This window comes from Cytobacillus sp. BC1816, from assembly GCF_051353635.1.
GTDB lineage: Bacteria > Bacillota > Bacilli > Bacillales > Cytobacillaceae > Cytobacillus > Cytobacillus oceanisediminis_C.
This window is the reverse complement of record NZ_CP195611.1, coordinates 1-57,671: the sequence shown is the minus strand read 5'-3', so window position 1 is coordinate 57,671 and position 57,671 is coordinate 1. Positions and strand designations below refer to the sequence as shown.

Here is a 57,671-nt window from a genome sequence, read left to right as displayed (position 1 = left end):
GAAGGTTTTTAAAAACCTGATGGGTCTGTTCTTTTACATCCCCATCTACCATAACCCCTTCAGCCGTAAGCGGAATTTGCCCTGAGCTATAGAATAGGTTATTTACAGTAATCCCCTGAGAATATGGCCCAATTGCTGCCGGAGCCTGATTCGTTTGAATGACTTTCATGAATTCTCCCCCTAAAAAATATGATTATTTTTTAAAATAGTTGCCTTCACTTACATTGATTTTCTTTTCCCTCACATCAACATCAGATAGACGCACTAGAGAAAGGTACTCATCAACCAGCCGTTCTTCTGCTTTTTCCGCCTCGACCAGGACAGCAATGCCCGCGAGGTTTGCTTTGAATTCTTCCAGCATGCTGACCATTCCATTAACCGTTCCGCCAGCTTTCATAAAATCGTCAATGATTAAGACATTGGATCCTTCTGCCAGGCTTCTTTTTGAAAGAACCATGGTCTGAATCCTTTTCGCAGAACCTGACACATAGTTAATGCTTACCGTGGATCCTTCTGTCACCTTGCTGTCCCGTCTGACGATGACCACCGGCACATTGAGATAGTTGGCGGCAGCATAAGCAAGCGGAATTCCTTTTGTAGCTACCGTCATGACTACATCAACGGGCTTATCTGCAAAGGCTGAGGCAAAAAGCCTTCCTGCACGCTGTACAATTAATGGATCTCCAAGGATGTCAGTCATATAAAGATAGCCGCCGGGAAGAAGCCTTTCCGGACTGGCAATTAAGCTGCAGAGCTCATCTACAAATGGCCGGGCTTCATCATCTGTTACTTTAACATGAAACTTTACGCCTCCTGCTGCTCCGGAAACAGTTTGCAGCGTGCCTATTCCTCTTTGCTCAAATGTTTCTTTAATGATGGTGAGATCTTCACTGATCGAAGACTTGGCAGAACCATACCTTTCTGAAAAGAAAGTTAAGGATACCAGCTGACGCGGATGGTTCAATAAATAATTGGTCATATCTATCAACCGTTCGCTTCTGCGAAATTTCATTGTGGAACCCCCATTTAAATCCGAATATTTTAACGATAATATACCATTAATATACGGATTTAATCAAGCTTATGTCTATCTCCGAGCATTCTGACCGCAAAAACCTGATCGCAAAACCCTCTAAGGCCATTATAAATCCGATGCATTCTTGAATCATGATGCACAAGTCCAAACACGGTCGGTCCACTGCCGCTCATCAGAACAGCATCCGCACCAAATCGTTTCATCTGGTCTTTTATCTGCAGCACCTCGGGATGCATATTTAGTGTTACATCCTCCAGAACATTCCCCATGTTCCGGCAGACATGATCATAGCTGCCCGCATTTATCGCTTCGACCATTCCTGCAGTATTCGGATGCTGTACCTGATCTACATCCAGTCTTCTATAAACATCAGCAGTCGATACGCCGATGAACGGCTTAGCCAGTATGACCCAGCAGGTAGGAGGAGCAGGAAGCTGCTGAATCTTTTCCCCTCTTCCTCTAGCTAAAGCTGTTCCGCCGTAAACACAAAAAGAAACATCAGAACCGATTTCCGTCCCGATTTCGGCAAGCTCATCCAATGAAAGCCCCAAATCCCACAGCTTGTTAAGGCCTCTTAGAGCTGCCGCTGCATCACTGCTGCCCCCAGCAAGTCCCGCAGCAACCGGTATTGCCTTTTCTATTGTAATGGACACACCTTTTTTCACTTGAAACCGTTCCTTAAGAAGGTGTGCAGCCTGATATGCCAAATTCCTCTGATCATCCGGAACAAAACGGTTATGAGAGACAATCTTTATCTCATCTTTATCTAAAAGTGTTAATTCCAGGCGGTCTGCCAAATCAATCGTTGTCATTATCATTTCCACTTCATGATAGCCATCTTCCCGTTTATGTAAAACATCTAATGACAAATTGATCTTAGCAGGCGCCTTAACCATGACCTTCAACATTTCCACCTACTTCTTTCCTATAAATCGGACTCCTGTCCAGCTCCACAAGCGGAGCACTTTGGCCAGCCGGCTCATTCTGCAGGGAAAGCCATACCTCATTCAGTATTGACTTTTTTTTAGCCGGCAATAAGCGGCAGTATTGTGCTTTTCTTCTAGAGCGTCTCCATTTTTTGTCCTATTTTACCACAAATTAGACAGAAAAGCGCAATGGCTTGGAATATAAGGGTTAACACTATTCGATAAAAGGAAAAGCCGAAGCATAGGCTTCGGCTGACGCAGTGCATATTAATGCTTAAACATAATCTGTGCGAATGCTATTTGTTAGGAAGGTTCTGCTGCGCGATTTCGATAGCCCGCTTAACCATATTGCCGGCATCTTTGGCCCGGATGCCGCCCCAGCCTTCCTTTTGGACCACATCATAAAAGCCAAGCTCTTTCGCAATCTCTTCTTTTAAACCATCTGACATAACGCCCCGTCTTCTGCCCAACATTAACATCCCCTTTCGCACTGCGGTATGTATAGTATGTGAAAAAGGCCCTTTATTCATTAAGAAAATCACAAGCGTCTCAGGAACAACCGTTGGTATCTAAGGAGGCCCTTCTATGGCGCGTACCCCGACACCTCGAGGGGGTAGGCTGCTTGCGCTGGAAGCTCTAAAAAAGGCAAACAAAAAGCAGTAAACAATTTGTTCACCGCCCTGTCATATATATTAGCTTAAAGCAACTTGTCCTGATGTGTCTTCATAGAATGTAATTTGAACCGTTTCTGTTAAAACATCTGCATAGCTGTAAGATACCCGTTCAAATGCATTTTCATCCTGATCTAACTCAATCACAAATACTGAAGGATACGTTTCTGCCAGAACCCCTGAGCGTTCAATGGTCTTTCTGCGCCCGCCATTTGCTTTTAGCAGGAGCCTCTTCCCAAGATTTGAATCAAGAGCTTTTTTAATATCTGATAATGTTTTTGCCATTCGGTCCACCTCACTATGTTAAGTATATCACACTGACACAATACTGTCAAACAAAAATATAAATTATAACAGTGTTTAAAAATAAATGTCAATATGTTTTTTTCTACTTTTTCTTCTAATTTTCAACAATTTTAGGATTTCCTTAAATGGCAAGGATTATGTATAGTTTTTTGAAAGCCTTACCAGACTGCACTACATTACCTGGGAAATAGTCAAACTTCACCTGCGAAATTCCTCGAAAAATGCTTAACAAATCTAATTTTTTGGGAGAAAGCATAAAAAAACAAGCCGCTATAATACGCAAACGGCCTGCTGGTTAGGATTCGTTTAAATCATCGTCATTATAAGGCATTCCCGTTCTTAGGACTCCCCTGGTTTCAATTCCTCCAAGTCCCTTTTCACCTGTTAATGTATTTCTTAAGATATCCCATAAATTGATTCTTTCCATAAATGGAGTAAGGCTGACTTTCGCAACAATGTACACAGGGTCAAGGGCATGGATATTCACCCTGGAAGGAGAACTGGCAAAGTTTGCGCCAGCGTGGATCAGCGATTCGAAATGGGACTGACATGCTCCGGCAAATATGACAAGCTGATCAAGGTGCGGTATTTTTTTTCGCGCTTCCCTCACCGTCTGTACAAATTCCCTGGAGTGCCTGTAAGCATTGATATCCGATTTCTTTCCCTTTGCCTTTGAATAGGCATCATGACCTGTTACAACCAGGATATCAGGCCTGTAATGGTCGATGAGCTGTCCGATTTTCATCGGCATTTCCTTTTCATTGCAATGAATTCCAGTTACGGGTATGCCTATTTTTTCATAGACATTTAAGCATTTCTTTAAATAAGAGGGATCACCATCCAGATGAAGCACCCTGCCTGGTATCTGAAAATAATTAAGCGTCTTGCTGTAGCCGTCAGTCACCTCATACTCCTGCTTCTCTCTCAAAAGAGCCAGGTCCTGCCGGAACAGCTGGAAAGACTGTTCCTCAAGCGACCTATACTCCTGCTCAAGCTTTATCCGCTGCGCCTGGTTAATGACGATTAAATCCTCACAGGGAGCATCCGCAACGAGACGGATATCCTCTCCGAATAATATGGCCACTTTTTTGCCGCCCTGTTCTTTAATATCAATCACGCGGAATAAAATATCACAGTGATACGAAATTCTTCCGACGATATCCATCGTATTTATAGTCAATGTCGTCACTCCAATTGCCCGAGGGTATACGCGGGCTGCTTCTGGTCTCTTGTTTGTGATTTAATATTTATGTCATAAATTATGCATTCGTCTATAAACATGTGCGTAGAATTAGAAAAGCGGAAAAGCCTTGCCCGCCACTGACTCCTCGAGGGGGCAGAAGCTCCTCCTAAAAGCTATGCTTTTATTCGTGTGATGAAGAAGCTGACGGGCGTTTGTGGTGCTAGTCAGTTATTTACGTTCAAAATTTGAGGCAGAAAAAAAGCCCGCTGTTTTCAGCAGGGCTTCATTTTTTATGAAAAATGCGGCAGCAGGGCATCGCTCAAGCGGGCAAATTCTTCGATGGATAGAGTTTCCCCTCTTCTGCCCGGCTCGACATTGGCTTGTTCGAGAGCGGAGAGAATCTGTTCCTTCTTTTGTTTTCCTTCAGGAAGCTGGCTTGTTAAATTATTCAGCAGAGTCTTGCGCCTTTGTGCAAAGCTTGCTTTTGTCACCTGGAAAAAGAAAGATTCACTTTTCACCGCCACTGCAGGCTCTTTACGCTTTGTCAGTTTAATGACGGCTGAATCCACATTCGGCTGCGGAACAAAGACCGTCTTCGGCACGATCATGGCCGTTTCAGCCTCTGTATAGTACTGGACAGCAATGGAGAGTGAGCCGTACTCTTTCGTTCCAGGACGGGCTGATATTCTGTCTGCTACCTCTTTCTGGAGCATACAGACGATTCCTCTGATCGGAAGCTTGTCCTCGAGCAGTTTCATGATAATCGGCGTTGTAACATAATACGGAAGGTTGGCGACAACCATAATATCGTCAACGCCTTCAAATTCCTGTTCAATCGCTGTCTTAACATCTGCCTTTAATACATCTTCATTGATGATGGATACATGGGGATATGGCGATAAAGTTTCCTCTAAAATAGGAAGCAGCCGCTGGTCAATTTCAAAAGCAAGTACCTTTTTGCTTCTCCGGGCCAGCTGTTCAGTCAATGCGCCAATTCCAGGGCCTATTTCAATGGCGCCCGACTCTTCCGATAAATCCGCATGATCGACAATTCTCCTTAGAATATTTGTATCGATCAAAAAGTTCTGTCCCAGGCTTTTCTTAAAAGAAAATCCGTACTTATCCAAAATCGCCCGTGTTCTGGCTGGTGTTGCAATATCTTTATGCATTTTGTTCCTCCTTGCGAATAGCTTCGATTGCCTCAGCAAAGTCTTTCTGGCTGATCTGAAACATCATTAAGCGCTTATGAAGCTGCTTGCCGTTTGTGTAGCCGATTTTGAGAAGTCTGCCAAGCTTTTCTCTTCTTTCCTTGGCGCCTTCTCCGCCAATCAGGCCTGCGGTTACCAGATCTTCCTGGGTAATGGTTTCTTCATAGGTTTCCTGCATAACCTGTGCGTCCTGTAATGCCTGACGGATCATTTCAGGCGATGCATGCTCAACTCCCACTCCTCTGCCATGCTTATGAAGAGCATCCGCTTTTTCTATAAAGGCATGCTTGCATCCGGGTACATCATTGGTGATCGTATTCCGGATTTTTTGGCCGGGAAAGTCCGGGTCTGTGAATACGATTACCCCTCTGGTCTTCTGGGCAAGCTTTATTTTTTCAATGGTTTCCTGATTAATGGCAGATCCATTGGTTTCAATTGTATCGGCATCCAGGGCTCTTTTGATCGCCGCTGTATCATCCTTGCCTTCTACAACAATAATTTCTTTGATTTTCATACTTCCTCCAGAAAAAATAAAATATAAAAAAATTGAAAAAAACTTGAAACATTTCTGTAATGTAATTCGTCTAAATAGATGTAAGAAGAATATAGTAATAAAGAATAGTTCTTATTATATATGATGCAGCTGAGAAATGAAAAATGTTAATTATTAACCTTCTCTGCAATGAAATAAAAAATGCAGGGGAAGCCCCTGCATCACAAAAATTAGTTCAGTATTTTAATCTTTACGGTTTTTCTTCCCCACTTGTAAGCTTCTGATTTGGAGGAGAAGAATACATCGATTTTGTTTCCACGGATCGCGCCGCCTGTATCTGCTGCAACAGCATAGCCATAGCCTTCAACATAGACCTTTGTTCCAAGGGGAATGACACTTGGATCAACAGCTATGACCTTAGCACCCGGATTGGCACGCAGATCCAAGCCAGTAGCAGTTTTGCCTGAGCATCCGCTGCAATTGGCCGTATAGGCTGTTGACGATACATATATTTCTTTTCCGCTTGCCTTGCTGCTTGTTCCGCGGGAAACGACCTGTGTTGCTGCAGCTACCTTTGTTCCGACAGCAACGACTTTATCCTGCTTTTCTTTCACTTGCTTTTCACTGATCAGCTTTCTGGAAACTTCCTTGCCATTCTCCAGGACGACTTCAAATTCTTTCGCCTTAATGCCTTCTTTTCCAGCATTCATCACCTTTTCAGAGCCTTTAGCCAAGCTATTATCTTTCTTTGTCACAACTGCGAAATTAATTGGTTCTTCCACTACATCGGTGACTTTTTCAACTCGAATGACTTTTATGATGTCATTGGCTTTGACTGTCTCTTCCAACTTTGGTTCAACACGGTCTAAATCATTGATCTTGATTCCCTGCTGTGATAAAAAGTCAGCGACCGTAGTCGAAGTTGACCAAACCTGCTTCTCTTTACCGCCATTATTAAGCGTTAAAGCGAATGCTTTCTCTACTTGAATTTCAAGGTTGCTTTTAATTTTATCCTCTGGCTTTGGCTGAACCTTATCATGTTCAGTCAGAGTAATATTCTGTTCTTTTAATACGTCCCCGACCGTCTTTGCAGCCGTCCAAATCGTTTTCTTCTCGTTATCGGTTACAACGTTCACCTGTTTAGCCGGTTCATAGACAATTTCTGTATTGTCCTTAACCTCTGTGTTTACCGAGGGAAACACATAATCTTCTGAGCGAAGTGAAATATCTAGATCATCGAATATATCTTGAATCGTTGATGCATGCGTTTTGATGACTTTCTCTTGGCCTTCTATCGTCAGTGCTACTGTTTTCTTTGTCGTTTCATATGCAATGAAACCGCAGGCAGCAGCAAAGACTACTAAACTAGCAGAAAAAATGGCCAATTTCTTTTTACTCAAAGACTTGGATAACAGGTTTTTCATGTTTTGAATTACGATGAAAAACGCCTCCTTTTCTCTCGGAGTGATTATATAGAGTATCTTGCCGACTGTCAACTCTTTCAATTTTCCAGCTTCCGAAAGGCTGGCTGAATGCAGGCATCGGGCTATGATTGCCTGAATCCATAGAACTGCACTCTATCTCTATGTATGAAAGACAGCTCCTCTCTATGCATGCCTTCTTGCAAATGCCCCGTTTTCGATGATGCTTGCCTTGGATTTATACTTTTCCACACTCATCTGAAAAATCCTTCTTTTTTTGATTTAGGGATTTTTATGTCTTTTGGGTAATCCCTTATTTTCTGCCGACCAGGCGTTCAGCAATCGGGAGCGATCCGGGGAGTCCTCAAACCGGTTCTCTTTCTGTCACGCTCCTCAACTAGCAGAAAACGCCCTCCGCTCGATCGGCAGGAGTGCTAGAACAGCTCCTTTATCTAACTGTCCAGCTTCCGCTTTTCTAGTAAATGGCAAGCCCTCTCGTAAACGTATTTCCTATTATGCAAAAAAAACAGGAGAAAGGAAAGAGAGACTTATCGACATGGTTATCCTATGAGAAGAAGGAGACATGTAGAACTTTTTAGAATCAGAAAAAATTTGGACAAGCTCCCACAGGTTTCGACAAAAAGAGATATCAGTTTATGCCGAATAATTTTTTTGCATTTTCTGTGGTTGCTTGTGCAACTTCTTCTACCGAAAGTCCTTTTATTTCTGCAATCTGCTCTGCAACTAGCTTGACATAACTAGGTTCATTCCGCTTTCCTCTGAATGGATGAGGGGTAAGATAGGGACAATCTGTTTCAATTAATAGCTTTTCAAGCGGAATAACATCGGCTACTTCTTTTGGCTTCTTTGCATTCTTGAATGTCACCGGACCTCCAAGTGAAATAAAAAAGTTCATATCCACACACTCTTTGGCAATTTCAGCGCTGCCACTAAAGCAATGCATGATGCCGCCTACTTCCCCCGCTCCTTCTTCCTTAAGGATTTCGACTATATCGGCTGTTGCATCACGGTTATGGATAACGATGGGAAGCTTAACTTTTTTCGCCAGACGGATCTGCTTTCGGAAGACTTCCTGCTGAATATCCTTTGGTGACTTGTCCCAATAATAATCCAGGCCCATTTCTCCCAGTGCAACCACTTTTGGATGGCTGGAAAGCTCTTCAATCCACTGAAGATCATCCTCTGTCATATCGATGGCATCAACCGGATGCCATCCTACACTTGTGTAGATGAAATCGTATTTCTCAGTCAGCTCCATTGCTTTCTCAATCGTTGGACGGTCAAACCCAACGACCACGATGTTGGAAATTCCTTCATTCAGAGCCCGGTCAATCACCTCTTGTAAATCTTCGTTATATTGTTCGGCATTAAGGTGTGCGTGTGTGTCGAAAAACATCAAAAAACTCCTTTTTCTTCATATTATTTTTCTATTACTATTATGTCAGCAATGTAACAAAAATAATGTGTTAGCAGAATGGTTCAAATTTAATAAAATCACCAGAAATTACTTTCTAAGAATATTTTTTTCCAAAAATAAAAAACATAGAAATGCCCACGGTATACGCTTAACACTTCTATGTTTTTATGTTTAACAGGAGAAATCAATAATATTATTTTACCCTTGCACCCAATGGAAGAGATTCAGCGATAGTGGCAAGTGAAAGTTCCCCGTCTTTTCCTCCTGCTAAAATCATTCCTTCTGAAAGCTCGCCGCGAAGTTTAACAGGCTTCAAGTTGGTTACGCAGATGACTTTTCTGCCGACCAGGTCTTCCGGCTTATAGAATTTGGCAATCCCGGAAACGACCTGGCGTTTTTCATAGCCAAGATCCAGCTGTAATTTTAAGAGCTTATCAGCTTTTTTGACCGGTTCAGCCTGAATGACCTGAGCCACTCTTAAATCGACCTTCATAAAGTCATCGATTGTGATTTCCTCACTATCCGGCTTTTCCTCTGCTTTTGCTTCCGGCTTTGCTTCTTCTTTAGGAGCAGATCCCTGCATCTTAGTTTTAATGAACTCGACTTCTTCATTAATATCCAGGCGAGGAAAGATCGGTTCTCCCTTTAATACTTTTGTGCCTTCAGGAATAAGACCGAATGTTTCAAGGCTTTCCCAAGATGTTAATCCTTCTTCGTTTACATTCAGCTGTGAGAAGACTTCTTTCGGCGTACGTGTCAGGAATGGCTGCAGAAGTACCGCGATTCTGCGCAGGGATTCCGCCAGATGGGCCATCACACTCGCAAGATCTTCCCTTTTCTCTTCCTCTTTGGCAAGTGCCCAAGGCTGCGTTTCATCTATATATTTATTCGTTCTGCTGACAAGCTGCCAGACTGCCGAAAGGGCAACAGAGAATTCCATTTTTTCCATTGTTTCCTCATACTTGGAAACCGTCTCACGGTTCATTTGCAGCAGCTGCTGGTCAAACTCTCCGTCTGAATCTTTATATGCCGGAATGACACCGTCAAAATATTTATTAACCATCGCAATCGTCCGGTTTAAAAGGTTTCCTAAATCATTGGCAAGATCAAAGTTGATTCTTTCCACAAAACCTTCTGGCGTAAACACTCCGTCTGCGCCGAATGGCACTTCGCGAAGCAGGTAATAGCGAAGTGCATCCAGACCATAACGGTCGATAAGGGTAACAGGATCCACTACATTTCCTTTTGATTTGGACATTTTGCCGTCCTTCATCAAAAGCCAGCCATGAGCAAACACCTTTTTAGGAAGAGGCAGATCCAATGCCATCAGCATGATTGGCCAGTAAATCGTATGGAAGCGCACAATTTCCTTCCCAACCAGGTGTACATCAGCAGGCCAATAGTTCAGATACTTGGAATCATCATCGGTTCCATAGCCAAGCGCTGTGATGTAATTTGATAGTGCGTCGATCCATACATAAACAACATGCTTAGGATTGCTCGGCACTTTCACTCCCCAGTCAAAAGTGGTCCTGGATACCGCCAAATCCTCGAGGCCCGGTTTAATGAAGTTATTGATCATTTCATTTTTGCGGGATTCAGGCTGTATGAAAGATGGGTTTTCTTCATAATACTGCAGCAGCCTGTCAGCGTACTTGCTTACCTTAAAGAAATAGGATTCTTCTTTTACTTTATGAACTGGACGTCCGCAGTCAGGGCAGTTTCCATCCACAAGCTGTCGTTCTGTGTAATAAGACTCACATGGCGTACAATACCAGCCCTCATATTCACCAAGATAAATATCGCCCTGTTCCACAAGCTGAGCAAAGATTTTTTCTACGATCTGCTTATGTCTGTCTTGAGTAGTACGGATAAAGTCATCATAGGAAATATCAAGCTTCTTCCAAAGATCCTGGATACCGGCAACAATTTCATCTACGTACTGCTGCGGTGTTACTCCTTTTTCTTCTGCTTTCTCCTGTATCTTCTGTCCATGTTCATCCGTTCCCGTCAGGTACATAACGTCAAAGCCGCGCATACGCTTGTAGCGCGCCATTGCATCACCGGCAACAGTTGTATAGGCATGCCCTATATGTAAATTTCCGCTAGGATAATAAATTGGAGTGGTTAAATAAAACGTCTTTAATTTGTCCTCCACAAGATTCCCTCCCTCATTTTTAAGAAAGCATGGGATGCATATATGCAGCTATGCTTTTGGCTTACTCATAATGGATACTAAAAAATCCCGCCCAATTTGGACGAGAGTATTAATCAGAAAATCGTGCCGTTATTGGGCCTGCTATATCGATATTTCACAAGAAGTTATATTCGTCAGCATAACCTCTTATACCATCAAAATATACCTAAAAACTTGAAATTGTGCAACAGAAAGGGATGGCAGGATTCTTCTAAATTAAATTTTTTTATTTTCTATCCCTAAAAAAGGAAACTAACTTTCGAATATTATTATTGCAAAAGTATAATCATTGTAGAATTTTGTCGAAATGTCGAAATGAGTCATATTACTACTTTTTGAGTGATTCTTTCCCCTTTCTATATTAAACCTTCTTTATTTTTATAAAAACGTTGTTATATCAACACTTCAATTGACATCCCAAAATTTTCTATTTGAATTGAAAATAAAGTAATTGACGTATATGGGAATGGCTGGTATTATAAATGTAATAAAGATTTTGTCGAATAATGACGAAACAACATAGATAGAGAAAAATATTATTGGAGATTTGAGAGGAGACTTTTATTATGAAATCCACAGGTATTGTTCGTAAGGTTGATGAGCTTGGCCGTGTAGTTATCCCTATCGAATTAAGACGTACACTTGGAATTGCCGAAAAGGACGCTTTGGAAATCTACGTAGATGACGAAAGAATCATCCTTAAAAAGTACAAGCCAAACATGACTTGCCAGGTTACTGGGGAAGTATCTGATGAAAATATCTCTTTAGCTAACGGCAAGTTAATTCTAAGCCGTGACGGTGCAGAACAGCTGTTAAAAGAAATTCAAAACACTTTTGAATTAGCAAAATAAGAATGAAGAAAAGCTTCTCACGCATGTGAGAAGCTTTTTTTATTCCTCAATATGATAAGCATGGTAAACATCCCGCTTATTTAATCCCCGGTCTTTTGCCGTTTGCTTAATGGCTTCTTTGCTCGAGAGTCCAGTTTCTTCTATATAATGTCTAACATGATCTTCAACCGGGAGATCCTCCCACCAGTCAGTTTCTTCATCCTGAACAGCCTCGGAAGTTCCTTCAATAATAATCACAAATTCTCCTCTTACCTCGCCGTTCGAAGCCCATTCCATTGCTTCTGCTACAGTTCCCCGGATAAACTCTTCATATTTCTTCGTCAGTTCGCGGCATAACGCGATATTCCTGTTTCCCATAATATCCGACATCAGCGAGAGAGTTTCCTTCAGACGGTGGGGAGCTTCATATAAGATGATGGTTGCCGAAAGTTTTGAGAGATTCTCCAGCTCCTGTTTCTTATGTTTTTTCTGTCTGTTCAGGAATCCGTAGAAATAAAAAGGCTGAGTATCAATGCCGGAAGCAATCAGTCCGGTCAGGGCAGCATTCGCACCAGGAAGCGGGACCACTGTCAGCTTTTCTTCAGCAGCCGCCACTACAAGATCAAAGCCCGGGTCTGAAATTGCAGGCATTCCTGCATCACTGACAAGGGCAATCTTTGCGCCATTGGCCACTTTCTCAAGCAGCTTCTGTCCGCTTGCCTCCTTATTATGTTCATGATAGCTGATGATGGGTGTGGCGATTTCAAAATGATTGCAGAGCTTCTTCGTATTGCGTGTATCCTCCGCTGCGATATAGTCAGCTTCTTTCAGGATTCTTACTGCTCGGAAGCTCATGTCTTCCAGATTGCCGATCGGAGTCGGGACTAAATATAGAATTCCTTTTGTTTCTTCATGTTCAAAGCTTTTTTGCTGCCACATATGTACCACCCGTCTCTTTCATTAAAAACTCATCCTTCTTTTTCCTGGACCATTGCTTAAATTCATATTCTGCTCTCATCGCTTCGCCTTTTTCCAAAAAAGAGCGGGAGAAGACCAGCTCCACCGGTCCCCTGCCCCTTGTATACTTGGCCCCTTTTCCTTCATTATGGGCCTTCACCCGTCTTTCAAGATCATTAGTGTAGCCTGCATATAAGCTGCCATCACGGCAATGGAGAACATAAAAATAATAGCTATTCTCCATATAAAATCTCTCTCATTTCAGGTGTGTATTCATTTTCTTCATTATATACAAATAAAGGAGGCAGAATTTTCAGGTCCGGATTGCCATTTTTTACTGCCTCAATAAGCAGAATGTTCGCTTCTTTTCCAGCCTTCGGATAGACGAATTGCACCCTTTTTGGCTCAAGCTTATACTTGCGCATGAGCGTGACAATATCCAGGAACCTTCCCGGCCTGTGCACAAATGCTACCTTTCCGCCCTGTCTCGCAAGCCCGCTTGACGCTTTAATCGCATCCTCCAGTGTACATAGGATTTCATGGCGGGCTATCGCCAAATGTTCATTCTCATTGATTTCCTCCCGGGAAGGAGTAGGGAAATAAGGCGGGTTGCAGGTCACAACATCAAATTTTCCATATCCTAAAACCTGATGGATTTCTTTAATATCCCCGTGAATCATCTTAATCCGGTCTTGAAGCTTATTGTATTCAATGCTTCTAACCGCCATATCATGCAAACGCTCCTGAATCTCGACACCTGTAATGACTCCCTTTGTTCGTGTGCTTAAAAAAAGCGGAATCACGCCATTTCCGCTGCACAAATCAATGAGATTGCCTTTTTGAATTGGTACATATACAAACCGGGCCAGCAGGACAGCATCCAGTGAAAAAGAAAAAACGGCCGGACTTTGAATAATTCTCATATCTTCAGCCAGCAAATAGTCAAGCCGTTCCCCTTCTTTTAAAAAATCCATTCTTGATCCTCCATGCTTCTCTGATTCTTTGCTTCTATGGAAAAATAGCCTTCCTATCATCAGGAAGGCTAAAATTTACTTCTTATTCAGGAAAGACAAGCAAAACAGACAGTCTCCCTCTTTTCGAGGGCTGCCGAAATGGAGATTGCAAATGTGAAAGCCTTCCTGATAAAGGCGGGCAAGGTTATCATAGCCTTCTCCAATATCAATTACCTTATCATCATCAGCCGCATCGGCAGACTGCTCTGACTTGCCTTTTTTCACCGATGTACTTTCCTTTTCTGCAGATATGTCTAAATGACGTCTTAAATGTTCATTTTCCAGCTTTAAAGAGTTATTCTCTTCAAGTATTTCTGCCAAATGCTGCTTTAACTCACCAAGCTGCTGATATAACTCTCCAATTTGGGTTTCCATATTACTCACTGAGTCAAAGATTTCTTTTTTATCCACGACTTCCACCTCTTAATCTGTGGACTGAACTGATACAGCACCTTGTTTTAAAATTTCATCCAGTGTATATTCGAGGACGCGCTCCGCTTCTTTTACATCAACCTGCAGAACACGCTCCAATATATTCAAGCCTACCACTTTTCCAGCTCCATCAGGGGTCTGAATCCATTCCCCAAGGTCAGGAAGCTGTTCTTTTGCTGCTTCGTACTCATCATTTTCATACTTCAGGCAGCACATTAAGCGTCCGCACAAACCTGATATTTTCGTTGGGTTCAACGAAAGATTCTGGTCCTTTGCCATTTTGATGGATACGGGATCAAAGTCACCAAGGAAGGTGGAACAGCAGAGCATTCTTCCACATGGACCAATTCCGCCCAGCATTTTTGCTTCATCCCTCACACCAATTTGGCGAAGTTCTATCCTTGTGCGGAAGATGGCTGCGAGGTCTTTGACAAGCTCGCGGAAATCAACCCGGCCATCAGCCGTAAAGTAGAAAATGACCTTATTTCGGTCAAATGTATATTCAACATCGACCAGCTTCATATCAAGCTGATGTGTATGGACCTTTTCACAGCAGACCTCGTATGCTTCTTTGGCAGCCTGCTTGTTCTCCTCGACAATCATGCGATCCTTTTGATCTGCAATACGAAGAACCTTTTTTAATGGAAGGACAACATCATGCTCATCGACCTGCTTCGGGGCAATTACCACTTTTCCGTATTCTACGCCTCGGACAGTTTCGACAATGACAAAGTCATCCTTTTGTATTGAGAGATCTCCGGGATCAAAATAATAAATCTTGCCCGCTTTTTTAAAGCGCACTCCTACTACATCATACAAAGGAAGATCCCTCCTGCAATTTTAGCACAAGCTGTTCCATCAACAGCTGCGGATTCATATTTGCCTGTAATTTTCTTTTGGCTTCCAAAACAGCCGTCATCTGTTCCGTCAGACGCTTTGTAGAAGATTGCAGTGCAAACTGCTCTAAACGATTTCGTTCGTTCAGATGGACAACCTGGTCTTGTTTCCCAAGCTGAATATATAGTAAATCTTTAAAAATAAGAAGTAATAGATCCAAGCCGCGATCAATCTGCTCTTTTTCTTTAAAGTGCAAGAACCAATCCTCCTGCAGGGCAACCATCGCCTCAAGCGGATTCTTCTTCACCACTTCATATAATTTTAACACTATTTTTTGTGCTTGTACAAACCAATCATCAGAACTATATTGCAAAGCCTCATTCAAATTATTGGTAATTTGTGCAAGTAATGGTGCCTGGGCAGGATCCACTCCATTATTTTTTAATTGCTGAATCATTTCTGCAGGAGATAATGGTTTAAATGAAATGGTCTGGCAGCGGGATAAAATAGTAGGAAGCATCTGCTGCGACTGCTCGGTAATCAGCACAGCGGTCGTCTCTGAATGGGGTTCCTCCAGAAATTTAAGCAAACTGTTGGCAGCGTTAACAGTCATTCTGTCAGCATGCACAATCACATAAAGCTTGCGCTTTGATTCCACCCCGGTCTTTGAAAACTCTTCCTGCAGGCTTTGAATCTGACTTTTTTTGATAGAAAGCCCGTCCGGCTCGAGGATATGAACATCAGGGTGATTGCCGCTGTTAATCCTCTTACAGTTTGAACATGTTTCACATGGAACATACCCATCAAACGGTTTAAGACAGAATCGGCTTTTCGCCAAAAGCATGCTTGCTTCCCGCTTTCCCGTTCCCTTCATCCCTTCAAATAAGTAGGCGTGGGCCAGCCGATCCTTCTCTATGCTATTTTTAAACATTTTTAATACAACTGGCTGTATGGCTTCCAGCTGTTCCCACGTTTTTCCCACAATAATCACTCACTTACATATATATATTTATTAAAAGTCCTTTAATCTCGCCGACTTTCCCCAGTATATCGATAGATGATTCTTCTTTTTTCATTAGTTCATCCGCCAGCTCTGATAGCTTTTCATCAACCGTTTCTACCACTTTCAGAGACCGGCCCTGTCCATGCTGGTTCCAGCTGTGCGATTGCTTCAGCTCCATCCCAAAGTCAACGGCTTCCTTCACAAACCGCTTTACAAGCGTTTTAAATTTGGCTAAATCCTTAAATGTTCTGGAGCGGGCAAGCCGTTCTCCAGCGGCATCGATATCCTTTAACAGCCCCTGAAGCTGAGAAGCCTGCATTTTCTGGTCCTGCCTTTGCACCATTTCGGAAAATTTAACGCCGTTCCCAGCCGCCTGCTTCTGCTCATTGCGGACATTTTCCATCTTGAGCCGAAGTTCTTGATTAATTTTCATACCTAATCCTCCGCAAAGGGCATTAAGGTCCCTTTGAATTTATTAAAAATGATGGAATTGTTCAACTGGCAGGACAAATACCGTCGCACCGCCAACTTCAACTTCTACAGGGTAAGGTACATAAGAATCAGCATTTCCGCCCATTGGCGATACAGGTGCTACCAGCTGGTCTCTTGCTCTGCAATTTTCCTTAATAATCTGCAGGGCTCTCTCCACACGAATATCCTCTGTCCCGATCATGAACGTTGTATTGCCTGATTTCAAAAATCCGCCAGTACTGGCCAATTTTGTCGCACGAAAATTATTGTCAACCAACGCATTCATTAGCTTATTGCTGTCCTGATCTTGAATGACTGCCAGAATTAATTTCATAAGCCCATCCCCTTTACAAGTTTTTAATCCGTTTTATCTTACTTTTATTATATCAATTATTTTATCTTCAAGCAGATATTAAGGGAATACCGGAAAAATTATTTTGAAAACTGACTGGCAAGCTTATTAAAAAAGCCTTAAAGAAATATGATCTTTAAGGCGAATTTTTATAGTAGTTCTTTCAGCTTGCTCTCCGCCTGCTGATACACTTCCTCCAATGGCCTCGAAGCATCGATTTTAAAGATGCGCTCCGGGTAAAGCTCCATTAGCTTCAAATAGCCTTCCCGCACTTTGTGGTGAAAGTCGAGCTTTTCCAGGTCCAGGCGGTTCACTTCCCGTCCTATATGCTGATTGATTCGATCCAGCCCGGCCTCCGGTTCAATATCAAAATACAGCGTCAGTTCAGGCATCATGCCTTCAATCGCAAAGCTGTTTATAGAGTAAACTTCATCAATGCCAAGGCCCCTTGCATAGCCCTGATATGCAAGAGAACTATCAATAAATCGATCACATAATATGAGATATCCCTTATCGATTGCTGGCTTTACTTTTTCAGCCAGGTGCTGCCTTCTGGCTGCCGCATACAGCAGAGCCTCTGTTCTTGGATCCATTTTTGTATTATTTTTATCAAGTATGACACTTCTGATCTGCTCTGCAATCTCAATTCCGCCAGGCTCTCTTGTCTGAAGAACCTGATAGCCTTCCTTTGCCAGAGAGCTTGCCAGCATATCTATAATCGTTGTTTTTCCGGCACCCTCAGGTCCTTCCACCGTAATAAACTTACCTTTTTTCATTTTATTTCCTCCAGCTGCTGTTATAGATCCTGAAAAACGTTAATGCTGCCTTTTTTTATATTTTCCCCATTTTGAAACCGTGCTCCGGCCCTAATTTGAAATCTTATGTTTGCTATGTCTTCCCCTTCGATGACTTCACCTGGGAATAGGAGCGGAATGCCTGGCGGATAAGGAGTCACCTGCTGTGCACACACTTTGCCGGCCGCCTCTTCCAGTGCCACCGTTTTAATGGTACAACGGTCTTGGTCCTTTTGCTCCAGGGCAAGGCCAGAGACAAGCCTTTTACTAAAAGGGATTTTTTCATGTCGGCCGGCCGGGCTAAATGTTCTTAGCTCCTCTTCCAAGCATTGAATAACCCGTTCAAATGGATAATCCATATCGTTTTTCAAAAGAGGCAATACAAATAGGACATTATAAGGATCTGCCAATTCCGTAAAGATCCCGTGCTTCTCCAGGAGAGTCTGCAGTTCAAACCCGCTGAGAGCGGCTGCCGACTGGATGGTCACTTTTAAAGGGTCACCGTTTTTATGTTCAAAATTCAGTACTTTAATTCCTTTTATTCTACTTAGATTCTTACGGAAATCCCCCGCCTTTTCAAGCAGCGCTTCCTCATCTTGTTCCGAAAATGAGGCTAAATAGGCTCTTGCCAAATCAAGAGATGCCATAATAGGATAGGAAGGGCTGCTTGATTGGAGTATCCCCAGATATTTGGACACTCTCTCTTCCTTTATAAAACGGCTATTAAAATGCAGATAAGCCCCCATCGTCATAGCAGGCAAAGTCTTATGTGCTGATTGTACAATCAGATCTGCCTGAAGCTGAACGGCCGAAGCGGGAAAATGATCTCCCCCGATCAAATGTGCCCCATGCGCTTCATCGACCAATACTGGAACTCCATGATCATGAGCGTACTCAATAATGCTTTCAAGGTTAAACACCATTCCGTAATAATTGGGATAGGTTAAGATTAGTGCTTTTGCTTCCGGATATTGTCTGATTGCCTCTTTAACAGTCTCTAAAGCTACTCCCCCGGCAACGCCCCACTCTTCATTAAACTCAGGCGCTAAAAAGACGGGCTTAGCCTTAGCCAATGTAATGCCATTAAGAATGGACTTATGGCAATTCCTCTGGACAAGTACAGTCTCATTTTCCTTTGCGGCTGACATGACCATGGCGAGGTTTCCTGAGGTGGATCCGTTAACAAGGAAAAAGCTTTTTGGCACCCTATACAAATCGGCAAGCAGTTTTTGCGCTTCCAAAATGACTCCTTCAGGAGAATGCAAATCATCAAGTCCTCTAAGCTCAGTAGCATCGAGCTTTAAAATATCTTTAAAATAATCTGCTCCCTCACCGCCTGCAAGTTGACCGTTCTTGTGTCCTGGCACATGAAAAGAAACCGGCTGATGAGAAGCATGTTTTTTTAATTGGTCCCATAATGGAGTCTGTTCGTGATTCATATCTTCATCACTTTCCTAAGATTCTTCTCCTATTTTAACAAAACAAGTATGTGCTTGCTATAAAAGAAACATTAGGGCGATATCTGTGCCAGTCCTGAAGCATCAGGGAAATTTATGAAAGAAATCATTTATAGACATACACCCAAATTAGATTTCCATCATACAATATTAATCAAGTAACCTCAAAAAACCCGCCAATGAATATTCGAAAAATTGTATACAATACCATTGATCTGGGCAGAATAAGTGTATGGAGGTGGAGTGATTGGGTTCGCTATTAGCAAAAAAGCATGCAGGGGAAGAATGTGTCATATGCGAGCAGGCAAAAACCAGGGGAATACATCTATACACTTCTTTTATCTGCACAGATTGTGAAACAGATTTAATCACCACGGATACAAGCAATCCAAAATATAATTATTACTTAAAGAAACTGCGGAAAATAACCATGCCGGAGATATTTTCTTGAAATGCAAGCCCTTTAATAGGGGCTTTTTATTTTTTTGCGAGTTGGGTTTGCTGAGTCAGTAATCAATAGCAGTGGTAGTGTTATCTAACAGATTTGGAGTTATATCCACCATGGCGGGCAGTTTATCTAACAGGTTTTTGTTTTTATCTCGCAGGTTTTTGAGTTTATCTCAAATTTGTCACAATTCATCTTTGCTGAGAACGGATTGAACTTTTAAAACAGACGGTGAAATAAGGAGTGGCGCATATAACTCAATTCTGAGACATATATGAGTGAAAGCAGTGCATATATGGGGCCGAGGTGAAGCATAAATGGAAAAAGTGACGCATATGCTGGCCGGGGTGACACATATAGATATATTCCCTTAAAAGGGAGAGCCCGAATAACATATTAGCATTCAGGGTAAATCATCCAAACATACGAAAAAAGAGCACCCATCAGGTGCTCTTTCATATGCCCGGCAGCGTCCTACTCTCACAGGGGGACAGCCCCCAACTACCATCGGCGCTGAGAAGCTTAACTTCCGTGTTCGGTATGGGAACGGGTGTGACCTTCTCGCTATCGCCACCGGACTATTTGGTTGAAGAAACTTCGTTCCCTCAAAACTAGATAATGCATGAAGAAGCATATGCCGAGAATTCACCAATGTGGTTAAGTCCTCGATCGATTAGTATCAGTCAGCTCCACATGTCGCCACGCTTCCACCTCTGACCTATCAACCTGATCATCTTTCAGGGATCTTACTAGCTTGACGCTATGGGAAATCTCATCTCGAGGGGGGCTTCATGCTTAGATGCTTTCAGCACTTATCCCTTCCGCACATAGCTACCCAGCGATGCCTTTGGCAAGACAACTGGTACACCAGCGGTGCGTCCATCCCGGTCCTCTCGTACTAAGGACAGCTCCTCTCAAATTTCCTGCGCCCACGACGGATAGGGACCGAACTGTCTCACGACGTTCTGAACCCAGCTCGCGTACCGCTTTAATGGGCGAACAGCCCAACCCTTGGGACCGACTACAGCCCCAGGATGCGATGAGCCGACATCGAGGTGCCAAACCTCCCCGTCGATGTGGACTCTTGGGGGAGATAAGCCTGTTATCCCCGGGGTAGCTTTTATCCGTTGAGCGATGGCCCTTCCATGCGGAACCACCGGATCACTAAGCCCGACTTTCGTCCCTGCTCGACTTGTAGGTCTCGCAGTCAAGCTCCCTTGTGCCTTTACACTCTGCGAATGATTTCCAACCATTCTGAGGGAACCTTTGGGCGCCTCCGTTACTTTTTAGGAGGCGACCGCCCCAGTCAAACTGCCCACCTGACACTGTCTCCCGCCCCGATAAGGGGCGCGGGTTAGAATTTCAATACAGCCAGGGTAGTATCCCACCGACGCCTCCACCGAAGCTAGCGCTCCGGCTTCTCAGGCTCCTACCTATCCTGTACAAGCTGTACCAAAATTCAATATCAGGCTACAGTAAAGCTCCACGGGGTCTTTCCGTCCTGTCGCGGGTAACCTGCATCTTCACAGGTACTATAATTTCACCGAGTCTCTCGTTGAGACAGTGCCCAGATCGTTACGCCTTTCGTGCGGGTCGGAACTTACCCGACAAGGAATTTCGCTACCTTAGGACCGTTATAGTTACGGCCGCCGTTTACTGGGGCTTCGATTCAAAGCTTCGCTTGCGCTAACCTCTCCTCTTAACCTTCCAGCACCGGGCAGGCGTCAGCCCCTATACTTCGCCTTGCGGCTTCGCAGAGACCTGTGTTTTTGCTAAACAGTCGCCTGGGCCTATTCACTGCGGCTCATCAGGGCTATTCACCCTAATGAGCACCCCTTCTCCCGAAGTTACGGGGTCATTTTGCCGAGTTCCTTAACGAGAGTTCTCTCGCTCACCTTAGGATTCTCTCCTCGCCTACCTGTGTCGGTTTGCGGTACGGGCACCTTTTCCCTCGCTAGAGGCTTTTCTTGGCAGTGTGGAATCAGGAACTTCGGTACTAAATTTCCCTCGCCGTCACAGCTCAGCCTATGTGGTAACGGGATTTGCCTCGTTACCGGCCTAACTGCTTGGACGCGCTAATCCAGCAGCGCGCTTACCCTATCCTCCTGCGTCCCCCCATTGCTCAAACGGTAAAGAGGTGGTACAGGAATATCAACCTGTTGTCCATCGCCTACGCTTTTCAGCCTCGGCTTAGGTCCCGACTAACCCTGAGCGGACGAGCCTTCCTCAGGAAACCTTAGGCATTCGGTGGATGGGATTCTCACCCATCTTTCGCTACTCATACCGGCATTCTCACTTCTAAGCGCTCCACGGGTCCTTGCGATCCCGCTTCAACGCCCTTAGAACGCTCTCCTACCACTGACATCGTAAGATGTCAATCCACAGCTTCGGTGATACGTTTAGCCCCGGTACATTTTCGGCGCGGAGTCACTCGACCAGTGAGCTATTACGCACTCTTTAAATGGTGGCTGCTTCTAAGCCAACATCCTGGTTGTCTAAGCAACTCCACATCCTTTTCCACTTAACGTATACTTTGGGACCTTAGCTGGTGGTCTGGGCTGTTTCCCTCTTGACTACGGATCTTATCACTCGCAGTCTGACTCCCATGGATAAGTCTTTGGCATTCGGAGTTTGTCTGAATTCGGTAACCCGATGGGGGCCCCTAGTCCAAACAGTGCTCTACCTCCAAGACTCTTACTACATGAGGCTAGCCCTAAAGCTATTTCGGAGAGAACCAGCTATCTCCAAGTTCGATTGGAATTTCTCCGCTACCCACACCTCATCCCCGCACTTTTCAACGTGCGTGGGTTCGGGCCTCCATCCAGTGTTACCTGGACTTCACCCTGGACATGGGTAGATCACCTGGTTTCGGGTCTACGACCACATACTCATTCGCCCTATTCAGACTCGCTTTCGCTGCGGCTCCGTCTCATCAACTTAACCTCGCATGTAATCGTAACTCGCCGGTTCATTCTACAAAAGGCACGCTATCACCCATTAACGGGCTCTAACTACTTGTAGGCACACGGTTTCAGGATCTCTTTCACTCCCCTTCCGGGGTGCTTTTCACCTTTCCCTCACGGTACTGGTTCACTATCGGTCACTAGGGAGTATTTAGCCTTGGGAGATGGTCCTCCCTGCTTCCGACGGGATTTCTCGTGTCCCGCCGTACTCAGGATCCACTCTGGAGGGAACGAAGTTTCAACTACAGGGCTTTTACCTTCTCTGGCCGGCCTTTCCAGACCTGTTCATTTACCTCGTTCCTTTGTAACTCCGTATAGAGTGTCCTACAACCCCAGGAGGCAAGCCTCCTGGTTTGGGCTAATCCCGTTTCGCTCGCCGCTACTCAGGGAATCGCGTTTGCTTTCTCTTCCTCCGGGTACTTAGATGTTTCAGTTCCCCGGGTCTGCCTTCCATACCCTATGTATTCAGGTAAAGATCCTATCCCATTACGGATAGGGGGTTTCCCCATTCGGAAATCTCCGGATCAAAGCTTACTTACAGCTCCCCGAAGCATATCGGTGTTAGTACCGTCCTTCATCGGCTCCTAGTGCCAAGGCATTCACCGTGCGCCCTTTCTAACTTAACCGTATTTGACAGGTTCATCGAAGATGAACAAGATCAAAGGTTTTTTACTCTATTTAACATAGAGAGAATTTACTAAAATGGCGATTACTCGGTTATTGCTTCTTCATAATCATTATCTAGTTTTCAAGGAACAAAAAAAACGAATGAAATCGTTATGGTTGGTGGAGCCTAGCGGGATCGAACCGCTGACCTCCTGCGTGCAAAGCAGGCGCTCTCCCAGCTGAGCTAAGGCCCCATTATATGAGATGGTGGGCCTAAATGGACTCGAACCATCGACCTCACGCTTATCAGGCGTGCGCTCTAACCAGCTGAGCTATAGGCCCACATAATAGGTAAATTATTAAAATATGAGAGATTGAACTCTCAAAACTGAACGAACAAAACGCGTCACGTCTCATGTAAATATCCTTAGAAAGGAGGTGATCCAGCCGCACCTTCCGATACGGCTACCTTGTTACGACTTCACCCCAATCATCTGTCCCACCTTAGGCGGCTGGCTCCAAAAGGTTACCCCACCGACTTCGGGTGTTACAAACTCTCGTGGTGTGACGGGCGGTGTGTACAAGGCCCGGGAACGTATTCACCGCGGCATGCTGATCCGCGATTACTAGCGATTCCGGCTTCATGCAGGCGAGTTGCAGCCTGCAATCCGAACTGAGAATGGTTTTATGGGATTCGCTTAACCTCGCGGTCTCGCAGCCCTTTGTACCATCCATTGTAGCACGTGTGTAGCCCAGGTCATAAGGGGCATGATGATTTGACGTCATCCCCACCTTCCTCCGGTTTGTCACCGGCAGTCACCTTAGAGTGCCCAACTGAATGCTGGCAACTAAGATCAAGGGTTGCGCTCGTTGCGGGACTTAACCCAACATCTCACGACACGAGCTGACGACAACCATGCACCACCTGTCATCCTGTCCCCCGAAGGGGAACGCCCTATCTCTAGGGTTGTCAGGAGATGTCAAGACCTGGTAAGGTTCTTCGCGTTGCTTCGAATTAAACCACATGCTCCACCGCTTGTGCGGGCCCCCGTCAATTCCTTTGAGTTTCAGCCTTGCGGCCGTACTCCCCAGGCGGAGTGCTTAATGCGTTTGCTGCAGCACTAAAGGGCGGAAACCCTCTAACACTTAGCACTCATCGTTTACGGCGTGGACTACCAGGGTATCTAATCCTGTTTGCTCCCCACGCTTTCGCGCCTCAGCGTCAGTTACAGACCAAAGAGTCGCCTTCGCCACTGGTGTTCCTCCACATCTCTACGCATTTCACCGCTACACGTGGAATTCCACTCTTCTCTTCTGCACTCAAGTTCCCCAGTTTCCAATGACCCTCCCCGGTTGAGCCGGGGGCTTTCACATCAGACTTAAGGAACCGCCTGCGCGCGCTTTACGCCCAATAATTCCGGACAACGCTTGCCACCTACGTATTACCGCGGCTGCTGGCACGTAGTTAGCCGTGGCTTTCTGGTTAGGTACCGTCAAGGTACCGGCAGTTACTCCGGTACTTGTTCTTCCCTAACAACAGAGTTTTACGATCCGAAAACCTTCATCACTCACGCGGCGTTGCTCCGTCAGACTTTCGTCCATTGCGGAAGATTCCCTACTGCTGCCTCCCGTAGGAGTCTGGGCCGTGTCTCAGTCCCAGTGTGGCCGATCACCCTCTCAGGTCGGCTACGCATCGTTGCCTTGGTGAGCCGTTACCTCACCAACTAGCTAATGCGCCGCGGGCCCATCTGTAAGTGATAGCCGAAACCATCTTTCAGCTTTCCCTCATGTGAGGGAAAGAATTATCCGGTATTAGCCCCGGTTTCCCGGAGTTATCCCAGTCTTACAGGCAGGTTGCCCACGTGTTACTCACCCGTCCGCCGCTGACTTCAGGGAGCAAGCTCCCATCTGTCCGCTCGACTTGCATGTATTAGGCACGCCGCCAGCGTTCGTCCTGAGCCAGGATCAAACTCTCCATATAAGAGTTGATTAAGCTCGTTTTGTCTTTTCGAAAAAGACTAATGATTTAACGTTGACGTTTTTGTTCGTTCAGTTTTCAAAGATCAATCCGCCGCTTAGAAGCGACTTTATTAATATATCATTCTCACGAATCAATGTCAACATCTTTTTCAAGATGTTTTTTATCGTGTCGTGGTGACGACTTTTAATATATTACCACCAGTAAAAAGAACTGTCAACAGAATCACTAAAAAAAATTAATAAATAAAAACAGCCGCTTTAAACGGCTGTACAATTAAATAATCCATGTCTGTATGGCAACAAGCGCAAACAATCCAGGAATGCCTAAAAATCCCGAAATAGCCGAAGTGGCCAGGTTTATGGGAACATGTATACCAGCCTGATTGCCGAAAGCATTTAAGAAAAATAGAAAGAGGGCTCCTATGATCAGTTTAATGGCTCCCTGTCCTATAAATCTTACCGGTTTTACTGGAGCTCCTATAAATAGAAGCAATAGGATTAACCCTCCTATAATGGAGATCACTGCAATAGGGTCCAAAAGAAAAATCCTCCTTTCAGGAAACTTGTACTACTAATTTATGATTAGCGCGTACAAAAAAGACCTTAGAGGAGGACAAGTATTTTGTATTGATTGATTTTCTTTCCACAATGGGAACAAACTACATTCTGACTCTTACATTTCTCTTTTTAGCTTCCCTGAACAGAAAAAAGTACTTAGCTTCGGCCAGCTTTGACTGGCTGATTGCTTCTGGGGATGGATCAAAGCTCTTTTCCACTAGCGATTTCTGGTTGTTCCAATCTGTTTTTATTCTGTTCAGCTGATTCAAAAGCTTCTCATCAAACTCGCTGCGAAGCCATCCTTTCCTGCGAAAAAACATAAATTCAGCCTCCGTGCTTAAACTTCTCTTCTGCCTTCTAACGCTTTTGACAGCGTTACTTCATCCGCATATTCCAAGTCTCCGCCCACTGGCAGGCCATGGGCGATCCGGGTAGCCTTTATGCCGGATGGCTTGATCAGGCGGGAGATGTACATGGCTGTTGCTTCCCCTTCGATATTTGGATTTGTGGCAAGAATAATTTCCTGAACTGTTTCATCCTGAAGCCTTTTCAATAAATCAGGAATATTGATATCTTCTGGCCCAATTCCATCCATCGGTGAAATGGCTCCGTGAAGGACATGATACAGTCCGTTATATTCCTTCATCTTTTCCATGGCAATAACATCTTTCGGATCCTGGACCACACAGATTACTGACCGGTCGCGTCTCTGGTCCTCACAAATATAACACGGGTCCTGATCAGTGATATGGCCGCAGACAGAGCAGTAAGATAAATTTCTTTTCGCATTGACAAGTGCCTTGGCAAAATCCAGCACAGTATCTTCTTTCATACTCAAAACAAAAAACGCCAGACGCGCAGCCGTTTTTGGGCCGATTCCGGGCAATTTCATAAAGCTGTCAATCAGCTTTGATATCGGTTCAGGATAGTGCATGTATAATTCCTCCTATATGAAAAGGAAAAGCGCCGCGAGCATGACGGACTGATGAAGATTCCCATCAGTCTATGTTCGCTGGCGCTCAGCCTGTCCGTTCTTTCGTGCATATCTCTATTATAGATAAAACATGCAGGAAAGCACTCGTTCAGGACGTTTGATTAAAACATTCCCGGCAGGTTCATTCCTTTAGTAAATTGGCCCATTGTGTCGTTTGTTAAGTCATCCGCTTTTTTCAGCGCATCGTTAGTTGCCGCCAGAACAAGGTCCTGAAGCATTTCAATATCTTCCGGATCAACAACTTCTTCTTTGATGTTTACTTCTAATACTTGTTTATGTCCGGATACAATGACAGTCACCATTCCGCCGCCAGCTGTTCCTTCAATTTTTTTTTCGCCAAGCTCTTCCTGTGCCTGAGCCATCTTCTTTTGCATTTTCTGCATTTGTTTCATCATATTTTGCATATTTCCCATTCCACCGCGCATTTTACATACCTCCAGCTATTTTCTATTCTTTAATTTCAATTAGTTCAGCGCCAAATAATTTGACCGCTTCAGCCACATGGGGCTCTTCCTCATTTCTTTCGAAGCCCTCGTCAGACTCATCTCCGTCACGCTGGCTGCGCAGGAAATCCTCCCTGACACTTTGCCATTGTTCATCCGGAATGCCAACCAGCTGCAATCTCTTGCCTAATAGCTCAAACATGACATTCGCCAGTGTATCCAGGAATTTCGCATTATCCATGGCCATCTGACAGTGGATTTCATATTTGAACTTTACGATAAGAGCTGTTTCAGATGCGGCAACAGGTTCTGCTTCATTGAGAAGCGCCGCCTGAGAGCGCATCTGGTTTTGAACAAGCAGGTTCAGCATTTCACCCCAGCGGCTTTTTACAGCCACCAAGTCATTTTTCGTTGCCTGCTTCAGGACTTCATTCACTTTTCCTACTGGTGCCTGAAATCCTTTACGTGAACTTCTCTGCGGTTTTTTCTGTACAGCAGGAGCTCCATCATCTTTCACGGCTATGCCGTTTTTCTTTAATTCCGTCAGCTCATGCTGAAGCTGTTCGATTTTTTGCATCAGCGGCTTGATGTCGGCAGACTGCCCTGATTTCTCTATCTGTTCCAGCTGGCACAGCTTCACAATCGCCACCTCCAGGAAAATCCTCGGATGGTTGGTCCATCGCATTTCCTGCTGGGCTTTGTTCAGCACCTCAATCAGTTCATAGAGCTCTTCCGGCTCCACTTCCTGGGCAAGCTGCTGGAAATCTTCATCAAGCATGACTCTTTCCAATGATTCCTCCAGCCTCGGAGCTGCTTTATATAAAAGCATATCCCGGTAATACAGGATAAAGTCTTCTATAAAGCGGGATGGATCTTTCCCCTGAAAAAGGAGATCTTCCAGAAATTCCAGCCCGGACGCAGCATCCCTGTCTTTAACCGCTCTTGCCAGTTTATTTAGAAACCCTTGCGACACAGCACCTGTTACAGATAGGGCATCTTCAACTGTAACACGATCCTGGCTGAAGGAAATTGCCTGATCAAGCAAGCTAAGGGCGTCACGCATACCACCTTCTGCTGCTCTCGCAATGATCTGCAGTGCCTGGTCCTCATAGGCTGCATTTGTTTCATCCGCAATCAGCTTCATTCTTCCTGTTATCGCCTGAGCCGTAATCCGTTTAAAATCGAATCGCTGGCACCGGGAAATAATCGTGAGCGGAATTTTATGAGGCTCCGTTGTGGCTAAAATAAAAATGACATGCTTAGGAGGCTCTTCAAGCGTCTTTAACAGGGCATTGAAAGCGCCAATGGAAAGCATATGCACCTCATCGACGATGTAAACCTTATACTTTACAGCATTCGGAGCATATTTCACTTTGTCCCTGATATCCCTGATTTCTTCTACACCATTATTGGATGCCGCATCAATTTCAATGACATCAGGAATAGAACCGTCTGTAATGCCTCTGCAGGCTGCACACTCATTGCAGGGTTCTGTTACTGGTGCCATCTCACAGTTAACAGCCTTTGCAAGGATTTTCGCTGCACTTGTTTTACCGGTTCCGCGGGGGCCGGAAAACAAATAGGCGTGTGATATCTTCTCCTGAAGCAGGGCGTTTTGCAAAGTCTTTGTCACATGTTCCTGCCCGACAACATCGATAAACTGCTGCGGACGCCAAACACGATATAAAGCTTGATAACTCACTGACACGCCCCCTTCCTATGTATAGTCCTTCATCTATTATAACGTATCTATTTTCCTTTTTACAAAACCAAGAGAAAATAATTACAACAAAAAACCCACCCTGCAAAAGGATGAGTTTTATTTACAATATAAACTGCCGTGCACCTTCCGTCGACTGACGCCCATAGGCGTTACTTAAGCAGTTAGCTCGGCCCAGGCAACCCTGCGGCACATGGGAGCGTCCACTTAATGCTGCTTCCTTCCGGACCTGACATGATTCATGGATTCCCATTGCGCAGGACCCGGGCGTCAACACCACTTACTTAAGGCAGGCCCTACAGGACATCAGCCTCGGGAAGGGATTCAGCCTCGCTAGAGCGGATTGCGAGTACAGGGCACCGCTACCTCCCCGCCTAGCACGGCAAAGTTGATACCATATTTAGTTGCGTCTTTATCCGACGCATTTATAAGTATACTAACATTTAGATGAAAAAGCAATGCCTAACCATTGTCAATTCCTGTATCATGTTCCATCTGCAGCAATTGCCTTCTTTTTTTCTCTTCTTTCTTGCGCTTTCGCAATCCTCTGAAAAAGCTCGAAAGCATCTCGCCGCATTCTTCTTCCAGCACTCCTTGCACAACTTCACTCTGATGATTGAACCGCTCATCCTGCAATAGATTCATAAGCGTTCCGGCACAGCCTCCCTTTGGATCCTTAGCCCCATACACCACCTTTTTAATGCGCGATAGAATAATGGATCCCGAACACATCGGACAAGGCTCTAAGGTAACATAAAGAACAGCATTCTCCAGCCGCCATGTTCCGAGGTTTTTGCATGCCTGATCAATGGCAAGCAATTCTGCATGCGCAATCGCAGACTGTTTCACTTCTCTCAGATTATGTGCCCGGCCAATGATTTCCCCTTCCAGAACAATGACTGCGCCAATTGGAACTTCTTCCAGACCTTCCGCCAGCTTTGCTTCTTTAATGGCCTCCCGCATATACAGTTCATCTTCAGTGAATGATGCTTGCCTCATTTATCTTCATTCCTTCTCTTAACATCTGTGTAAAAGCCGCTCCTTTAACAAAAAATAACCTTAAAGGAGCGATACCATGAAAAATCCGCAAGCCTATAAACCGGCTCTTATCATTATTGACATGATTAACGACTTTAATTTCCACCATGGAAAGATCCTTGCTGACAAAGCTTTGAATATCACAAAACCCATCAATGCATTAAAGACTGCTTTCTATGAGCAGGATCTCCCGGTCATTTATGTGAATGATCATTATAATCTCTGGCAGGCTGATCTGGATACAATTATGAATCATTGCCGCAATCCTATCAGTGCACCTATCCTTCATGAAATGCACCCATCGCCGGATGATTATTTTTTAATAAAGCCAAAGCATTCCGCCTTTTATGGCACTGCCTTAAATACCCTTCTGCACCAGCTCAGCGTCAATATGCTTGTCATGACGGGCATCGCGGGCAATATCTGTGTCCTATTTTCGGCCAATGATGCCTATATGAGAGAATATCATTTACACATACCGCATGACTGCACCGCTTCTAATGATGACCACGATAATGAAAATACCTTAAAGATGATGGAAAACGTATTAAAGGCCAATATATCTTCCTTTTCTGACAACAATTATAACATTTCTTCCATGTTTCCTTCATAAAATGGCAGTAGTGTTCTAAGACGTGATTTTCAGGGAGGGAGATAGATTGCAGATTCATGTGGTCCAGCAAAATCAGTCTTTGTTCGGCATTGCCCAGGCATATGGAACGACGGTTGAAGATCTGATAGAGGCAAATGAAATTCCCAATCCAAATAATCTGGTGATCGGCCAGACACTTGTTATTCCGATAATAGGAAGCTTTTATTGGGTTCAGCCCGGTGACAGCCTTTACTCGATTTCAAGAAGGTTCGGCATTTCTTATCAGCAGCTCGCATCTGTCAATGGCATTTCGGTGAGCCAGCCGCTGCAGGTGGGGTTCCGCCTTTATATCCCGCCACGCCCGAAAACGAACGCAGAGTTCAATGCCTATGTGGAGCCAAGAGGTGATACAGTCGCCCCTGAACTGGTAGAAAGCGCAAGAGCGGCTGCGCCATATTTGACCTATCTGGCGCCATTTAGTTTTCAGGCCCTTCGAGATGGTTCTTTGAAGGAGCCGCTTCTGAATGATTTCCCGGCCATTGCGAGAGCCAATAATAACGTATTGATGATGGTTATTACCAATCAGGAAAATGATCAGTTCAGTGATGAACTTGGCAGGATATTGTTAAATGATATGGCGATTCAGAATAAATTCCTGGATAACATTACAGCCACAGCAAAAAAATATGGCTTCAGGGATATTCATTTCGACTTCGAGTTTCTGCGCCCAGCTGACCGGGAAGCCTATAACAATTTTCTCAGAAAAGCAAAGGCAAGATTCGGTCAGGAAGGCTGGCTGATTTCTACCGCATTGGCGCCGAAAACAAGTGCAGAACAGCAAGGCCTCTGGTATGAGGCCCATGATTATAGAGCCCATGGGGAGATTGTTGATTTTGTCGTGATCATGACCTATGAATGGGGCTACAGCGGAGGCCCTGCAATGGCTGTTTCTCCCATCGGCCCGGTACGGGAGGTTTTAGAATATGCCATTAGTGAGATGCCTTCTTCCAAAATTATGATGGGCCAGAACCTATATGGGTATGACTGGACACTTCCTTTTGTTCAGGGCACCACCGCAAGAGCGGTCAGTCCTCAGCAGGCCATACAAATTGCAGCAGAAAATAATGCGGCCATTCAATATGATTACAAAGCACAGGCTCCGTTTTTCAACTACACAGCATCTGACGGAAAAAGGCATGAAGTCTGGTTTGAGGATGCCCGCTCAATCCAGGCCAAATTTGATTTAATCAAGGAACTGAAGCTGCGGGGAATGAGCTACTGGAAACTCGGCCTTTCTTTCCCGCAAAATTGGCTTCTGATTACAGAAAACTTCAACGTGACAAAAAGAGCTTGATCTCTCAGCAGCTGCCGCTTACAGGCAGCTTTTTTATTTTTCAGACAATATGCTCTTATTTTCTTATTTCCAGCTTAAATTCCATATCCCATCCACTCCATACTGTGATAAAATAAGCTTTGTGTCATTTTGGAACGTACCTATAAATGGTTTCTATAGATAAATAAGCAATACAGGAGGACGATCAATATGGGGGGAATACCTTTTATTACAGTAGAGGGGCCGATTGGCGTTGGGAAAACATCTCTCGCTAAAGCGATTTCTGAAAAATTTCAGTATGCACTTTTAAAAGAAATCGTTGATGAAAATCCTTTTTTGGGTAAATTCTATGAAAACATTGAAGAATGGAGCTTTCAGACTGAAATGTTTTTCCTCTGCAACCGCTATAAACAGCTGGTTGATATCAACAATCACTACTTAGCTCAAAATAAGCCTGTTGTGGCTGATTATCATATTTTCAAGAATCTTATTTTTGCCCAGCGCACGTTAAATCAGAATGAATATCAGAAGTATTTGAAGATCTATGACATTCTGACAGGTGATATGCCAAAGCCAAATGTCATTATCTATCTCAATGCAAGCCTTGAAACACTGCTCGACCGAATCGAGCTGAGGGGCCGTGAAATTGAAAAGAATATCAGCCCATTATATCTCGAGCAATTATCCCTTGATTATGAAACGGCTATGAATGAGTTCGAAAGGCAGCACCCGGATATACCAGTGATCCGTTTCAATGGAGATCAGCTGGATTTTGTGAAAAATGAATCAGACTTAATGCATATATTCGATACATTGTCGACATCATTAAAAAAGAGGAGCATACACTTATGAATCTAAGGCAAAAATACGAGATTCCTTCGAACGCAGTGATCACGATTGCCGGAACCGTCGGAGTCGGAAAATCAACGATGACCAATGCGCTTGCAGACGCACTGGGGTTCCGAACCTCTTTCGAAAAGGTTGATACGAACCCTTACCTTGATAAATTCTATGCAGATTTCAACCGCTGGAGCTTCCACCTGCAGGTATACTTCCTGGCGGAACGGTTCAAGGACCAGAAGCGCATCTTCGAATATGGCGGCGGCTTTGTTCAGGACAGATCCATTTATGAAGACACCGGCATATTTGCGAAAATGCATTATGAAAAAGGAACCATGTCAAAGGTAGATTACGAAACTTACACCAGCTTATTTGATGCGATGGTGATGACACCTTATTTCCCGCACCCTGATTTGCTTATTTATCTGGAAGGATCCCTTGATGACATTCTTTCCCGCATCCAGGAGCGCGGCCGTCCTATGGAGCAGCAGACACCTATTTCCTACTGGGAAGAAATGCACCAGCGCTACGATAATTGGATTAACAGCTTTAATGCATGCCCGGTCCTGCGCCTAAATATCAATGACTACGACATCATTCAGAATGAGCAATCCATTGAGCCGATTGTGGAACGCATTTCTTATTTTTTAAGACAAACTCAATTATTAAAAAAATAACCGCCACTTTAGGCGGTTTTTTGCTTTTATTTTGATATGGCTCCGAATACTCAGTATAAATGAGGACCGCTGACGAAATTCTTTCCGCGGTCCTCCAAAAAATATTTTTATCGGTCACTTCACACATAATGAAGAAATTATATAACAAAAAAACCGCTGATCATCAGCGGTTTTATGTATCTCCAATATTTATGCGCGTGTTAGATGTCAATTAAATGGAGGAGGAAAGGGGATTCGAACCCCTGCGCGGTTTGACCCGCCTGTCGGTTTTCAAGACCGATCCCTTCAGCCAGACTTGGGTATTCCTCCGCATCGACAAGAAATACTATATCATTTCTAAATAGACATGTCAACATTATTTTTATAAAAAAAGAGCGGATCAAAATCCGCTCTTCAATTAAGGCTTTATAACTTCGCGATTGCCCATATAAGGACGCAATACTTCCGGAATGATGACACTTCCGTCAGCCTGCTGATAATTTTCTAGAATAGCTGCCACCGTGCGGCCGATCGCAAGGCCAGATCCATTCAGGGTGTGTACATGCTCCGGCTTGCCTTTTGCCTCGCGGCGGAAGCGGATATTTGCACGTCTTGCCTGGAATCCTTCAAAGTTACTGCAAGAAGAAATTTCTCTATACGTACTATAGCTTGGAATCCAAACTTCGATATCGTATTTCTTTGCAGCTGTGAATCCAAGATCGCCTGTACACATGCTCATCACACGGTATGGAAGGCCAAGCAGCTGAAGCACTTTTTCCGCGTGTCCTGTCAGCTTTTCAAGTTCATCATAAGACTCTTCTGGCTTAACAAATTTCACAAGCTCGACTTTGTTGAACTGGTGCTGGCGGATCAGCCCGCGAGTGTCACGGCCGGCAGAACCCGCTTCAGAACGGAAGCATGCACTAAATGCCGCATAGTTAATTGGAAGCTCATCTGCATTCAGAATCTCTTCCCTATGCATATTGGTGATAGGCACCTCAGCGGTTGGAATCAGAAAATAATCTTCGCTTTCAATCAGGAATGCATCTTCCTCGAATTTCGGAAGCTGTCCTGTTCCTGTCATACTTGCACGGTTGACCATGTACGGAGGAAGAACCTCCTTATAGCCATGCTCGTCTGTGTGCAAATCAAGCATGAAGTTGAATAAGGCACGCTCAAGGCGGGCACCAAGGCCTTTGTAGAATACAAAGCGACTGCCTGTTACTTTGCTGGCACGTTCGAAATCAAGGAGTTCAAGATCGGTCGCAACATCCCAGTGCGGCTTTGGCTCGAAATCAAATTCACGGACTTCTCCCCATTTGCGGATTTCTACATTATCATCCTCTGTTTCGCCGACAGGCACACTTTCATGCGGAATGTTCGGGATGCTCAGCAGCAATTGGTCCAATTCTTCCTCGACCGTACGGAGCTCCTCATCCAATGCTTTGATTTTATCGCCGACTTCTCTCATTTCAGCGATTAAATGGTCTGCATCCTGCTTTTCACGCTTTAAGGCAGCCACCTGCTGGGATACTTCATTTCTTTTGCTCTTCAGCTGTTCTGCTTCTACAATCAGCTCACGTCTTTTGACATCCAGATCTTCGAATTTTCCAAGATCGGTTAAATCTTCTCCACGGTGCTGAAGCTTGTTTTTCACTTCTTCAAAATTGGCTCTTAAAAACTTAATGTCCAGCATTTTTAGTACCTCCAGATAATAGTTTAAACACAAAAAACTCCCGTCCCCAGAAAAGGGACGAGAGTTACCCGCGTTGCCACCCTAGTTGAAAGCATGAGCTTTCCACCTTAAATCAATAACGGTTTTAACCGAAAGCATTTACTTTACCCGAAAAATACCGGGTGTTCCATGCTTTGCTCGAGGATGGATTCACAGGGTTTATTCACCGGTTCTCACCAGCCACCGGCTCTCTTTTAGAACAAAGTTCCTGTTACTAGTTCCTCTCATTGCTTTTAAGCTATAAGAATTTTGTAATTCATAATGTACTACAATTATGTTCCATTTGCAACCAAAATATTCAAATTGTTAATTGCTTGGACTCTTTGATCATTTCAACGAAATAGCCTGTCAGGCGATGGTCATCCGTTAGTTCCGGATGGAATGAGCATCCTAGGAATCGGCCTTCGCGTGCCGCCACAATCCGGCCATTGTGCTTGGCCAGGATTTCAACATTCTCGCCTGCCTCCACAATATGCGGTGCACGAATGAATACAGCCGCAAAGTCTTCTGCCACTCCGGCAATATCAAGATCCGCCTCGAAGCTTTCGCGCTGGCGGCCAAATGAGTTTCTTTCCACATGGACGTCCATCACACCGATATGAGGTTCATCATAGCCAATGATATTATTCGCAAGAAGAATTAAGCCTGCACATGTCCCGAACATCGGCTTTCCTGATTGCGCAAACTCCTTAAGGCTGTCCATAAAATCATATTTATCAATCAAGCGTCTCATGGTCGTGCTTTCTCCGCCAGGCAAGATAAGCCCGTCAACCTCATCAAGCTGCTCTTTGCGTTTGATGACTACAGCTTCGGCGCCGCATGCTTCTACAGAAAGAACATGCTCTCTGACCGCACCCTGCAGCCCTAATACTCCAACCTTTATCATGTTCAATTCTCCTTACCAGCCGCGCTCCTGCATACGAGCTTCAGGAGCCAATGAAGAAATTTCAATTCCCTTCATCGGTGTGCCTAGTTCTTTTGAAAGTTCAGCAATTAATTTGTAATCCTGGTAATGTGTAGTTGCTTCCACAATGGCACGTGCAAATTTCGCAGGATTTTCAGATTTGAAGATGCCTGATCCTACGAATACTCCATCAGCACCAAGCTCCATCATTAGAGCTGCATCTGCAGGTGTTGCAACGCCGCCTGCTGCGAAGTTTACGACTGGAAGGCGTCCAAGGCTCTTGATTTCCAAAAGAAGCTCATATGGCGCTCCCAGAAGCTTAGCTTCCGTCATTAATTCATCTTCGTTCATGCCGACAACCTTGCGCACCTGTGCATTCACCTTGCGGATATGACGGACAGCTTCAACGATGTTTCCAGTTCCAGGCTCACCCTTTGTGCGAAGCATGGAAGCACCTTCACCAATACGGCGTGCTGCTTCGCCTAAGTCACGGCATCCGCAAACGAATGGAACTGTGTAGTCTCTTTTATTAAGATGGTATTCTTCATCAGCAGGAGTTAAAACTTCACTCTCATCTATGTAATCGACACCCATCGCTTCAAGCAGACGAGCTTCTACAATATGGCCGATACGCGCTTTTGCCATTACCGGGATTGAAACTGCACCCATTACTTCTTCCATAATACGCGGATCTGCCATACGTGCCACACCGCCGGCTGCACGGATATCAGAAGGAACGCGTTCAAGTGCCATAACTGCTACTGCACCAGCTTCTTCTGCGATTTTTGCCTGCTCGGCGTTAACAACGTCCATAATAACGCCGCCTTTTTGCATTTCTGCCATTCCCCGTTTAACACGATCTGTACCTGTCTTCATGTTTATCCCCCTTCGTAAATACCATCTGCTTTGGATGGGTTAAATATTATGATAAAAATCATTTTTCAAAAAAAGGAAAATAGATTATTTTACTCGGAATTTTCCCTATTGAAAATATGCAATGAAAAAGGGCTCCTGTCAAGACAGGAAAGCCCTTTTTCTTAAAACCAACCTTTTACAGTTGAGGAAACACTTCCCCAGACATCCCCGAAGAAACCGCCGATGCTGCGCATAGTCAGCACGAACCAGTTTGCTTTTTCAACACTTTCAGCTGCTACGACATCCACTTGAATATTGCCTTTTCCTTTATCAGACAAGAACTCAATCTTCCCGTCCTCTTTCGATTCAATCGTTAGATAGCCGATTTTTTCTCCTTTTTTAATAGGAGCTGTTAATTCACCGTTTTCATTTAATTTCTTTTTATCAAGGACAAGAACAGGCTTATAGTTTTCTTTTTCCCCGTTTCTTACAACCATTTCAATTGCATCTTTAGAAGAAATCTTTACTTTGTCCTCTTTACCTTTTGTAACAGGCACTGTTTTCTGGCCCTTTACCTGATAATTGGCAGGAACGATTTCCTCTTTCGTGAAGTTGCTGAAACCAAAGTCGAACATTTTCTTTGTTTCATCGAATCTGGATTTGTAAGTAGCCTGACCATTCGCACCTTTAGCGTTCATGACAACACTGATGTAGCGGTTGCCATCTCTCATAGCTGTACCGGTAAAGCAGTATCCGGCAAAGTCAGTCGTACCTGTTTTAAGGCCATCCGCACCTTCATAGCCATATACTAGCTCTGGAAGCATCCAGTTCCAGTTTTCCATTTTAATTTCATCATCCGTACCCTCTCTGAACGTCTTTCTAGGGGTACTTGCTGTTTCCAATACTTCAGGGAATCGGTTAATCAATTCTTTGGCCAGCATCGCTGTATCTTTTGCTGACATCACGTTTTCTTCTTCAGGGCCGCCTGCAGGAGGAGATCCCTTTAAATCACGGTTGTTTAAACCGCTGGAATTGACAAATTTATAATCCTTTAATCCAAGCTCTGCAGCTTTTTCGTTCATCATTTTAACAAAGTTTGTCTCTGAACCGGCAATCGTTTCTGCTATTGCGATGGTTGCACCATTTGCAGAGTAAATCGCCATTGCTTCATACAATTCACGGATATTATATTTACCGTCTCTTCTTAATGGGACATTTGATAGGTTACGATCCTGTGAAACTTTCCATACGTATTCACTTACTGCATATTCCTGGTCCCACTTTACTTTGCCTTCTTCAATGGATTCAAGAAGCAGGTATTCTGTCATCATTTTAGTCATACTGGCAATGCCCAGTACTTTATCCGCATTTTTTTGATATAAAATTTTTCCGGTCTCTGCATCTACTAAAATAGCAGCATCTGCATTAATGTTTAAGATATCTTCTGCATGAGCTTTATGTATACCAGGTAAAAGACCTAATATCATGACCAAGGCAAGGAATCCAGCGATAGACTTACGGTAAAATATTTTCTTCAATTTACTGCCCTCCAACGTTTTAATACACTTTTGTTATTTTATCATAACTCTGGTGCAAAGAATAGATAGAGTAATTACCTATTCCTGCCTGCCCTGTGGCATGATTGGCCCATAGTTATGCATTAGTATTTTCCTAGGTTAGACTCCCGGGTTTTTTTGAATAAAATGACTCTGTTAAACTGGCTATGGTTCCGCTGCAGGATGCTAAAAAACTGCCATCATCCTTATCAGAGACGAAAAAAAACAGAAAAGGTTTCCCTCTTCTGCTTTGTATTAATTATAGCGAGTAGTTTGGCGCCTCTTTTGTGATCTGCACATCATGAGGATGGCTTTCTCTTAGGCCTGCGCCAGTCATTTTAATAAATTTTGCATTTTCACGAAGGTCATGAAGATCCTTTGTTCCGCAATAGCCCATTCCAGAACGGATACCGCCGACAAGCTGGTAGATGGTATCGGTTAAAGGCCCTTTATAAGCAATGCGCCCTTCGATTCCCTCTGGAACAAACTTTTTATTATCTTCCTGGAAGTAACGGTCTTTTGAACCTTTTTCCATGGCTGCAACAGAACCCATTCCTCTGTATACCTTGAAACGGCGTCCTTGGAAAATTTCCGTTTCGCCAGGGCTTTCAGAAACACCAGCAAGAAGGCTTCCAAGCATAACGGCATGTCCGCCTGCCGCCAATGCTTTCACGATATCTCCTGAATATTTGATTCCGCCATCAGCGATAATTGATTTGCCATGCTTGCGTGCTTCAGTTGCACAATCATAAACAGCTGTGATCTGTGGTACACCAACACCTGCGACAACACGTGTTGTACAAATGGAGCCAGGCCCGATTCCCACTTTTACGATATCAGCACCAGCTTCAATCAAATCTTTTGTCGCTTCGGCTGTTGCAACGTTTCCGGCAATAATGGCCAGGTCCGGATAAGTGTTCCTGATTTCGCGTACGGTATCGAGCACGCCTTTTGAATGCCCATGTGCAGTATCCACTACGATGACATCCACATGTGATTTAACAAGCATTTCAACACGCTTCATCGTGTCGCCGGTTACGCCGACCGCTGCACCTGCCAGCAGGCGTCCGCGCTCATCTTTTGCCGAGTTAGGAAACTCAATTACTTTTTCAATATCCTTAATGGTAATTAAACCTTTTAAAACACCTTCATCATCCACTAGCGGCAATTTTTCAATTTTATGCTGCTGCAGAATTTTTTCTGCTTCATCCAATGTGGTTCCAACTGGAGCTGTTACAAGATTTTCTTTTGTCATCACATCTGAAATTTTTATCGAATAGTCCTGAATGAATCGGAGGTCACGGTTAGTCAGAATGCCGACAAGCTTTTGTTCCTCATTATTATTAACGATTGGCACACCGGAAATCCGGTACTTGCCCATTAAATGCTCAGCATCAAATACCTGCTGTTCTGGAGTTAGAAAGAATGGGTCAGTAATAACGCCGCTTTCTGAACGCTTTACTTTATCCACCTGATCAGCCTGCTGTTCAATGGACATGTTCTTATGGATAACCCCCAACCCGCCCTGGCGCGCCATAGCGATCGCCATTTCAGCTTCAGTTACCGTATCCATTCCGGCACTGATTACTGGAATGTTGAGTGCAATCTTTTCAGTCAAATTTACTTTGAGGCTGACATCACGAGGAAGCACCTCTGATTTCGATGGAACCAGTAAAACATCATCAAAAGTTAAACCTTCTTTTGCAAACTTAGTTTCCCACATCTTTTTTGACCTCCTGGACTCGAAAATATTATTAGTAGGTTATCAATTGGACAAAATACTGTCAAGGATGGATTAATATGTTGGATTTTTCAAAAGATTCGGAGGTTTCGCTGTGATACATTCATTTGACCTTAAAAACTCCTTTTTATACTTCTTTTCTGCGAACACGTCACAGGAATTTTTAAAGAAATGCTACCAAAGGCAAAACCTGGATCAGGCTGAACAAAAGAGCTATGAAAACAGTTACCCTTTTATATACTATCTAGAACACGGGCAAGTATACTACGAGCAGGCAGAGAAGGCACCATTAATTATCAAGCCGATTCTCTTTTTTTATGGACTTGTTCATCTTGTGAAGGCCTGCATACTGACAGTAGATCCTAATTATCCTGAAACCACTTCTGTTTTGGCACACGGGGTTTCCACCCGGAAAAGAAAAAAGCAGCAATATAACTTTTTTCAGGACGAAGTGAAATTTCAAAAAAGCGGGCTTTTCCCCTATATGGGAGAAAAATTGTTCCACATGAAACATTTGGAAGGAGAAAAAACAACGATGGGAGAGTTATTTGGCCAAATTCCCGAGCTTAATTATTTGTACAGCCAGACAGAGGGCCGCGCTACTTTTCTTGAAGCAGAGCTGGAAAAGGATGTATTCATTTTGCCAAAAATGATCCTTGATCGCTTTCATATGACCGAATCCCGCTTTGTTGAATATCTGCAGTCAAAATCAGACTTTAATATTAGCTTCCAGGAGCCAGCGGATTTAGATCTAAAATTTTCTGCAAAAAACTTGAATACATATAATTATAAGCCCTTAAGATACAGCCCTGATGCCGGAAAGTTTTTCTTTCCGCTTGCTAAAGACGGCCTGATTGATTTTCCTGAACTTCTTATTCATTTCCTGCTGCTGTATAACTTAAGCATGATTGCCCGCTACGAAACAGAATGGTGGAGCGAACTCATCAAAATGATGCCGAATAAAGACTACCCTTTTATTCAAACATTTCTACAGATTACATCCGCAAAGGGGCCATATCTGATTTATCAGTATTTGGCTGATAAGAAACATTAAGCAGTTGGAAGATGATAGTGACCGCGGTCTTGTGCATGTGTTTTTAGCTGGCATTTTAGGGAGATCAGAGTGGAAGGATGCTTACTTGTTGACTGGAGATTTATCGCATTCGGTAGGGCTCATCTGGCATAAAGCAGATTTGAGCTAGCATGTATTGGATTTTATGTAACAGGATTTTGATTTTATCTAGCTGGAATTCGACTTTATCTCGCATGTTTTGAAGTTTATCTCAAATTTGTCACAATTCATCTTTGCTGAGAACGGATTGAACTTTTAAAACAGACGGTGAAATAAGGAGTGGCGCATATAACTCAATTCTGAGACATATATGAGTGAAAGCAGTGCATATATGGGGCCGAGGTGAAGCATAAATGGAAAAAGTGACGCATATGCTGGCCGGGGTGACACATATAGATATATTCCCTTAAAAGGGAGAGCCCGAATAACATATTAGCATTCAGGGTAAATCATCCAAACATACGAAAAAAGAGCACCCATCAGGTGCTCTTTCATATGCCCGGCAGCGTCCTACTCTCACAGGGGGACAGCCCCCAACTACCATCGGCGCTGAGAAGCTTAACTTCCGTGTTCGGTATGGGAACGGGTGTGACCTTCTCGCTATCGCCACCGGACTATTTGGTTGAAGAAACTTCGTTCCCTCAAAACTAGATAATGCATGAAGAAGCATATGCCGAGAATTCACCAATGTGGTTAAGTCCTCGATCGATTAGTATCAGTCAGCTCCACATGTCGCCACGCTTCCACCTCTGACCTATCAACCTGATCATCTTTCAGGGATCTTACTAGCTTGACGCTATGGGAAATCTCATCTCGAGGGGGGCTTCATGCTTAGATGCTTTCAGCACTTATCCCTTCCGCACATAGCTACCCAGCGATGCCTTTGGCAAGACAACTGGTACACCAGCGGTGCGTCCATCCCGGTCCTCTCGTACTAAGGACAGCTCCTCTCAAATTTCCTGCGCCCACGACGGATAGGGACCGAACTGTCTCACGACGTTCTGAACCCAGCTCGCGTACCGCTTTAATGGGCGAACAGCCCAACCCTTGGGACCGACTACAGCCCCAGGATGCGATGAGCCGACATCGAGGTGCCAAACCTCCCCGTCGATGTGGACTCTTGGGGGAGATAAGCCTGTTATCCCCGGGGTAGCTTTTATCCGTTGAGCGATGGCCCTTCCATGCGGAACCACCGGATCACTAAGCCCGACTTTCGTCCCTGCTCGACTTGTAGGTCTCGCAGTCAAGCTCCCTTGTGCCTTTACACTCTGCGAATGATTTCCAACCATTCTGAGGGAACCTTTGGGCGCCTCCGTTACTTTTTAGGAGGCGACCGCCCCAGTCAAACTGCCCACCTGACACTGTCTCCCGCCCCGATAAGGGGCGCGGGTTAGAATTTCAATACAGCCAGGGTAGTATCCCACCGACGCCTCCACCGAAGCTAGCGCTCCGGCTTCTCAGGCTCCTACCTATCCTGTACAAGCTGTACCAAAATTCAATATCAGGCTACAGTAAAGCTCCACGGGGTCTTTCCGTCCTGTCGCGGGTAACCTGCATCTTCACAGGTACTATAATTTCACCGAGTCTCTCGTTGAGACAGTGCCCAGATCGTTACGCCTTTCGTGCGGGTCGGAACTTACCCGACAAGGAATTTCGCTACCTTAGGACCGTTATAGTTACGGCCGCCGTTTACTGGGGCTTCGATTCAAAGCTTCGCTTGCGCTAACCTCTCCTCTTAACCTTCCAGCACCGGGCAGGCGTCAGCCCCTATACTTCGCCTTGCGGCTTCGCAGAGACCTGTGTTTTTGCTAAACAGTCGCCTGGGCCTATTCACTGCGGCTCATCAGGGCTATTCACCCTAATGAGCACCCCTTCTCCCGAAGTTACGGGGTCATTTTGCCGAGTTCCTTAACGAGAGTTCTCTCGCTCACCTTAGGATTCTCTCCTCGCCTACCTGTGTCGGTTTGCGGTACGGGCACCTTTTCCCTCGCTAGAGGCTTTTCTTGGCAGTGTGGAATCAGGAACTTCGGTACTAAATTTCCCTCGCCGTCACAGCTCAGCCTATGTGGTAACGGGATTTGCCTCGTTACCGGCCTAACTGCTTGGACGCGCTAATCCAGCAGCGCGCTTACCCTATCCTCCTGCGTCCCCCCATTGCTCAAACGGTAAAGAGGTGGTACAGGAATATCAACCTGTTGTCCATCGCCTACGCTTTTCAGCCTCGGCTTAGGTCCCGACTAACCCTGAGCGGACGAGCCTTCCTCAGGAAACCTTAGGCATTCGGTGGATGGGATTCTCACCCATCTTTCGCTACTCATACCGGCATTCTCACTTCTAAGCGCTCCACGGGTCCTTGCGATCCCGCTTCAACGCCCTTAGAACGCTCTCCTACCACTGACATCGTAAGATGTCAATCCACAGCTTCGGTGATACGTTTAGCCCCGGTACATTTTCGGCGCGGAGTCACTCGACCAGTGAGCTATTACGCACTCTTTAAATGGTGGCTGCTTCTAAGCCAACATCCTGGTTGTCTAAGCAACTCCACATCCTTTTCCACTTAACGTATACTTTGGGACCTTAGCTGGTGGTCTGGGCTGTTTCCCTCTTGACTACGGATCTTATCACTCGCAGTCTGACTCCCATGGATAAGTCTTTGGCATTCGGAGTTTGTCTGAATTCGGTAACCCGATGGGGGCCCCTAGTCCAAACAGTGCTCTACCTCCAAGACTCTTACTACATGAGGCTAGCCCTAAAGCTATTTCGGAGAGAACCAGCTATCTCCAAGTTCGATTGGAATTTCTCCGCTACCCACACCTCATCCCCGCACTTTTCAACGTGCGTGGGTTCGGGCCTCCATCCAGTGTTACCTGGACTTCACCCTGGACATGGGTAGATCACCTGGTTTCGGGTCTACGACCACATACTCATTCGCCCTATTCAGACTCGCTTTCGCTGCGGCTCCGTCTCATCAACTTAACCTCGCATGTAATCGTAACTCGCCGGTTCATTCTACAAAAGGCACGCTATCACCCATTAACGGGCTCTAACTACTTGTAGGCACACGGTTTCAGGATCTCTTTCACTCCCCTTCCGGGGTGCTTTTCACCTTTCCCTCACGGTACTGGTTCACTATCGGTCACTAGGGAGTATTTAGCCTTGGGAGATGGTCCTCCCTGCTTCCGACGGGATTTCTCGTGTCCCGCCGTACTCAGGATCCACTCTGGAGGGAACGAAGTTTCAACTACAGGGCTTTTACCTTCTCTGGCCGGCCTTTCCAGACCTGTTCATTTACCTCGTTCCTTTGTAACTCCGTATAGAGTGTCCTACAACCCCAGGAGGCAAGCCTCCTGGTTTGGGCTAATCCCGTTTCGCTCGCCGCTACTCAGGGAATCGCGTTTGCTTTCTCTTCCTCCGGGTACTTAGATGTTTCAGTTCCCCGGGTCTGCCTTCCATACCCTATGTATTCAGGTAAAGATCCTATCCCATTACGGATAGGGGGTTTCCCCATTCGGAAATCTCCGGATCAAAGCTTACTTACAGCTCCCCGAAGCATATCGGTGTTAGTACCGTCCTTCATCGGCTCCTAGTGCCAAGGCATTCACCGTGCGCCCTTTCTAACTTAACCGTATTTGACAGGTTCATCGAAGATGAACAAGATCAAAGGTTTTTTACTCTATTTAACATAGAGAGAATTTACTAAAATGGCGATTACTCGGTTATTGCTTCTTCATAATCATTATCTAGTTTTCAAGGAACAAAAAAAACGAATGAAATCGTTATGGTTGGTGGAGCCTAGCGGGATCGAACCGCTGACCTCCTGCGTGCAAAGCAGGCGCTCTCCCAGCTGAGCTAAGGCCCCATTATATGAGATGGTGGGCCTAAATGGACTCGAACCATCGACCTCACGCTTATCAGGCGTGCGCTCTAACCAGCTGAGCTATAGGCCCACATAATAGGTAAATTATTAAAATATGAGAGATTGAACTCTCAAAACTGAACGAACAAAACGCGTCACGTCTCATGTAAATATCCTTAGAAAGGAGGTGATCCAGCCGCACCTTCCGATACGGCTACCTTGTTACGACTTCACCCCAATCATCTGTCCCACCTTAGGCGGCTGGCTCCAAAAGGTTACCCCACCGACTTCGGGTGTTACAAACTCTCGTGGTGTGACGGGCGGTGTGTACAAGGCCCGGGAACGTATTCACCGCGGCATGCTGATCCGCGATTACTAGCGATTCCGGCTTCATGCAGGCGAGTTGCAGCCTGCAATCCGAACTGAGAATGGTTTTATGGGATTCGCTTAACCTCGCGGTCTCGCAGCCCTTTGTACCATCCATTGTAGCACGTGTGTAGCCCAGGTCATAAGGGGCATGATGATTTGACGTCATCCCCACCTTCCTCCGGTTTGTCACCGGCAGTCACCTTAGAGTGCCCAACTGAATGCTGGCAACTAAGATCAAGGGTTGCGCTCGTTGCGGGACTTAACCCAACATCTCACGACACGAGCTGACGACAACCATGCACCACCTGTCATCCTGTCCCCCGAAGGGGAACGCCCTATCTCTAGGGTTGTCAGGAGATGTCAAGACCTGGTAAGGTTCTTCGCGTTGCTTCGAATTAAACCACATGCTCCACCGCTTGTGCGGGCCCCCGTCAATTCCTTTGAGTTTCAGCCTTGCGGCCGTACTCCCCAGGCGGAGTGCTTAATGCGTTTGCTGCAGCACTAAAGGGCGGAAACCCTCTAACACTTAGCACTCATCGTTTACGGCGTGGACTACCAGGGTATCTAATCCTGTTTGCTCCCCACGCTTTCGCGCCTCAGCGTCAGTTACAGACCAAAGAGTCGCCTTCGCCACTGGTGTTCCTCCACATCTCTACGCATTTCACCGCTACACGTGGAATTCCACTCTTCTCTTCTGCACTCAAGTTCCCCAGTTTCCAATGACCCTCCCCGGTTGAGCCGGGGGCTTTCACATCAGACTTAAGGAACCGCCTGCGCGCGCTTTACGCCCAATAATTCCGGACAACGCTTGCCACCTACGTATTACCGCGGCTGCTGGCACGTAGTTAGCCGTGGCTTTCTGGTTAGGTACCGTCAAGGTACCGGCAGTTACTCCGGTACTTGTTCTTCCCTAACAACAGAGTTTTACGATCCGAAAACCTTCATCACTCACGCGGCGTTGCTCCGTCAGACTTTCGTCCATTGCGGAAGATTCCCTACTGCTGCCTCCCGTAGGAGTCTGGGCCGTGTCTCAGTCCCAGTGTGGCCGATCACCCTCTCAGGTCGGCTACGCATCGTTGCCTTGGTGAGCCGTTACCTCACCAACTAGCTAATGCGCCGCGGGCCCATCTGTAAGTGATAGCCGAAACCATCTTTCAGCTTTCCCTCATGTGAGGGAAAGAATTATCCGGTATTAGCCCCGGTTTCCCGGAGTTATCCCAGTCTTACAGGCAGGTTGCCCACGTGTTACTCACCCGTCCGCCGCTGACTTCAGGGAGCAAGCTCCCATCTGTCCGCTCGACTTGCATGTATTAGGCACGCCGCCAGCGTTCGTCCTGAGCCAGGATCAAACTCTCCATATAAGAGTTGATTAAGCTCATAAGTTGTCTTTTCAAAAAAGACTAATGATTTAACGTTGACGTTTTTGTTCGTTCAGTTTTCAAAGATCAATCCGCCGCTTGAGGCGACTTAATTAATATATCATTTCTGATAATCAATGTCAACAAGTTTTTTTATCTCATCAAATGATGATGTTCATCTCTTGCTGACTTGAATAAGTATACCAGCTCTTATCTATTAATTGCAAGCACTTTTTAATAGAATCTATATCTTTTTTACAAATAGTAAGGTCTGTTAAATTTGTCTGTTGTATTTAGGATCCAGCCTTAACAGAGCCAAATAAAAAAAGACCGCGGTATGCAGTCATTTTAATACTTCATCAATATATAACTGGCGGTTTCTCTCTAAATGAATTATTTCGCCGGTTTCTACTAGTTTCACAAGCGGTCTCGTAGGTGATTTACCTTCTATAAAAAGTATTTCTGCAGTCTGGCCATCTGAGAGCTTCACCATGCTGCCAATGGAAAAGTTCATGATGCCGGAACCCAGAGCTTGAATGGATGGGATATCATATTTGCCGAAGCTATCCTGAATCAGCATTTCAAGCACTTTAAATGGAGATTGTTTCCGTCTGTAGAGTCTTTGGGAGGTCATCGCATGAAATGCATCCGCTGCGGCAATGATTCTTCCAGCCTGATTAATTTTGCTGCTTTGTTCTCCAAACGGATAGCCGCTGCCATCCAGCCGCTCATGGTGCTGGATAATGCCGATTTTTGTGCTCTCTCTTAATAGTGATATATTCTGAACCATTTTAAAGCTAAGGGTTGAATGCCTTTTAATTTCTTCAAATTCTTCCGAGTTTAATGAAGTGCTTTTATGCAGGATGGATGGGTTTATCTTCGCCATGCCTGCATCTGCCAGACAGCCTCCCAGGGCAAGCTGCACAATTTCCCCCTTATTCAAACTCAGTTTTTTCCCTATAAAGGCACTAATCATTCCCACAGCTACAGAATGCTGGTATAAATAATCTTCATTCGTAGATAGGTGATGCAGGGAGAAGATTCCGGAGGGGTTATTCTCGATTTTTTCAAGCAGCGGAATCATAATATTTCTTATGTTTGCAATATCCACCGGAAGACCTGATTGCCAGGACACAAATTCTCTTTTGAAATGTTGAACGCCTGTTAAGAAAGTATTTAAAAAACCTGATTCATTTGATTCTATCAGTTCCTCAGCTTCTTCCAAGCTTCCTGCAGAAGCAAAAGGCTTTCCGTTAATCATGGTGGTTTCAACTTCCGCTTCATCAATCAGGAATATTTTCATAATATCCAGCAGTTCCTTCGTCAGCACTGTTTTTTTGCTGATAATAGGGCGATTCGTCAAACTGAAAACATCCTCTGTTAAAATACAGCCCTCTCTTAATTCCTGTATAGGTACACGCACCGCTTCCACACTCCAAATGTAATGAGTCTTTTATACCATTTTACATTAATTGGACAAAAAAAAGGAACACAAATCTGTGTTCCTTAAAATTTATTCTTCGCTATTATCTCCATTTACTTCTTCTTCAGGAAGTGAATCGGCATCTTCTAGAGGCTTTGTTAATTCTTCTTCATCTTTTTCCTCTTCTTTTTCAACCTTTGCTACAGTGGATACCGCTTCGTCAGCATCTTCATTTATACGTATGAGTCTGACACCTTGCGTGTTTCTTCCCATAGTGGAAATATCGTTCACTGCCATTCGGATTAGTACGCCGCCTGTTGTAATAAGCATAACGTCTTCTTCTCCTGTGACAACTTTCATGGAAACGAGGCTTCCGTTCTTATCTGTGATGTTGCAGGTCTTGATTCCTTTACCGCCTCTGCCCTGAACACGGTATTCTCCGGCAGGAGTGCGTTTTCCATAACCGTTTTTGGTTACGATCAGAATCTGGCTGTCATCCTCAAGGACTTCCATTCCAACAACTTCATCTCCAGCACTTAAGCTGATTCCTTTAACACCAGTAGCAGTTCTTCCCATTGAACGAACATCTTCTTCAGGGAATCGGATCAGCATGCCATGGCTGGTTCCAATAATGATCTCCTTGCTGCCATCTGTCAGACGCACCGAAATTAATTCATCATCTTCACGCAGATTTAGAGCAATTAAGCCATTATTGCGGATATTGGCAAAGGACGATAATGGTGACCGCTTGGAAATCCCTTGTTTAGTGGTGAAGAACAGGAACCAGTCATCGGCAAATTCTTCAACAGGAATAATCGCATTTACCCATTCATCTTTGTCCACTCCAAGAAGGTTAATGATTGGAATTCCTTTCGCAGTACGGCTGAATTCAGGTATTTCATATCCTTTAGCACGATACACCTTTCCTTTGTTCGTAAAGAAAAGGATGGTATCGTGTGTGGAAGTGGTAATGAGGTGTTCAACAAAGTCATCCTCATTGGTGCCCATTCCCTGAATTCCCCGGCCTCCGCGTTTTTGGGCACGGTAAGTCGAAACAGGAAGACGCTTGATATAACCCTTATGAGTTAACGTAAGGACAATATTCTCACGCGGGATTAGATCTTCGTCTTCGATTTGTTCGATGCCGCCGGAAACTATTTCTGTACGGCGTTTATCGTTGAATCTCTCTTTTACTTCGGTTAATTCTTCTCGGATAATTTCCAATACTTTTTCTTCATCAGCCAAAATGGCTTTTAATTCGGCAATTAAAGCGACAAGGCCTGAATATTCATCTTCAATCTTTTCGCGTTCTAAGCCAGTCAAACGCTGCAGACGCATGTCAAGGATCGCCTGAGCCTGTTTTTCAGAAAGATTGAACTTGGTCATTAAGCCTTCACGTGCGATTTCCGTTGTCTGAGAACTGCGGATAAGGTTGATTACTTCATCCAGATGATCAAGGGCAATCCTCAACCCTTCCAAAATGTGTGCACGGGCTTCTGCCTTTTTCAATTCGAATTCTGTCCTGCGTCGGATTACGACCTTTTGGTGATCAAGATAATGCTGCAGACACTGTTTTAGATTCAGAACCTTAGGCTGGCCATCCACAAGCGCAAGCAGGTTTATACCGAAGCTTGTCTGCAGGGCTGTCTGCTTATAAAGGTTGTTCAGCAGAACATTGGCATTCGCATCTTTACGGACTTCGATTACGATGCGCATACCGTTGCGATCTGATTCATCACGCAGATCGGTAATGCCATCAATTTTTTTATCCCGGACCAGTTCGGCAATTTTTTCAATCAGCTTAGCTTTATTCACCTGGTAAGGAATTTCATTTACAATGATAACTTCTTTTCCATTGGATTTCTGCTCAATTTCCACTTGAGCCCTTAATGTAATGGAACCGCGGCCTGTTTCGTAAGCTTTGCGGATGCCGCTTCGCCCAAGAATGAGACCGGCAGTCGGGAAGTCTGGACCTGGAATGATTTCCATGAGTTCCTGAACAGTGAGGTCCGGCTCCTGGCTGATGGCAAGCACTCCATCAATTACTTCACCAAGCTGATGAGGCGGAATATTGGTCGCCATACCAACGGCAATTCCAGACGTTCCGTTTACGAGAAGATTTGGGAAACGTGCCGGCATTACGACTGGTTCTTTCTCTGCACCATCATAGTTATCCTGGTAATCAATCGTATCTTTATTAATATCGCGTAAAAGCTCCATAGAGATTTTGGACATGCGGGCCTCAGTATAACGCATCGCAGCTGCAGCGTCACCATCAACAGAACCGAAGTTCCCGTGTCCTTCAACAAGCATATAGCGGTAGTTGAAATCCTGAGCCATACGCACCATCGTGTCATATACTGCAGAGTCACCGTGCGGGTGATATTTACCGATTACTTCCCCAACGATACGGGCTGATTTTTTAAATGGTTTATCAGAATGCATTCCTAAATCATGCATTGCATATAAGATTCTTCGGTGAACCGGCTTTAAACCGTCCCGTACGTCCGGAAGGGCACGTGAAACAATTACACTCATGGCATAGTCCAGGAATGATGAACGCATTTCCTGGCTAATATTAATTTCTTTTACTTGAGAATTCGGTGTATCGGCCATTTAAAGGAACCTCCTTTAAAGAGACGCAGGATGAACTGTCATCCGTTTGTCACTTCGTTTAGCTGAAACCTGCATGGTCTTTCCATACAGATCCTGCTTTTTTCATAAATTAGACGAACTTAGGGCATTAAATAAAAAGAATAAACCAATTATGTAAAAGCAGGATAGAGAACCTCTATCCTGAAAGAGAGCGAGGGCGCTTGGCCTGTGCTGTAAGTTTGCCTTTACAATTAAATATCCAGATTCTTTACATAAACCGCATTTTCTTCGATAAAGTTCCGGCGAGGTTCTACTTTGTCACCCATCAGGATTTCAAACGTTTCGTCAGCTTCGATGGCATCCTCAAGATTAACCTGGAGAAGGGTTCTTGATTCCGGATTCATTGTCGTTTCCCAAAGCTGGCCCGGGTTCATTTCCCCAAGTCCCTTGTAGCGCTGAATTCCCGGCTTAGGCTGGCTCGGAAGTTCGCCAAGAATCTTATCCAGCTCGCGGTCATTATAAGCATATTCAATCTTTTTGCCCTGCTGGATCTTGTAAAGAGGCGGCTGGGCAATATAGATATAGCCAGCTTCAATAATCTGCCTCATATAACGGTAAAAGAACGTTAATAATAACGTGCGGATATGTGCACCATCGACATCCGCATCCGTCATGATAACAATTTTATGATAACGGGCCCTGGAGATATCAAAATCTTCGCCAATACCGGTTCCGATCGCGGTAATAATCGCACGGACCTCATTATTGGACAGAATTTTATCCAGGCGGGCTTTTTCTACGTTCAGTATTTTCCCTCTAAGAGGAAGGATCGCCTGGAAATGACGGTCACGCCCCTGCTTGGCAGATCCGCCTGCAGAGTCTCCCTCAACCACATAAATTTCGCTTATAGAAGGATCTTTAGAAGAGCAGTCAGCGAGTTTACCAGGCAGGCTGGATACTTCAAGTGCGCTCTTTCTTCTTGTAAGCTCCCTTGCTTTTTTGGCTGCCAGTCTTGCTCTTGCTGCCATAAGCCCTTTTTCGACAATTTTTCTGGCTACCGTCGGATTTTCGAGCATAAATTTTTCAAGAGCTTCAGAGAAAATTGTATCGGTTGCTGCACGTACCTCTGAGTTTCCAAGCTTCGTTTTCGTCTGCCCTTCAAACTGAGGATCAGGATGTTTAACGGATACAATAGCCGTTAAGCCTTCACGGACATCTTCACCGGAAAGGTTTGCGTCACTCTCTTTAAAGACGCCATTCTTTCGTGCATAGTCGTTGATAACCCTTGTTAAGGCTGTTTTAAAGCCGGATTCATGCGTTCCGCCTTCATAGGTATGAATATTATTGGCAAAAGAATAGATATTGCTTGTAAATCCATCATTATACTGAATGGATACTTCAACAGTGATGCCTTCCCGTTCACCATCAATGTATATAGGCTCTTCATGAAGAACTTCCTTCGTTCTGTTCAAATGCTCAACGTACGATTTAATTCCGCCCTCGTACATATATTCATTTTTCTTGTTTTCTTCACGTTGGTCCTCAATCGTGATTTTTAGTCCTCTGTTTAGGAATGCCAATTCACGGATTCGATTTGCAAGTGTTTCATAATCATATTCAAGCGTTTCAGTGAAGATTTCACTGTCCGGCTTAAAATGGATAGTTGTTCCAGTATCATCGGATTCCCCAATCACTTCAAGATCGGCACTAGGGACTCCGCGCTCAAACTTCTGATAATATTTCTTTCCATCACGATGGACAAATACTTCCAGCACAGTCGAGAGAGCATTAACTACAGAAGCACCCACACCATGCAGGCCTCCGGAAACCTTGTATCCTCCGCCTCCGAATTTACCGCCTGCATGCAGAACCGTCATAATGACTTCAACTGCCGGGCGTCCCATTTTTTCGTGGATTCCGACTGGTATACCGCGTCCGTTATCCACTACCGTAATACTATTATCCTTTTCGATAATCACATTGATTTCAGAACAGTAGCCTGCCAGTGCTTCATCAATACTATTATCGACTATTTCCCAAACAAGATGGTGAAGCCCTTTGGCACTTGTTGAACCGATATACATTCCCGGACGCTTCCGAACCGCTTCCAGACCTTCCAGTACCTGTATCTGATTCTCATCATAGGATTGTTCCTGCACTGCCTTTTGCTCCATTGCCACATTGGTCACCTACACTTTCCATTTCACTAATCTATAAAAAAGCCTGGCTTTAAGATGAGCCAAACTGTAGTTTTCACTGACTTGCCTTTCGGTCCATCAGGGAAGTTCTCCGGCAGTTCTGCATTTCTTTAAAATTCGTGAACACTTAATTTATGGGATCGTTTTTTTAACGTACCTGAGGATAGCGGAGAAAAATAGATCTTTTCTGTTGTGACAACCACAGATTTATAGGAACCTTTTGCGAGGTTCACAACTGACTCCTCCAGGTCCTCCTTACGCTCTTCCGCATACTCGGAAGCAAGGGCTGTTTCTTTATCAATAATGGCGACAATATCCCTTGCCCGGACCAACACATCTTCACCTATGTGGATGTACATGTGATCACCTCACTGAATCTTCTTGATTCTCCCTGCCTCAACACTGAACGCTGCTGCTTCTTTAAGTGTCTGGTGGTCTATTCCATCAACGCTCGTAGTAGTGACAAACGTCTGTACTTTCCCTTGAATGGTATTCAATAAATGGGATTGGCGATAATCATCCAATTCCGAGAGGACGTCATCCAGCAGCAGAATGGGATATTCTCCAATTTCAGAATGGATCAGTTCGATTTCGGCAAGTTTAACCGACAGAGCTGTCGTTCTTTGCTGCCCCTGTGAACCGAATGTTTGAACATCCCGCCCATTCACATGGAAAATCAGGTCATCGCGATGCGGTCCAAACATGGTGACACCGCGGTCTATTTCCCTGTTTTTCACTTTTGTAAATTTATCCTGGTATACTTTAACCATTTTCGACAAATCTTGTTCTTCTGATACCTCGGCAGAAGGCTTGTACTCAATTTTCAAGGTCTCAAGCCCTCTTGAAATCCCTTCATGAATCGGCTGTGCCCAATTTTCGAGGAGTCTGAGGAACTCGTAACGCTTAGAAACAATCTTTGCAGCCATTTCAATGAATTGCTCAGTTAAAATCTCAAGCATGGTATGGTCGGTCTGCTTTTTGATCTGGAGCATTTTCAGGTAGTGGTTGCGCTGCTGGAGGATTTTCTGATACTGGCTGATATCATGCAAATAGACAGGTGAAACCTGCCCAATCTCCATATCAATAAAACGACGCCTTACTTGAGGGCTCCCTTTCACAAGGTGGAGATCTTCAGGCGCGAACATCACAACATTCATATTGCCGACATACTGGCTTAATTTCTGCTGCTCTATATGATTGCATTTGGCTTTTTTGCCTTTTTTGCTGATGACTAATTGCATGGGCAGGGATCCTTGCCTTTTTTGGACCCTTCCTTCTATTTTAGCATATTCCTGATCCCAGCGAATAAGATCTTTGTCATTTGATGTCCGATGGGACTTTGCCATGGCCAGGACATAGATCGATTCCATGACATTTGTTTTTCCCTGGGCATTCTCTCCCAAAATTACATTCACTTTATTTTCGAAATTAACTTCAAGCTCTTCGTAATTCCGGTAATTTTTTAATAGCAACTGCTCTATATGCATAGACGCTACATCCTTTTAGATTTTAACGCTGAGAACAGCGGGCTAGACGATCGTAAATTCACCCACATCCGGAATTTCGATTTTATCCCCGGTTCTTAGCTTTCTTCCCCGTCTTTGATCCTGTTCCCCATTGACGAAGACTTCGTATTCACTCAGGAACCATTTGGCCATTCCGCCTGTTTGAATCACATCAGCGGCTTTTAAAAATTGGCCCAGCGTAATATATTCTGTATCAATTTGAATTTCCGTCATATTTTCACTCTTTCCCATTGTCCGACTTCAAGTGCTGCAGTGATTTCTGCACTTTGGCAAAACAATTTCAGAATGGTATCTAATATTCTATTTTACTAAATAAATCACAGATACACAAAGAAAACTCGCCTGCAGCTGGTTATTTTCATTATTCCCATGCAATTGGCCAATATTCTGGCAGCATCTTAGCTAATGATAACGTTTTATATAAACAAAAGATTCATTTCAAATTTTTTTCTGTTTAAACCTTGCCCGTTGATTTCCGCTGCAGGCACTCAGCGAATCCACGGGGCTTCCGGGGGCCTCCCGCAGAGTTTCGCACCTTCACCCCAATCAGTTAGTTATAAAAGAATGGTTATCCATTTTATAACAGCTAAAAAAAAGTAAGCCGCCGGCACAACCGGCAGCTTTTTTCTTAATACGTTCTTACTGGCAGGATCAATTGCAGTATTGATTCATCGTTTAAAGGTTTGATGATAAATGGTCTCATAGCGCCGGTGAAGCTGATTGTAATTTCAGAGCCTTCAAGTGCTTTTAGGGCATCCATCATAAATTTCGCGCTAAAGGAGATTTTTAATTCTTCGCCTTCTACGGATTTACTCTGCACTTCTTCGACAACTTTTCCAATTTCAGGAGTGTTGGATGAAATTTCAATTACACCGCCATCAATTGTTGATAGTTTGACCACATTGTTTCGGCCTTCTTTCGCCAATAAAGAGGCACGGTCAATAGCCTGCAGGAATTCCTTTGTATTAACGACAACATCTGTTTTGCTGTCTGAAGGGATCAATCTGGATGTATCCGGGTAATTTCCTTCGAGCAGTCTTGAGAAGAACAGCAGATGTTCTGCCTTAAAGAGAACCTGGTTTTCAGTAATAACGATATCGATTAAATCATTGTTATCATCAAGAATTTTGCTTAACTCACTTAAGCTTTTTCCTGGAATAACTACATTGTAGCTTTCGCTTGCATTTGTTTCGATTTGCGCTTTTCTTAGTGCCAGCCTATGACTATCTGTTGCAATACAGGTTAATGTCCCGTTTTCCACCTTCCAGTTTACACCTGTCAAGATAGGGCGTGTTTCTGAGGTGGACACTGCGAATACCGTTTGGCGAACCATTGCTTTTAATAAGTCTGTAGGAATTTTAAACACATTCTCTTCCTCGATTTGAGGCAAGTGAGGATACTCCTCAGCATCCAGACCATTAAGATTGAATTCGGATTTACCTGAACGGATGACAGTCTGCAAATGGTTTTCCACGCTGATTTCTACACTGTCAGTCGGAAGCTTTTTAACGATTTCGCTGAAGAACTTCGCTTGGAGCACAATGGCACCAGCCTGTTTGATCTCGACGATTTCATCTCCGTCTTCTTCTTTAGGTATAAATGATTCGATTGAAATATCAGAGTCGCTTCCGGTTAATGTGACCCCTTCTTCAGATGCGACGATTTTAATCCCCGTTAAGATGGGAATAGTCGTTCTGCTTGTTACAGCTTTCATAACATCCTGGACGCTTTGGACCAAACGGTCGCGCTGGATTATAAATTTCATTTTTTAAATCCTCCAAGCATATTTTAATGGCGTATTGAATATATATATATTTTTTATAAAAAAATAGTAGAAGTACTAGTAGGGCCTGTTAGTATGTGGATAACTGTATTTTTTGAAAGGAAACACAGCCTATCCACATGTGGACAGACTGTGTGTAAGTTTGGTCAAGTTATACACATTATACCTTGAGCATTTCATTGATTTCTTTCAGCTGCTTTTCAAATTGTGAATCTGACTGAAGCATCTTTGAGATTTTTTCATGGGCATGAATGACGGTCGTATGGTCCCTTCCGCCAAATTCCTCCCCTATTTTAGGAAGAGAAAAGTCGGTTAATTCCCTTGAGAGATACATGGCAATCTGACGGGGGAATGCAACAGACTTTGTTCGTTTCTTCGCCTTAAAATCCTCAAGCTTTACATTAAAGTGTTCCCCAACTACCCTTTGAATTTCAAGGATCGTAATGACCTTCGGTTTGGAGCTTGGAATAATATCCTTTAATGCTTCTGCTGCAAGATCAGCATTAATATCTTTATTTATTAAAGAGGAGTAAGCTACTACACGAATCAGGGCACCCTCAAGCTCACGGATGTTGGAATCAATCTGATTGGCAATATACAGCATAACCTCATTAGGAATATCAAGTCCCTCTGCTTTGGCCTTTTTGCGGAGAATCGCGATTCGCGTTTCCAGGTCCGGCGGAGTTATATCTGTAATAAGGCCCCATTCAAATCTGGAGCGAAGCCTGTCTTCCAATGTCGGAATTTCTTTTGGAGGACGGTCACTTGAGATGATGATCTGCTTGCTTTCTTCATGCAATGTATTAAAAGTATGAAAAAATTCTTCCTGTGTCTGTTCTTTTCCAGCCAAAAACTGAATATCATCGATAAGAAGAACATCCACATTTCGATATTTATCGCGGAAATCCCCCGCTTTGTTATCTCGGATCGAGTTAATGAATTCATTTGTAAATTTCTCGGAAGATAAGTATACAACTTTAGCTGATGGATTATGATCTAATACATAATGGCCGATTGCGTGCATAAGGTGAGTTTTTCCGAGTCCAACTCCCCCGTAAATAAATAAAGGATTGTATGCCTTGGCCGGAGCCTCCGCTACAGCAAGTGAAGCTGCATGGGCGAAGCGGTTTCCGGATCCGATGACAAAAGTGTCGAATGTATACTTCGGATTTAGCATCGTTAATGGCAGTTCAGGCTGTTCTTCCTCCGGCTTTTTCTTTTTCGGCGGAAGAGGAAGATCGACTTCTTCTTCACTTTGATTTTGCGGAATGATGAATTTTACTCCTAATTCTTCACCGGTAATGTCATAAAGAATTCCGGAGATCAGCTGGGAATAACGCTCTTCAAGCCAGTCGCGGGCAAACTCATTAGGGGCCTTAACGACTAAAGTGTCTCCTTGCAGAGAATGCGCTTTTGTCGATTTCAGCCATGTGTCAAAACTTGGCTTGCTGATTTTCTTCTCGATATTGGACAGAGCATTATTCCAAAGATCCGCAATGTTTTCCAA

At 44.5% G+C, this 57,671-nt stretch carries 47 protein-coding genes, 5 tRNA genes, 6 rRNA genes, 1 other RNA gene and 1 other annotated feature (1 of these 60 running past the window's edge); of the genes, 7 read left to right on the top strand and 52 right to left on the bottom strand.

The genetic code is table 11. The annotated features are described in order from the left end of the window. From ridA to metG, 11 genes are all read right to left on the bottom strand, one after another. Positions 1–169 carry the 5' end (the start) of a 2-iminobutanoate/2-iminopropanoate deaminase gene (gene ridA, locus ACR42H_RS00295; protein ID WP_009336663.1) on the bottom strand. It extends 206 nt beyond the left edge of the window, so the window shows 169 of its 375 coding nt (coding positions 1–169); it begins with the start codon at positions 167–169; the stop codon falls past the left edge of the window. 24 nt (positions 170–193) lie between these two features. After that, on the bottom strand, positions 194–1,012 hold the full coding sequence (gene purR / locus ACR42H_RS00290) for a pur operon repressor (RefSeq protein ID WP_009336664.1): 819 nt from the start codon (positions 1,010–1,012) through the stop codon (positions 194–196). Between the two features lie 59 nt (positions 1,013–1,071). Continuing rightward, positions 1,072–1,941 carry a 4-(cytidine 5'-diphospho)-2-C-methyl-D-erythritol kinase gene (gene ispE, locus ACR42H_RS00285; RefSeq protein WP_113885343.1) on the bottom strand — a complete coding sequence of 290 codons (870 nt, stop codon included), beginning with the start codon at positions 1,939–1,941 and terminating at the stop codon, positions 1,072–1,074. A gap of 317 nt (positions 1,942–2,258) precedes the next feature. Continuing rightward, positions 2,259–2,432, bottom strand: coding sequence for a small, acid-soluble spore protein, alpha/beta type (locus ACR42H_RS00280; protein ID WP_134177297.1), 174 nt, complete (start codon positions 2,430–2,432; stop codon positions 2,259–2,261). A 222-nt stretch (positions 2,433–2,654) separates the two neighbouring features. Next, positions 2,655–2,918, bottom strand: coding sequence for a biofilm formation stimulator Veg (gene veg, locus ACR42H_RS00275; RefSeq protein ID WP_009336667.1), 264 nt, complete (start codon positions 2,916–2,918; stop codon positions 2,655–2,657). A 316-nt stretch (positions 2,919–3,234) separates the two neighbouring features. After that, positions 3,235–4,119 carry a sporulation peptidase YabG gene (gene yabG / locus ACR42H_RS00270; protein ID WP_113885345.1) on the bottom strand — a complete coding sequence of 295 codons (885 nt, stop codon included), beginning with the start codon at positions 4,117–4,119 and terminating at the stop codon, positions 3,235–3,237. 293 nt (positions 4,120–4,412) lie between these two features. Further along, complete coding sequence (gene rsmA, locus ACR42H_RS00265) at positions 4,413–5,291, bottom strand: 16S rRNA (adenine(1518)-N(6)/adenine(1519)-N(6))-dimethyltransferase RsmA (RefSeq protein WP_113885346.1); 879 nt, start codon at positions 5,289–5,291, stop codon at positions 4,413–4,415. Then, positions 5,284–5,844: a ribonuclease M5 gene (gene rnmV / locus ACR42H_RS00260; RefSeq protein ID WP_113885347.1), complete on the bottom strand. Its 561-nt coding sequence runs from the start codon at positions 5,842–5,844 to the stop codon at positions 5,284–5,286. Before rnmV ends, rsmA begins: the two co-directional genes overlap by 8 nt. Before the next feature lie 209 nt (positions 5,845–6,053). Then, on the bottom strand, positions 6,054–7,247 hold the full coding sequence (locus ACR42H_RS00255; RefSeq protein ID WP_436376791.1) for a ubiquitin-like domain-containing protein: 1,194 nt from the start codon (positions 7,245–7,247) through the stop codon (positions 6,054–6,056). 646 nt (positions 7,248–7,893) lie between these two features. Beyond that, on the bottom strand, positions 7,894–8,661 hold the full coding sequence (locus tag ACR42H_RS00250; RefSeq protein ID WP_436374392.1) for a TatD family hydrolase: 768 nt from the start codon (positions 8,659–8,661) through the stop codon (positions 7,894–7,896). 214 nt (positions 8,662–8,875) lie between these two features. Next, positions 8,876–10,840 carry a methionine--tRNA ligase gene (gene metG, locus ACR42H_RS00245; protein ID WP_436374390.1) on the bottom strand — a complete coding sequence of 655 codons (1,965 nt, stop codon included), beginning with the start codon at positions 10,838–10,840 and terminating at the stop codon, positions 8,876–8,878. 605 nt (positions 10,841–11,445) lie between these two features. Between metG and ACR42H_RS00240 the strand changes: the two genes are divergently transcribed. After that, positions 11,446–11,730 (top strand): AbrB/MazE/SpoVT family DNA-binding domain-containing protein, encoded by a 285-nt coding sequence (locus ACR42H_RS00240; RefSeq protein ID WP_009336674.1) that lies wholly within the window; start codon positions 11,446–11,448, stop codon positions 11,728–11,730. 39 nt (positions 11,731–11,769) lie between these two features. On the opposite strand, the gene rsmI is transcribed toward ACR42H_RS00240, so the two are convergent. From rsmI to ACR42H_RS00190, 10 genes are all read right to left on the bottom strand, one after another. Continuing rightward, the gene (rsmI, locus tag ACR42H_RS00235; protein WP_113885351.1) at positions 11,770–12,648 is read right to left on the bottom strand and encodes a 16S rRNA (cytidine(1402)-2'-O)-methyltransferase; all 879 of its coding nucleotides are present in this window, start codon (positions 12,646–12,648) and stop codon (positions 11,770–11,772) included. Continuing rightward, positions 12,626–12,910, bottom strand: coding sequence for a GIY-YIG nuclease family protein (locus ACR42H_RS00230; RefSeq protein WP_436374388.1), 285 nt, complete (start codon positions 12,908–12,910; stop codon positions 12,626–12,628). The genes rsmI and ACR42H_RS00230 overlap by 23 nt, the downstream gene beginning before the upstream one ends. Then, positions 12,900–13,640 (bottom strand): tRNA1(Val) (adenine(37)-N6)-methyltransferase, encoded by a 741-nt coding sequence (locus ACR42H_RS00225; protein ID WP_436374386.1) that lies wholly within the window; start codon positions 13,638–13,640, stop codon positions 12,900–12,902. The genes ACR42H_RS00230 and ACR42H_RS00225 overlap by 11 nt, the downstream gene beginning before the upstream one ends. Positions 13,641–13,715: 75 nt before the next feature. Then, positions 13,716–14,090, bottom strand: a complete 375-nt coding sequence (gene yabA / locus ACR42H_RS00220) for a DNA replication initiation control protein YabA (protein WP_113885354.1) — start codon at positions 14,088–14,090, stop codon at positions 13,716–13,718. A 12-nt stretch (positions 14,091–14,102) separates the two neighbouring features. Continuing rightward, a complete protein-coding gene (locus ACR42H_RS00215; RefSeq protein ID WP_009336679.1) occupies positions 14,103–14,930 on the bottom strand; it encodes a PSP1 domain-containing protein in 828 nt (275 codons plus the stop codon). Continuing rightward, positions 14,923–15,930 (bottom strand): DNA polymerase III subunit delta', encoded by a 1,008-nt coding sequence (gene holB, locus ACR42H_RS00210; protein WP_436374384.1) that lies wholly within the window; start codon positions 15,928–15,930, stop codon positions 14,923–14,925. The genes ACR42H_RS00215 and holB overlap by 8 nt, the downstream gene beginning before the upstream one ends. A 13-nt stretch (positions 15,931–15,943) precedes the next feature. Further along, a complete protein-coding gene (locus tag ACR42H_RS00205; RefSeq protein WP_113885356.1) occupies positions 15,944–16,384 on the bottom strand; it encodes a YaaR family protein in 441 nt (146 codons plus the stop codon). Positions 16,385–16,426: 42 nt separating this feature from the next. Further along, on the bottom strand, positions 16,427–16,756 hold the full coding sequence (locus tag ACR42H_RS00200; protein ID WP_009336682.1) for a cyclic-di-AMP receptor: 330 nt from the start codon (positions 16,754–16,756) through the stop codon (positions 16,427–16,429). A gap of 167 nt (positions 16,757–16,923) precedes the next feature. Next, the gene (gene tmk, locus ACR42H_RS00195; RefSeq protein ID WP_113885357.1) at positions 16,924–17,550 is read right to left on the bottom strand and encodes a dTMP kinase; all 627 of its coding nucleotides are present in this window, start codon (positions 17,548–17,550) and stop codon (positions 16,924–16,926) included. A gap of 20 nt (positions 17,551–17,570) precedes the next feature. Further along, on the bottom strand, positions 17,571–19,007 hold the full coding sequence (locus ACR42H_RS00190; RefSeq protein ID WP_436374381.1) for an aminotransferase class I/II-fold pyridoxal phosphate-dependent enzyme: 1,437 nt from the start codon (positions 19,005–19,007) through the stop codon (positions 17,571–17,573). Between the two features lie 265 nt (positions 19,008–19,272). On the opposite strand from ACR42H_RS00190, the gene ACR42H_RS00185 reads away from it, so the two are divergent. Beyond that, positions 19,273–19,476 carry a sigma factor G inhibitor Gin gene (locus ACR42H_RS00185; RefSeq protein WP_113885359.1) on the top strand — a complete coding sequence of 68 codons (204 nt, stop codon included), beginning with the start codon at positions 19,273–19,275 and terminating at the stop codon, positions 19,474–19,476. Between the two features lie 455 nt (positions 19,477–19,931). Here ACR42H_RS00185 and rrf (ACR42H_RS00180) read toward each other — a convergent pair. The 12 genes from rrf (ACR42H_RS00180) to tadA all read right to left on the bottom strand — a co-directional run bounded on the left by rrf (ACR42H_RS00180) (position 19,932) and on the right by tadA (position 29,733). Beyond that, positions 19,932–20,048: ribosomal RNA gene (gene rrf / locus ACR42H_RS00180) — 5S ribosomal RNA — on the bottom strand. 75 nt (positions 20,049–20,123) lie between these two features. Next, positions 20,124–23,059: ribosomal RNA gene (locus tag ACR42H_RS00175) — 23S ribosomal RNA — on the bottom strand. A 158-nt stretch (positions 23,060–23,217) separates the two neighbouring features. Continuing rightward, positions 23,218–23,293: transfer RNA gene (locus tag ACR42H_RS00170), tRNA-Ala, on the bottom strand. Positions 23,294–23,304: 11 nt separating this feature from the next. After that, positions 23,305–23,381, bottom strand: a tRNA-Ile gene (locus tag ACR42H_RS00165). Between the two features lie 89 nt (positions 23,382–23,470). Further along, positions 23,471–25,020, bottom strand: a 16S ribosomal RNA gene (locus tag ACR42H_RS00160). Together the 16S, 23S and 5S rRNA genes with 2 tRNA genes alongside form the textbook arrangement of a ribosomal RNA operon. A 273-nt stretch (positions 25,021–25,293) precedes the next feature. Continuing rightward, positions 25,294–25,557 (bottom strand): pro-sigmaK processing inhibitor BofA family protein, encoded by a 264-nt coding sequence (locus tag ACR42H_RS00155; RefSeq protein ID WP_113885704.1) that lies wholly within the window; start codon positions 25,555–25,557, stop codon positions 25,294–25,296. Positions 25,558–25,678: 121 nt separating this feature from the next. After that, the gene (locus ACR42H_RS00150) at positions 25,679–25,897 is read right to left on the bottom strand and encodes a YaaL family protein (RefSeq protein ID WP_113885705.1); all 219 of its coding nucleotides are present in this window, start codon (positions 25,895–25,897) and stop codon (positions 25,679–25,681) included. A gap of 17 nt (positions 25,898–25,914) precedes the next feature. Continuing rightward, positions 25,915–26,511: a recombination mediator RecR gene (recR, locus tag ACR42H_RS00145; protein WP_009336775.1), complete on the bottom strand. Its 597-nt coding sequence runs from the start codon at positions 26,509–26,511 to the stop codon at positions 25,915–25,917. 161 nt (positions 26,512–26,672) lie between these two features. Then, the gene (locus ACR42H_RS00140; RefSeq protein ID WP_113885706.1) at positions 26,673–26,996 is read right to left on the bottom strand and encodes a YbaB/EbfC family nucleoid-associated protein; all 324 of its coding nucleotides are present in this window, start codon (positions 26,994–26,996) and stop codon (positions 26,673–26,675) included. A gap of 22 nt (positions 26,997–27,018) precedes the next feature. Further along, entirely contained in the window at positions 27,019–28,716 is a 1,698-nt protein-coding gene (dnaX, locus tag ACR42H_RS00135; RefSeq protein ID WP_436374378.1) for a DNA polymerase III subunit gamma/tau, read from the bottom strand. Positions 28,717–28,852: 136 nt separating this feature from the next. Further along, positions 28,853–29,117: signal recognition particle sRNA large type (gene ffs, locus ACR42H_RS00130), an RNA gene on the bottom strand. A gap of 79 nt (positions 29,118–29,196) precedes the next feature. Then, complete coding sequence (tadA, locus tag ACR42H_RS00125; RefSeq protein ID WP_113885708.1) at positions 29,197–29,733, bottom strand: tRNA adenosine(34) deaminase TadA; 537 nt, start codon at positions 29,731–29,733, stop codon at positions 29,197–29,199. 76 nt (positions 29,734–29,809) lie between these two features. On the opposite strand from tadA, the gene ACR42H_RS00120 reads away from it, so the two are divergent. The 4 genes from ACR42H_RS00120 to ACR42H_RS00105 all read left to right on the top strand — a co-directional run bounded on the left by ACR42H_RS00120 (position 29,810) and on the right by ACR42H_RS00105 (position 33,214). Beyond that, complete coding sequence (locus ACR42H_RS00120) at positions 29,810–30,385, top strand: isochorismatase family cysteine hydrolase (protein ID WP_113885709.1); 576 nt, start codon at positions 29,810–29,812, stop codon at positions 30,383–30,385. A gap of 46 nt (positions 30,386–30,431) precedes the next feature. After that, a complete protein-coding gene (locus ACR42H_RS00115) occupies positions 30,432–31,718 on the top strand; it encodes a LysM peptidoglycan-binding domain-containing protein (RefSeq protein ID WP_113885710.1) in 1,287 nt (428 codons plus the stop codon). 189 nt (positions 31,719–31,907) lie between these two features. Then, positions 31,908–32,549, top strand: a complete 642-nt coding sequence (locus ACR42H_RS00110) for a deoxynucleoside kinase (protein WP_113885711.1) — start codon at positions 31,908–31,910, stop codon at positions 32,547–32,549. Beyond that, the gene (locus tag ACR42H_RS00105; RefSeq protein WP_113885712.1) at positions 32,546–33,214 is read left to right on the top strand and encodes a deoxynucleoside kinase; all 669 of its coding nucleotides are present in this window, start codon (positions 32,546–32,548) and stop codon (positions 33,212–33,214) included. Before ACR42H_RS00110 ends, ACR42H_RS00105 begins: the two co-directional genes overlap by 4 nt. A gap of 216 nt (positions 33,215–33,430) precedes the next feature. On the opposite strand, the gene ACR42H_RS00100 is transcribed toward ACR42H_RS00105, so the two are convergent. From ACR42H_RS00100 to guaB, 6 genes are all read right to left on the bottom strand, one after another. Further along, positions 33,431–33,523, bottom strand: a tRNA-Ser gene (locus tag ACR42H_RS00100). 88 nt (positions 33,524–33,611) lie between these two features. Then, a complete protein-coding gene (serS, locus tag ACR42H_RS00095) occupies positions 33,612–34,889 on the bottom strand; it encodes a serine--tRNA ligase (protein ID WP_436374376.1) in 1,278 nt (425 codons plus the stop codon). A 50-nt stretch (positions 34,890–34,939) separates the two neighbouring features. Further along, positions 34,940–35,165 (bottom strand) — a binding site (T-box leader). A gap of 61 nt (positions 35,166–35,226) precedes the next feature. Next, positions 35,227–35,814 carry a pyridoxal 5'-phosphate synthase glutaminase subunit PdxT gene (pdxT, locus tag ACR42H_RS00090; protein WP_113885714.1) on the bottom strand — a complete coding sequence of 196 codons (588 nt, stop codon included), beginning with the start codon at positions 35,812–35,814 and terminating at the stop codon, positions 35,227–35,229. Positions 35,815–35,826: 12 nt separating this feature from the next. Further along, the gene (gene pdxS, locus ACR42H_RS00085) at positions 35,827–36,708 is read right to left on the bottom strand and encodes a pyridoxal 5'-phosphate synthase lyase subunit PdxS (protein WP_009336764.1); all 882 of its coding nucleotides are present in this window, start codon (positions 36,706–36,708) and stop codon (positions 35,827–35,829) included. 161 nt (positions 36,709–36,869) lie between these two features. Further along, the gene (locus tag ACR42H_RS00080) at positions 36,870–38,174 is read right to left on the bottom strand and encodes a D-alanyl-D-alanine carboxypeptidase family protein (protein WP_436376790.1); all 1,305 of its coding nucleotides are present in this window, start codon (positions 38,172–38,174) and stop codon (positions 36,870–36,872) included. 328 nt (positions 38,175–38,502) lie between these two features. After that, positions 38,503–39,966 (bottom strand): IMP dehydrogenase, encoded by a 1,464-nt coding sequence (guaB, locus tag ACR42H_RS00075; protein WP_436374373.1) that lies wholly within the window; start codon positions 39,964–39,966, stop codon positions 38,503–38,505. A gap of 112 nt (positions 39,967–40,078) precedes the next feature. On the opposite strand from guaB, the gene ACR42H_RS00070 reads away from it, so the two are divergent. Beyond that, on the top strand, positions 40,079–41,038 hold the full coding sequence (locus tag ACR42H_RS00070; protein WP_436374371.1) for a YaaC family protein: 960 nt from the start codon (positions 40,079–40,081) through the stop codon (positions 41,036–41,038). A 515-nt stretch (positions 41,039–41,553) separates the two neighbouring features. Here the strand turns inward: ACR42H_RS00070 and rrf (ACR42H_RS00065) are convergent. The 13 genes from rrf (ACR42H_RS00065) to dnaA all read right to left on the bottom strand — a co-directional run bounded on the left by rrf (ACR42H_RS00065) (position 41,554) and on the right by dnaA (position 57,671). Continuing rightward, positions 41,554–41,670, bottom strand: a 5S ribosomal RNA gene (rrf, locus tag ACR42H_RS00065). A 75-nt stretch (positions 41,671–41,745) separates the two neighbouring features. Next, positions 41,746–44,681: ribosomal RNA gene (locus ACR42H_RS00060) — 23S ribosomal RNA — on the bottom strand. Between the two features lie 158 nt (positions 44,682–44,839). Next, positions 44,840–44,915 (bottom strand) — tRNA-Ala (locus tag ACR42H_RS00055). Between the two features lie 11 nt (positions 44,916–44,926). Continuing rightward, positions 44,927–45,003: transfer RNA gene (locus ACR42H_RS00050), tRNA-Ile, on the bottom strand. A gap of 89 nt (positions 45,004–45,092) precedes the next feature. Further along, positions 45,093–46,642 (bottom strand): 16S ribosomal RNA (locus tag ACR42H_RS00045). Between the two features lie 340 nt (positions 46,643–46,982). After that, positions 46,983–48,062: an HD-GYP domain-containing protein gene (locus tag ACR42H_RS00040; protein WP_436374369.1), complete on the bottom strand. Its 1,080-nt coding sequence runs from the start codon at positions 48,060–48,062 to the stop codon at positions 46,983–46,985. A gap of 90 nt (positions 48,063–48,152) precedes the next feature. Then, positions 48,153–50,678, bottom strand: a complete 2,526-nt coding sequence (gene gyrA / locus ACR42H_RS00035) for a DNA gyrase subunit A (protein ID WP_436374367.1) — start codon at positions 50,676–50,678, stop codon at positions 48,153–48,155. A gap of 230 nt (positions 50,679–50,908) precedes the next feature. Beyond that, positions 50,909–52,831 carry a DNA topoisomerase (ATP-hydrolyzing) subunit B gene (gene gyrB, locus ACR42H_RS00030; protein WP_113885469.1) on the bottom strand — a complete coding sequence of 641 codons (1,923 nt, stop codon included), beginning with the start codon at positions 52,829–52,831 and terminating at the stop codon, positions 50,909–50,911. Positions 52,832–52,965: 134 nt separating this feature from the next. Further along, positions 52,966–53,214 (bottom strand): extracellular matrix regulator RemB, encoded by a 249-nt coding sequence (remB, locus tag ACR42H_RS00025; protein WP_009332494.1) that lies wholly within the window; start codon positions 53,212–53,214, stop codon positions 52,966–52,968. 9 nt (positions 53,215–53,223) lie between these two features. Further along, complete coding sequence (gene recF, locus ACR42H_RS00020; protein WP_113885470.1) at positions 53,224–54,342, bottom strand: DNA replication/repair protein RecF; 1,119 nt, start codon at positions 54,340–54,342, stop codon at positions 53,224–53,226. A 42-nt stretch (positions 54,343–54,384) separates the two neighbouring features. After that, the gene (gene yaaA, locus ACR42H_RS00015) at positions 54,385–54,612 is read right to left on the bottom strand and encodes a S4 domain-containing protein YaaA (RefSeq protein WP_274578479.1); all 228 of its coding nucleotides are present in this window, start codon (positions 54,610–54,612) and stop codon (positions 54,385–54,387) included. Between the two features lie 397 nt (positions 54,613–55,009). After that, complete coding sequence (dnaN, locus tag ACR42H_RS00010; RefSeq protein WP_436374364.1) at positions 55,010–56,146, bottom strand: DNA polymerase III subunit beta; 1,137 nt, start codon at positions 56,144–56,146, stop codon at positions 55,010–55,012. A gap of 178 nt (positions 56,147–56,324) precedes the next feature. After that, the gene (gene dnaA, locus ACR42H_RS00005) at positions 56,325–57,671 is read right to left on the bottom strand and encodes a chromosomal replication initiator protein DnaA (protein WP_113885472.1); all 1,347 of its coding nucleotides are present in this window, start codon (positions 57,669–57,671) and stop codon (positions 56,325–56,327) included.

Coding starts and splice junctions, on each gene's coding strand:
- gyrA (WP_436374367.1), bottom strand. CDS start 50,678: ATGGCCGATACACCGAATTCTCAAGTAAAAGAAATTAATATTAGCCAG.
- dnaN (WP_436374364.1), bottom strand. CDS start 56,146: ATGAAATTTATAATCCAGCGCGACCGTTTGGTCCAAAGCGTCCAGGAT.
- ACR42H_RS00225 (WP_436374386.1), bottom strand. CDS start 13,640: ATGGATTTTTTAAAAGAAGGGGAACGGCTTGACTATTTGCTGGCTGAA.
- tadA (WP_113885708.1), bottom strand. CDS start 29,733: ATGAGGCAAGCATCATTCACTGAAGATGAACTGTATATGCGGGAGGCC.
- ACR42H_RS00230 (WP_436374388.1), bottom strand. CDS start 12,910: ATGGAGAATAGCTATTATTTTTATGTTCTCCATTGCCGTGATGGCAGC.
- ACR42H_RS00140 (WP_113885706.1), bottom strand. CDS start 26,996: ATGCGCGGTGGAATGGGAAATATGCAAAATATGATGAAACAAATGCAG.
- ACR42H_RS00240 (WP_009336674.1), top strand. CDS start 11,446: ATGAAATCCACAGGTATTGTTCGTAAGGTTGATGAGCTTGGCCGTGTA.
- ACR42H_RS00080 (WP_436376790.1), bottom strand. CDS start 38,174: ATGATATTAGGTCTTTTACCTGGTATACATAAAGCTCATGCAGAAGAT.
- yaaA (WP_274578479.1), bottom strand. CDS start 54,612: ATGGGAAAGAGTGAAAATATGACGGAAATTCAAATTGATACAGAATAT.
- ACR42H_RS00120 (WP_113885709.1), top strand. CDS start 29,810: ATGAAAAATCCGCAAGCCTATAAACCGGCTCTTATCATTATTGACATG.
- ACR42H_RS00150 (WP_113885705.1), bottom strand. CDS start 25,897: ATGTTTTTTCGCAGGAAAGGATGGCTTCGCAGCGAGTTTGATGAGAAG.
- rsmI (WP_113885351.1), bottom strand. CDS start 12,648: ATGTGGCAGCAAAAAAGCTTTGAACATGAAGAAACAAAAGGAATTCTA.
- recF (WP_113885470.1), bottom strand. CDS start 54,342: ATGCATATAGAGCAGTTGCTATTAAAAAATTACCGGAATTACGAAGAG.
- ACR42H_RS00205 (WP_113885356.1), bottom strand. CDS start 16,384: ATGAAAATTAATCAAGAACTTCGGCTCAAGATGGAAAATGTCCGCAAT.
- ACR42H_RS00200 (WP_009336682.1), bottom strand. CDS start 16,756: ATGAAATTAATTCTGGCAGTCATTCAAGATCAGGACAGCAATAAGCTA.
- purR (WP_009336664.1), bottom strand. CDS start 1,012: ATGAAATTTCGCAGAAGCGAACGGTTGATAGATATGACCAATTATTTA.
- ACR42H_RS00110 (WP_113885711.1), top strand. CDS start 31,908: ATGGGGGGAATACCTTTTATTACAGTAGAGGGGCCGATTGGCGTTGGG.
- pdxT (WP_113885714.1), bottom strand. CDS start 35,814: ATGATAAAGGTTGGAGTATTAGGGCTGCAGGGTGCGGTCAGAGAGCAT.
- ACR42H_RS00250 (WP_436374392.1), bottom strand. CDS start 8,661: ATGTTTTTCGACACACACGCACACCTTAATGCCGAACAATATAACGAA.
- guaB (WP_436374373.1), bottom strand. CDS start 39,966: ATGTGGGAAACTAAGTTTGCAAAAGAAGGTTTAACTTTTGATGATGTT.
- pdxS (WP_009336764.1), bottom strand. CDS start 36,708: ATGAAGACAGGTACAGATCGTGTTAAACGGGGAATGGCAGAAATGCAA.
- remB (WP_009332494.1), bottom strand. CDS start 53,214: ATGTACATCCACATAGGTGAAGATGTGTTGGTCCGGGCAAGGGATATT.
- gyrB (WP_113885469.1), bottom strand. CDS start 52,831: ATGGAGCAAAAGGCAGTGCAGGAACAATCCTATGATGAGAATCAGATA.
- ACR42H_RS00190 (WP_436374381.1), bottom strand. CDS start 19,007: ATGAATCACGAACAGACTCCATTATGGGACCAATTAAAAAAACATGCT.
- ACR42H_RS00255 (WP_436376791.1), bottom strand. CDS start 7,247: ATGAAAAACCTGTTATCCAAGTCTTTGAGTAAAAAGAAATTGGCCATT.
- tmk (WP_113885357.1), bottom strand. CDS start 17,550: ATGAAAAAAGGTAAGTTTATTACGGTGGAAGGACCTGAGGGTGCCGGA.
- recR (WP_009336775.1), bottom strand. CDS start 26,511: ATGCACTATCCTGAACCGATATCAAAGCTGATTGACAGCTTTATGAAA.
- ACR42H_RS00105 (WP_113885712.1), top strand. CDS start 32,546: ATGAATCTAAGGCAAAAATACGAGATTCCTTCGAACGCAGTGATCACG.
- serS (WP_436374376.1), bottom strand. CDS start 34,889: ATGCTGGACATTAAGTTTTTAAGAGCCAATTTTGAAGAAGTGAAAAAC.
- rsmA (WP_113885346.1), bottom strand. CDS start 5,291: ATGCATAAAGATATTGCAACACCAGCCAGAACACGGGCGATTTTGGAT.
- rnmV (WP_113885347.1), bottom strand. CDS start 5,844: ATGAAAATCAAAGAAATTATTGTTGTAGAAGGCAAGGATGATACAGCG.
- veg (WP_009336667.1), bottom strand. CDS start 2,918: ATGGCAAAAACATTATCAGATATTAAAAAAGCTCTTGATTCAAATCTT.